61 protein-coding genes and 1 pseudogene (1 of these 62 running past the window's edge) are annotated in these 55,859 nt (G+C 43.8%); 17 read left to right on the top strand and 45 right to left on the bottom strand.

What is annotated here, in order from left to right; all coding sequences use genetic code 11:
* Nucleotides 1–250 precede the first annotated feature (250 nt).
* Together Q9R36_RS18225 and Q9R36_RS18230 are read right to left on the bottom strand one after the other, a co-directional pair.
* Entirely contained in the window at nt 251–670 is a 420-nt protein-coding gene (locus Q9R36_RS18225; protein WP_311225659.1) for a VOC family protein, read from the bottom strand.
* A 63-nt stretch (nt 671–733) separates the two neighbouring features.
* Entirely contained in the window at nt 734–940 is a 207-nt protein-coding gene (locus Q9R36_RS18230) for a hypothetical protein (protein WP_311225660.1), read from the bottom strand.
* A gap of 77 nt (nt 941–1,017) precedes the next feature.
* On the opposite strand from Q9R36_RS18230, the gene Q9R36_RS18235 reads away from it, so the two are divergent.
* The 4 genes from Q9R36_RS18235 (at nt 1,018) to Q9R36_RS18250 (ending at nt 3,579) form a co-directional block, all read left to right on the top strand.
* Nucleotides 1,018–1,203: a DUF4083 domain-containing protein gene (locus Q9R36_RS18235; RefSeq protein ID WP_224897637.1), complete on the top strand. Its 186-nt coding sequence runs from the start codon at nt 1,018–1,020 to the stop codon at nt 1,201–1,203.
* Between the two features lie 141 nt (nt 1,204–1,344).
* Entirely contained in the window at nt 1,345–1,881 is a 537-nt protein-coding gene (locus tag Q9R36_RS18240; protein WP_101548429.1) for a sigma-70 family RNA polymerase sigma factor, read from the top strand.
* On the top strand, nt 1,881–2,288 hold the full coding sequence (locus Q9R36_RS18245) for a PadR family transcriptional regulator (protein WP_224897639.1): 408 nt from the start codon (nt 1,881–1,883) through the stop codon (nt 2,286–2,288). Before Q9R36_RS18240 ends, Q9R36_RS18245 begins: the two co-directional genes overlap by 1 nt.
* A 4-nt stretch (nt 2,289–2,292) precedes the next feature.
* Nucleotides 2,293–3,579, top strand: coding sequence for an FtsW/RodA/SpoVE family cell cycle protein (locus tag Q9R36_RS18250; protein WP_224897641.1), 1,287 nt, complete (start codon nt 2,293–2,295; stop codon nt 3,577–3,579).
* Between the two features lie 92 nt (nt 3,580–3,671).
* On the opposite strand, the gene Q9R36_RS18255 is transcribed toward Q9R36_RS18250, so the two are convergent.
* The 3 genes from Q9R36_RS18255 to Q9R36_RS18265 form a co-directional block, all read right to left on the bottom strand.
* The gene (locus Q9R36_RS18255) at nt 3,672–4,325 is read right to left on the bottom strand and encodes a 2OG-Fe(II) oxygenase (RefSeq protein ID WP_224897643.1); all 654 of its coding nucleotides are present in this window, start codon (nt 4,323–4,325) and stop codon (nt 3,672–3,674) included.
* Between the two features lie 197 nt (nt 4,326–4,522).
* Nucleotides 4,523–4,957, bottom strand: coding sequence for a cytidine deaminase (locus Q9R36_RS18260; RefSeq protein WP_224897645.1), 435 nt, complete (start codon nt 4,955–4,957; stop codon nt 4,523–4,525).
* Between the two features lie 34 nt (nt 4,958–4,991).
* Complete coding sequence (locus Q9R36_RS18265; RefSeq protein WP_311225661.1) at nt 4,992–6,614, bottom strand: lysylphosphatidylglycerol synthase domain-containing protein; 1,623 nt, start codon at nt 6,612–6,614, stop codon at nt 4,992–4,994.
* A gap of 168 nt (nt 6,615–6,782) precedes the next feature.
* Here Q9R36_RS18265 and Q9R36_RS18270 point away from each other — a divergent pair, with 168 nt between their 5' ends.
* The gene (locus tag Q9R36_RS18270) at nt 6,783–7,898 is read left to right on the top strand and encodes a serine hydrolase (RefSeq protein WP_224897649.1); all 1,116 of its coding nucleotides are present in this window, start codon (nt 6,783–6,785) and stop codon (nt 7,896–7,898) included.
* A gap of 622 nt (nt 7,899–8,520) precedes the next feature.
* Nucleotides 8,521–8,844: a hypothetical protein gene (locus tag Q9R36_RS18275; RefSeq protein WP_009793433.1), complete on the top strand. Its 324-nt coding sequence runs from the start codon at nt 8,521–8,523 to the stop codon at nt 8,842–8,844.
* A 268-nt stretch (nt 8,845–9,112) separates the two neighbouring features.
* Here Q9R36_RS18275 and Q9R36_RS18280 read toward each other — a convergent pair.
* Nucleotides 9,113–9,609: pseudogene (locus Q9R36_RS18280) on the bottom strand (NUDIX hydrolase).
* 123 nt (nt 9,610–9,732) lie between these two features.
* Here Q9R36_RS18280 and Q9R36_RS18285 point away from each other — a divergent pair.
* On the top strand, nt 9,733–10,590 hold the full coding sequence (locus Q9R36_RS18285) for a DUF2268 domain-containing putative Zn-dependent protease (RefSeq protein WP_311225662.1): 858 nt from the start codon (nt 9,733–9,735) through the stop codon (nt 10,588–10,590).
* 17 nt (nt 10,591–10,607) lie between these two features.
* On the opposite strand, the gene Q9R36_RS18290 is transcribed toward Q9R36_RS18285, so the two are convergent.
* From Q9R36_RS18290 to Q9R36_RS18305, 4 genes are read right to left on the bottom strand one after another with little or no spacing between them, the layout of a single operon-like run.
* Entirely contained in the window at nt 10,608–12,440 is a 1,833-nt protein-coding gene (locus tag Q9R36_RS18290; RefSeq protein ID WP_311225663.1) for an LTA synthase family protein, read from the bottom strand.
* Nucleotides 12,427–14,454 (bottom strand): aminotransferase class V-fold PLP-dependent enzyme, encoded by a 2,028-nt coding sequence (locus Q9R36_RS18295; protein WP_311225664.1) that lies wholly within the window; start codon nt 14,452–14,454, stop codon nt 12,427–12,429. Before Q9R36_RS18295 ends, Q9R36_RS18290 begins: the two co-directional genes overlap by 14 nt.
* The gene (locus Q9R36_RS18300) at nt 14,447–15,019 is read right to left on the bottom strand and encodes a GNAT family N-acetyltransferase (protein WP_311225665.1); all 573 of its coding nucleotides are present in this window, start codon (nt 15,017–15,019) and stop codon (nt 14,447–14,449) included. The genes Q9R36_RS18295 and Q9R36_RS18300 overlap by 8 nt, the downstream gene beginning before the upstream one ends.
* Before the next feature lie 47 nt (nt 15,020–15,066).
* Nucleotides 15,067–15,537 carry a GNAT family N-acetyltransferase gene (locus tag Q9R36_RS18305; protein WP_224897661.1) on the bottom strand — a complete coding sequence of 157 codons (471 nt, stop codon included), beginning with the start codon at nt 15,535–15,537 and terminating at the stop codon, nt 15,067–15,069.
* A gap of 144 nt (nt 15,538–15,681) precedes the next feature.
* Here Q9R36_RS18305 and Q9R36_RS18310 point away from each other — a divergent pair, with 144 nt between their 5' ends.
* A complete protein-coding gene (locus tag Q9R36_RS18310) occupies nt 15,682–16,161 on the top strand; it encodes a DinB family protein (protein ID WP_311225666.1) in 480 nt (159 codons plus the stop codon).
* 135 nt (nt 16,162–16,296) lie between these two features.
* Here the strand turns inward: Q9R36_RS18310 and Q9R36_RS18315 are convergent, their stop codons facing one another.
* A complete protein-coding gene (locus tag Q9R36_RS18315) occupies nt 16,297–16,446 on the bottom strand; it encodes a hypothetical protein (protein WP_311225667.1) in 150 nt (49 codons plus the stop codon).
* 332 nt (nt 16,447–16,778) lie between these two features.
* Between Q9R36_RS18315 and Q9R36_RS18320 the strand changes: the two genes are divergently transcribed.
* From Q9R36_RS18320 to Q9R36_RS18330, 3 genes are all read left to right on the top strand, one after another.
* A complete protein-coding gene (locus Q9R36_RS18320) occupies nt 16,779–18,002 on the top strand; it encodes a Bcr/CflA family efflux MFS transporter (protein WP_311225668.1) in 1,224 nt (407 codons plus the stop codon).
* A gap of 305 nt (nt 18,003–18,307) precedes the next feature.
* On the top strand, nt 18,308–18,925 hold the full coding sequence (locus Q9R36_RS18325) for a DUF421 domain-containing protein (RefSeq protein ID WP_224897669.1): 618 nt from the start codon (nt 18,308–18,310) through the stop codon (nt 18,923–18,925).
* Nucleotides 18,926–19,486, top strand: a complete 561-nt coding sequence (locus Q9R36_RS18330) for a DUF2238 domain-containing protein (protein ID WP_311225669.1) — start codon at nt 18,926–18,928, stop codon at nt 19,484–19,486.
* A gap of 31 nt (nt 19,487–19,517) precedes the next feature.
* On the opposite strand, the gene mgrA is transcribed toward Q9R36_RS18330, so the two are convergent.
* The 9 genes from mgrA to Q9R36_RS18375 form a co-directional block, all read right to left on the bottom strand.
* Nucleotides 19,518–20,510: an L-glyceraldehyde 3-phosphate reductase gene (mgrA, locus tag Q9R36_RS18335; protein ID WP_224897672.1), complete on the bottom strand. Its 993-nt coding sequence runs from the start codon at nt 20,508–20,510 to the stop codon at nt 19,518–19,520.
* Between the two features lie 128 nt (nt 20,511–20,638).
* Nucleotides 20,639–21,562 carry an ROK family protein gene (locus tag Q9R36_RS18340; RefSeq protein WP_311225670.1) on the bottom strand — a complete coding sequence of 308 codons (924 nt, stop codon included), beginning with the start codon at nt 21,560–21,562 and terminating at the stop codon, nt 20,639–20,641.
* A 48-nt stretch (nt 21,563–21,610) separates the two neighbouring features.
* Entirely contained in the window at nt 21,611–22,627 is a 1,017-nt protein-coding gene (locus Q9R36_RS18345) for a LacI family DNA-binding transcriptional regulator (RefSeq protein WP_311225671.1), read from the bottom strand.
* 90 nt (nt 22,628–22,717) lie between these two features.
* Entirely contained in the window at nt 22,718–23,560 is an 843-nt protein-coding gene (locus Q9R36_RS18350) for a carbohydrate ABC transporter permease (protein WP_374703140.1), read from the bottom strand.
* Nucleotides 23,557–24,522 carry a carbohydrate ABC transporter permease gene (locus Q9R36_RS18355; protein ID WP_311225672.1) on the bottom strand — a complete coding sequence of 322 codons (966 nt, stop codon included), beginning with the start codon at nt 24,520–24,522 and terminating at the stop codon, nt 23,557–23,559. Before Q9R36_RS18355 ends, Q9R36_RS18350 begins: the two co-directional genes overlap by 4 nt.
* A gap of 63 nt (nt 24,523–24,585) precedes the next feature.
* Nucleotides 24,586–25,896: an ABC transporter substrate-binding protein gene (locus Q9R36_RS18360; protein WP_311225673.1), complete on the bottom strand. Its 1,311-nt coding sequence runs from the start codon at nt 25,894–25,896 to the stop codon at nt 24,586–24,588.
* Between the two features lie 352 nt (nt 25,897–26,248).
* Nucleotides 26,249–27,688 carry a glycoside hydrolase family 1 protein gene (locus Q9R36_RS18365; protein WP_311225674.1) on the bottom strand — a complete coding sequence of 480 codons (1,440 nt, stop codon included), beginning with the start codon at nt 27,686–27,688 and terminating at the stop codon, nt 26,249–26,251.
* Nucleotides 27,689–27,816: 128 nt separating this feature from the next.
* On the bottom strand, nt 27,817–28,401 hold the full coding sequence (locus Q9R36_RS18370) for a GNAT family N-acetyltransferase (RefSeq protein WP_311225675.1): 585 nt from the start codon (nt 28,399–28,401) through the stop codon (nt 27,817–27,819).
* A 119-nt stretch (nt 28,402–28,520) separates the two neighbouring features.
* Entirely contained in the window at nt 28,521–29,129 is a 609-nt protein-coding gene (locus Q9R36_RS18375; RefSeq protein WP_311225676.1) for an alpha/beta hydrolase, read from the bottom strand.
* Nucleotides 29,130–29,361: 232 nt separating this feature from the next.
* Between Q9R36_RS18375 and Q9R36_RS18380 the strand changes: the two genes are divergently transcribed.
* The gene (locus Q9R36_RS18380) at nt 29,362–30,213 is read left to right on the top strand and encodes a pentapeptide repeat-containing protein (RefSeq protein ID WP_311225677.1); all 852 of its coding nucleotides are present in this window, start codon (nt 29,362–29,364) and stop codon (nt 30,211–30,213) included.
* 97 nt (nt 30,214–30,310) lie between these two features.
* Here the strand turns inward: Q9R36_RS18380 and Q9R36_RS18385 are convergent, their stop codons facing one another.
* The 5 genes from Q9R36_RS18385 to Q9R36_RS18405 form a co-directional block, all read right to left on the bottom strand.
* Entirely contained in the window at nt 30,311–30,664 is a 354-nt protein-coding gene (locus Q9R36_RS18385) for a hypothetical protein (RefSeq protein ID WP_311225776.1), read from the bottom strand.
* 52 nt (nt 30,665–30,716) lie between these two features.
* Nucleotides 30,717–30,875: a hypothetical protein gene (locus Q9R36_RS18390; protein WP_311225678.1), complete on the bottom strand. Its 159-nt coding sequence runs from the start codon at nt 30,873–30,875 to the stop codon at nt 30,717–30,719.
* A 69-nt stretch (nt 30,876–30,944) separates the two neighbouring features.
* Nucleotides 30,945–32,612 carry a ribonuclease J gene (locus Q9R36_RS18395; RefSeq protein ID WP_224897694.1) on the bottom strand — a complete coding sequence of 556 codons (1,668 nt, stop codon included), beginning with the start codon at nt 32,610–32,612 and terminating at the stop codon, nt 30,945–30,947.
* A 433-nt stretch (nt 32,613–33,045) separates the two neighbouring features.
* Entirely contained in the window at nt 33,046–33,315 is a 270-nt protein-coding gene (locus tag Q9R36_RS18400; protein ID WP_224897696.1) for a hypothetical protein, read from the bottom strand.
* Nucleotides 33,316–33,647: 332 nt separating this feature from the next.
* Nucleotides 33,648–34,190, bottom strand: coding sequence for an NUDIX domain-containing protein (locus Q9R36_RS18405; RefSeq protein WP_224897700.1), 543 nt, complete (start codon nt 34,188–34,190; stop codon nt 33,648–33,650).
* Between the two features lie 119 nt (nt 34,191–34,309).
* Here Q9R36_RS18405 and Q9R36_RS18410 point away from each other — a divergent pair, with 119 nt between their 5' ends.
* Nucleotides 34,310–34,822 carry a CBO0543 family protein gene (locus Q9R36_RS18410; protein ID WP_224897702.1) on the top strand — a complete coding sequence of 171 codons (513 nt, stop codon included), beginning with the start codon at nt 34,310–34,312 and terminating at the stop codon, nt 34,820–34,822.
* A gap of 174 nt (nt 34,823–34,996) precedes the next feature.
* On the opposite strand, the gene Q9R36_RS18415 is transcribed toward Q9R36_RS18410, so the two are convergent.
* Nucleotides 34,997–35,551: a GNAT family N-acetyltransferase gene (locus Q9R36_RS18415; RefSeq protein WP_311225679.1), complete on the bottom strand. Its 555-nt coding sequence runs from the start codon at nt 35,549–35,551 to the stop codon at nt 34,997–34,999.
* A 175-nt stretch (nt 35,552–35,726) separates the two neighbouring features.
* On the opposite strand from Q9R36_RS18415, the gene Q9R36_RS18420 reads away from it, so the two are divergent.
* Nucleotides 35,727–35,924 carry a hypothetical protein gene (locus tag Q9R36_RS18420; protein ID WP_311225680.1) on the top strand — a complete coding sequence of 66 codons (198 nt, stop codon included), beginning with the start codon at nt 35,727–35,729 and terminating at the stop codon, nt 35,922–35,924.
* Nucleotides 35,925–36,038: 114 nt separating this feature from the next.
* Here Q9R36_RS18420 and Q9R36_RS18425 read toward each other — a convergent pair whose 3' ends face one another.
* The 6 genes from Q9R36_RS18425 to Q9R36_RS18450 all read right to left on the bottom strand — a co-directional run bounded on the left by Q9R36_RS18425 (nt 36,039) and on the right by Q9R36_RS18450 (nt 41,259).
* A complete protein-coding gene (locus tag Q9R36_RS18425) occupies nt 36,039–36,908 on the bottom strand; it encodes a GNAT family N-acetyltransferase (RefSeq protein ID WP_311225681.1) in 870 nt (289 codons plus the stop codon).
* 33 nt (nt 36,909–36,941) lie between these two features.
* Nucleotides 36,942–37,118 carry a hypothetical protein gene (locus Q9R36_RS18430; RefSeq protein WP_224897710.1) on the bottom strand — a complete coding sequence of 59 codons (177 nt, stop codon included), beginning with the start codon at nt 37,116–37,118 and terminating at the stop codon, nt 36,942–36,944.
* A gap of 63 nt (nt 37,119–37,181) precedes the next feature.
* Complete coding sequence (locus Q9R36_RS18435) at nt 37,182–38,021, bottom strand: DUF2268 domain-containing putative Zn-dependent protease (protein WP_311225682.1); 840 nt, start codon at nt 38,019–38,021, stop codon at nt 37,182–37,184.
* Between the two features lie 86 nt (nt 38,022–38,107).
* Entirely contained in the window at nt 38,108–39,106 is a 999-nt protein-coding gene (locus Q9R36_RS18440; protein WP_311225683.1) for a DUF3231 family protein, read from the bottom strand.
* A 115-nt stretch (nt 39,107–39,221) separates the two neighbouring features.
* The gene (gene pepF, locus Q9R36_RS18445) at nt 39,222–41,012 is read right to left on the bottom strand and encodes an oligoendopeptidase F (RefSeq protein ID WP_311225684.1); all 1,791 of its coding nucleotides are present in this window, start codon (nt 41,010–41,012) and stop codon (nt 39,222–39,224) included.
* Nucleotides 41,013–41,070: 58 nt separating this feature from the next.
* Entirely contained in the window at nt 41,071–41,259 is a 189-nt protein-coding gene (locus Q9R36_RS18450) for a hypothetical protein (protein WP_009793387.1), read from the bottom strand.
* A 154-nt stretch (nt 41,260–41,413) separates the two neighbouring features.
* Here Q9R36_RS18450 and Q9R36_RS18455 point away from each other — a divergent pair, with 154 nt between their 5' ends.
* A complete protein-coding gene (locus Q9R36_RS18455; protein ID WP_101548094.1) occupies nt 41,414–41,875 on the top strand; it encodes a BsuPI-related putative proteinase inhibitor in 462 nt (153 codons plus the stop codon).
* Nucleotides 41,876–41,966: 91 nt separating this feature from the next.
* Here the strand turns inward: Q9R36_RS18455 and Q9R36_RS18460 are convergent, their stop codons facing one another.
* The 3 genes from Q9R36_RS18460 to ltaS all read right to left on the bottom strand — a co-directional run bounded on the left by Q9R36_RS18460 (nt 41,967) and on the right by ltaS (nt 45,074).
* The gene (locus Q9R36_RS18460) at nt 41,967–42,329 is read right to left on the bottom strand and encodes a hypothetical protein (RefSeq protein WP_311225685.1); all 363 of its coding nucleotides are present in this window, start codon (nt 42,327–42,329) and stop codon (nt 41,967–41,969) included.
* 52 nt (nt 42,330–42,381) lie between these two features.
* Nucleotides 42,382–42,717: a hypothetical protein gene (locus tag Q9R36_RS18465; RefSeq protein ID WP_148949333.1), complete on the bottom strand. Its 336-nt coding sequence runs from the start codon at nt 42,715–42,717 to the stop codon at nt 42,382–42,384.
* A 350-nt stretch (nt 42,718–43,067) separates the two neighbouring features.
* Nucleotides 43,068–45,074, bottom strand: a complete 2,007-nt coding sequence (ltaS, locus tag Q9R36_RS18470; protein ID WP_311225777.1) for a lipoteichoic acid synthase — start codon at nt 45,072–45,074, stop codon at nt 43,068–43,070.
* 471 nt (nt 45,075–45,545) lie between these two features.
* On the opposite strand from ltaS, the gene Q9R36_RS18475 reads away from it, so the two are divergent.
* Nucleotides 45,546–46,142: a protein kinase gene (locus tag Q9R36_RS18475; protein WP_311225686.1), complete on the top strand. Its 597-nt coding sequence runs from the start codon at nt 45,546–45,548 to the stop codon at nt 46,140–46,142.
* 31 nt (nt 46,143–46,173) lie between these two features.
* On the opposite strand, the gene Q9R36_RS18480 is transcribed toward Q9R36_RS18475, so the two are convergent.
* The 10 genes from Q9R36_RS18480 to Q9R36_RS18525 form a co-directional block, all read right to left on the bottom strand.
* Nucleotides 46,174–47,691 (bottom strand): CPBP family intramembrane glutamic endopeptidase, encoded by a 1,518-nt coding sequence (locus Q9R36_RS18480; protein WP_311225687.1) that lies wholly within the window; start codon nt 47,689–47,691, stop codon nt 46,174–46,176.
* Between the two features lie 16 nt (nt 47,692–47,707).
* Entirely contained in the window at nt 47,708–48,130 is a 423-nt protein-coding gene (locus Q9R36_RS18485; protein WP_050767292.1) for a hypothetical protein, read from the bottom strand.
* A 2-nt stretch (nt 48,131–48,132) separates the two neighbouring features.
* A complete protein-coding gene (locus Q9R36_RS18490) occupies nt 48,133–48,336 on the bottom strand; it encodes a helix-turn-helix transcriptional regulator (RefSeq protein ID WP_101548104.1) in 204 nt (67 codons plus the stop codon).
* A 465-nt stretch (nt 48,337–48,801) separates the two neighbouring features.
* Nucleotides 48,802–50,013, bottom strand: a complete 1,212-nt coding sequence (locus Q9R36_RS18495; protein WP_306009182.1) for a TolB-like translocation protein — start codon at nt 50,011–50,013, stop codon at nt 48,802–48,804.
* Between the two features lie 54 nt (nt 50,014–50,067).
* A complete protein-coding gene (locus Q9R36_RS18500) occupies nt 50,068–50,514 on the bottom strand; it encodes an SRPBCC family protein (RefSeq protein ID WP_009793372.1) in 447 nt (148 codons plus the stop codon).
* 19 nt (nt 50,515–50,533) lie between these two features.
* Nucleotides 50,534–50,824, bottom strand: a complete 291-nt coding sequence (locus Q9R36_RS18505) for a hypothetical protein (protein WP_009793371.1) — start codon at nt 50,822–50,824, stop codon at nt 50,534–50,536.
* Nucleotides 50,825–51,078: 254 nt separating this feature from the next.
* Nucleotides 51,079–51,561 carry a tetratricopeptide repeat protein gene (locus Q9R36_RS18510; protein WP_009793369.1) on the bottom strand — a complete coding sequence of 161 codons (483 nt, stop codon included), beginning with the start codon at nt 51,559–51,561 and terminating at the stop codon, nt 51,079–51,081.
* 4 nt (nt 51,562–51,565) lie between these two features.
* On the bottom strand, nt 51,566–51,865 hold the full coding sequence (locus Q9R36_RS18515) for a DUF5316 domain-containing protein (RefSeq protein WP_094767675.1): 300 nt from the start codon (nt 51,863–51,865) through the stop codon (nt 51,566–51,568).
* A 136-nt stretch (nt 51,866–52,001) separates the two neighbouring features.
* The gene (locus tag Q9R36_RS18520) at nt 52,002–53,180 is read right to left on the bottom strand and encodes a GTP-binding protein (protein ID WP_022543974.1); all 1,179 of its coding nucleotides are present in this window, start codon (nt 53,178–53,180) and stop codon (nt 52,002–52,004) included.
* Nucleotides 53,181–53,223: 43 nt separating this feature from the next.
* Nucleotides 53,224–54,393: an FAD/NAD(P)-binding protein gene (locus Q9R36_RS18525; RefSeq protein WP_311225688.1), complete on the bottom strand. Its 1,170-nt coding sequence runs from the start codon at nt 54,391–54,393 to the stop codon at nt 53,224–53,226.
* 509 nt (nt 54,394–54,902) lie between these two features.
* On the opposite strand from Q9R36_RS18525, the gene Q9R36_RS18530 reads away from it, so the two are divergent.
* A protein-coding gene (locus Q9R36_RS18530; RefSeq protein ID WP_311225689.1) for a permease crosses the window boundary here: on the top strand, nt 54,903–55,859 show its 5' portion. 39 nt of this gene lie beyond the right edge of the window; the window shows 957 of its 996 coding nt (coding positions 1–957); its start codon is at nt 54,903–54,905; its stop codon lies off the right edge, out of view.

The following is a 55,859-nucleotide window of genomic DNA, read 5'->3' on the forward strand; positions in this document are numbered from 1 at the left end:
TATAGTGGTTCTAGCTCATCCCACTGGAACCACTATTTTTGATTTTCTTTGATATAGTGGTTCTAGCTCATCCCACTGGAACCACTATTTTTGATTTTCCTTAAAATAGTGGTTCAAGCTCTTTCTCCAATTCCCTAACACATAGTTTTTTTCCTCTGTACGCGTTCCCCACAGTATTAATCGCAATTCATTTACTAGTTTCTGCTCCAATTCGAAAATTAATCAGACAAAAAAGGACCTAAAGGCCCTTTTACTGCGATACGATGAATTTCTCTTTAAATGAAGGACTCAGCTCGCTCCATACATCGAACAGATTGCCGTCCGGATCTCTAAAGACAAAGTTTTTGCCTGCGTGACCCCTCTCCTCGATCTCGCCTGTATGGATTCCTTGTTCACTGAACTCCTGGTGAACAGCTTCAAGGGCATCCACACCGTCCACTTCAAACGTCAGAGAAAATCTTTCCGTTCCGGAAGCATCTGTGAAATTGGCAGATTGCGATTCTGCTGCTTTAACAAGAAAAAAGCTCTGGTTTGCCAAATTAAGGATAGCTTTGTCTTCATCAATATAATTCAGCTCTGCCCCAAGCTTCCCGGCATACCAATCTGCAGATGTCTGCACATCCTTTACCGGAATATAAGCAGTACCTACTCTCCAAATCTTTTTGCTCATGAGAACCCCTCCTGGAAAATTCAGTATATACATAGATTCTCCATCCGGAAGCAGGATTCCTTTTTATTCTGCTGCATTATTTGCCTTTTTTCTGGATGAAATTGATATCCAGGCTGCCGTATAAAGGATGATGATCAGGACCCCGCTGATTAGAAACAGATAAAACGAAGCAGTCCTTCCTTCAGAATAGCTGCTGTATGCCTGTGAAAAAGAAACAATAGAAATAAAATAGCCTATTATAATCTGAAATGGCTGTATATGTTTGAACATTGCAATCCCTCCTGCTGACTGATAGTATTATACCATAATTTCCCTTATATCGAATTGAACAGCATTGGAGGTATAGTATGTATATAGGAGATTGGATGATTATGATAGTCATTGTTTTGCTGACTTTGCTGGGTGTATTCTCTTTTACCCTGTTTATAAGGAGGATGGTGTCCCGTTCAGCGGCCTCCTATTCTTCAGATCAGGAGCTGCATGCCAAGCTTGATGAAATCATCAGATTGCTGAAAAAGCTGGAAAAAGATTAATAACTGTCTTGCCCCTCCATAATCCGGGGGGGTTTTATTATTTACCTTACAAAAGCTAAAATGAAATGAAACATTTTTTTATAAAAACACAAACCTGAACAGCGGGTGCCCCGTCTAATGGTTGGAAGGGAGCAAAAGACCGTGGAAGAAACTTTATCAGAAATATTATTGGCAATGGACAGGGAAGCTGCCATCGACCAGATCATGCAGCTATATGGCCAGGATATCCTCCAGCTTTCCTATACATATGTAAAGCAAAGGGATATAGCAGAAGACCTGACACAGGAAATCTTTATTAAATGCTATAAAAACCTCCATCAATACAACCGCAAATCGATGGTGAAAACCTGGCTTTGGCGGATTGCAGTCAATCACTGCAAAGACTATCTCAGAAGCTGGCACAACCGTCATATTATCCTTTCGGAAGAACAGGCAAAGTCAGGCGGCAGCCTGAAGGATGAGGTCGAAGCAGCCGTGATCAGAAAAGATGATGATTCACAGCTTGCTTCAGCGGTCATGGATCTGCCGGACCATTACCGCGAAGTCATCTACCTTCATTATTTCGAGGAAATGAGCATGAAGGAAATAGCGGCCGTCACCAGCATCAACCAAAATACAATCAAGACACGCCTGAAGCGGGCAAAGCAGCTATTAAAAGAAAGACTGGAGGAGCTATGATGGAAGAGCGCCTGAAGAGATTGAAAAAAGCGATGGAAAATACTGTTTTCCAGGACCTGTCATTTACCGGCAAAACCCGTGAAGAGGTAAAGGCAAAAGCAAGAAATCTTCAGATAAAAACTGATGAAGATGTCATCCTTGCCGTCCTGCAGCTGCTTGTCCATGAAAAGACAGGCTACGAATTGACCAGAAGCATCATCGCAAGGGGAGTTTCTAACTTTGAAGAAAACGAAGGCTTCCTCTATGCCCTGCTCCACCGGCTGGAGCGGAAAAATTATCTGCAGTCCAGCTGGCAGGAGTCACGCAAATACTACCAGCTGAATGACAGGGGCAGGAAGCTCCTGGAGCAGTCAGAGAAAAAATTGGCCGGCAGGCGTACAGCCCTGCAGGAATTATGGGAGGGCTGAAGTAATGGCAACTGAGAAAGAAGGCTTCCTCTCGGAGGTCAAAAAGCATATAAAATCCAAAGAAGCCAAGGTTTTTATCCATAAAGAGCTGGAGCACCATCTCCAGGAAACCAAAACAGAGCTGATGTCAGAGGGAATTGAAGAAACAGAGGCGGAAGAAAAGGCAGTCCTGCAGATGGGCAGCCCCGCAGAGCTTGGGATGCAGCTGAATAAAATCCATAAGCCGAGGGTGGATTGGATGCTGATCGGACTGCTGGCAGCGGCTTTTGGGATGGGGCTGCTTCCATTATTTAATATCCATTATGAAGATTATGATGTTGCATTTGTTTCAAAGCAACTCTTCTATATTGGCCTTGGTTTACTGACTGCACTAGCTGTCATGTTCTTTGACTACCGGAAACTTCAAAAGTGGAGCTGGCACTTGCTTACAATTGGGGTTTTATACCTGGTTTTATTGCTTATAGCTCCATTTTCAATCAGAACCATTATAAACGGGGTCCCCTATTTCATAATACCTGGAATCGGAGCATTCGGCGGTATGACGATACTGCCATTATTCTACCTCTTCTGGGCAAGCTTTTTTTCAAAAGAAAAACCAAATCTATGGATAGGCTGGCTTATATTTGGTATTACTTTATTTCTATTCTTATCTTTGCCGGGCTTCCCGATTGCCATGATGTACGGATTCCTTGTCATGATATTGTTTATCAGAAGCGCCGTAACACGGAAAACCATCCTCGCAACCATATCATCTGTCGGAGGCATCCTAGTCTTATTGGGCATATTAGCGTGGTTTACAAGCAAAGAGTATCAAAAAGTCCGCTTATTCGCTTTCCTTAACCCAAGTGAATACTCAGAGACTTCGGGATTTATGTATATTAAGATAAGAGAAATGCTGGCTGAAGGCGGCTGGCTTGGCAATCCGGAAAAAACAGCATCCATTCCAAATTTGCATTCCGATTATGCCTTTGTTAATATCACCTATTTTTACGGATGGCTGATGGCTGGCCTGTTAATTGTCATTCTTGCCCTTCTTTTGGCCAGGATGATATCTGTCGGCGGCAAGATTAAGGACCCTTACGGCAAACAGCTTGTCACAGGGGCAATCGCCCTCTATTCTGTCCAGTTTCTTTATAATGTCGGGATGACATTAGGGGTCCTCCCTATCATCTCTATTTCATTGCCGTTCATAAGCTATGGACTAACACCCTCAATCCTTAATGCTTTTGTCATAGGCATCGCCCTCAGCGTATATAGGCGTAAGGATTTTACTGCAGCAGTCCACAGATAATAATAAAAAAAGACTTCTTAAAAGGAAGTCTTTTTTTCATGATATGTTTGGTGCAATTCTTTTTATTTTTCACAGTATCGATTTATTCCGCTTTATAGCTTCTTCCTTCTCATCCACTGGGTGGCTGCCCACTTGCTTCCTTTAATTACAGGCGCCCCGCCATGGAGAGTCAGATCATTTAAATCCTGATTATCATAGAAGTATTCAAAATAAACTGCCGAGCCTTTTTGAGGGTTCACTGAAAAATTCAGCTTAGGGAAATATGTTTCCCCGCCTTCCTCGACATCATTCAGATACATAACAAGCGTGCTGATCCTTGGATTGCTTGCCGCTCTGCTGGTGGAAGAGAAAAAGTCAAAATGAGCCTTATATTCCTGCCCGATGTGATAATTCAGCATCTGCAGCCCCTCACCGTGTTCCACAGGAATGTTCATAATTTGCGACAGCCTTCTTTCAATCCTTGCTACCAGCTCATTTTCGCCTTCTTCAAAAAACATGCTGCTGCTCGTCCTGATATCGTCCACTGTGCGGGTGTTTCCGATTTTTGAACGCTTCAGCTTATCCTCGGACATCCTGATCAATCCGTCACATTCCTCATCACTCAGCACATTCCCCAATATTACAATCAGCGGTTCCTCTATTTTGGCAATGATATGAATCTCTCTATCTTCCGTTTTAATTTTATTACCAATATGATCAAAAATAGTCTGTTCTTTTATATGAGTTTCGTTTGCATCTATTTTCAACTTTCATCGTCCTCTTATTCAATTTTTAAATTTCTGAAATATTTGATAAATCAAAACCTGGAACCGCTGATATTGAGTATGCTGGCGTACTGGAAGCCCATCTTGAAATCTACTGAATTTCAACTTTATTTTACACTGATGCTGCATTAATTTCTATCATTTTATTGCTGGAAAGCCGATAATATATGCTTCAAAATTCAATCAGCATGCTGCATACCATACTTTTCAGGAAGCAGCTCCATCACATTGCATTTAACAAGTTTTCCCTGATAAGTAATAATAACATCCGCTTCTTTTCCATAGTCACTGATCAACTCCCGGCACATTCCACATGGAGCAACCACCCAGCAGTCCTCCATGTCTTCATGCGGATGAGGATGGGCGACTGCTACAATCGTCTGGAATTCATGCTCTCCTTCAGAAATAGATTTGCCTATCGCTATCGCTTCCCCGCAAACCGTTATCCTTCCTACATTCGCTTCAACATGGACAGCTGCAAAGGTTTTCCCAGTGGTTGTCCTGACAGCAGAACCTATATGATGGCGGCCATAACGGTAATTTTTCTTTATGACTTCCTCAGCGGCCTGGATCAGCTCATAATCTTCCTTCACTAGCGGTTTTGTCATAATCATTATCTTCTTTCCCCCATTTCCTCCAAGCTATTAATTATGAGGCCGAATTCCTCTGTCTCTTTGAAAATGTCTTTGACATATAAGGATGTGTGTCTTTTTCAGCCATAAAGCGAAACCCCATTTTATTAAATGCCACAGCAAGGCAAGTGCCTATCACAGCTGATACAAAAAGCTCGCTGGGCTTTTTGACAAGTAAATCCCTGACTGGAGCGGGAATCACCATTCCCCCATACGGATGGTCAAAAAATCCTATCATAATATAAGAGGCAACAGTTCCCAAGGTTAAGCACCAGGTAATAAAAAATGCCTTCCATGAAAACGGAGAGCTGTCCCGGGAAAATTGTTTCTTGGAGCCCCGCAGCAGTGCAGCCATCCCCAGGAGAAATAAAGCCTCGCCCAGATCGATTCCTTTAAAAAAGGTAAAAACAGCTCCGCTTACAAGTACCATATAAGTCAGTATATAAGATGCTCTCACTTTCAGATAAATGCTCCTTGATAAGAGAAGCAGAGAAATCCCAGCTGTAACGGATAGCTGAAATGACAGGTTCAGCAGTGATTCAGAGAAAAGTTTTTCTGCAAACAGCATTTGTTCCAAACCTGCAGGAGCCCCGGCAGATATAAGCAGCAGTACCCCGCTAATGAACACCAGTACGGATAATGACCAATAGCTAAGATTTGCCACCAAGTAATTTGAAATCAAATTGTATTTTTTTATGAACCGGCCTGCCCTGGATTCCATAAACAGTTCTTTCGTCTGGACGGCTACTTCAGTAGATGCCAATATCAGTCCAATTATAAATGGAACTATATAATAAAATATCCGGTAAAACACCAATACGAGCAGAACACTGCCTTCTTCAAGCCCGGCCTGCTGAAGGCCGATCATCACAATGATATCAAAGGCGCCTGCCCCTCCTGGCACAAGGCTCAAAGAACCTGCGACTGCACCAGCGACAAATATGGCTAGCACCAGATTAAAAGGAAGGCTAAAGCCTAAAACAACAGCTATTCCCCAAAGAAAGGCAGCCGCTGAAAACCATTCAAGCACGGAAGCCAGAACCGCCATCCCTGCCCATTTTCCTTCCCATGCCGTATTATTATTTCTTCTGACATAAAGGAAGATAAGATAGATTGGCAAAAAAGCAGCCATTCCCCAAAAGCCGGCATTCAGCCATGGATAAGCTTCCAGCACGGCTCCTTTGCCGTGGAAAGAAATTATTGAAATCAAAGACATTACAGACAATCCTGTCAGCATAAATGGAGTCAGCCAAATAATGCCGCCGAGAAGGCTTTTCGGATTTTTTGTATAGCCTTTGAGCAGAAAAGCGCGCAGGCTGGCACCAGCCACTCCGCCAAAGCCAACTACATTATTGATCGAGTTGGATATCCATGAAATCTTGGCTAAAGCCGGCAAAGAGATCTCCAGGTTCAGCTTTTTTGCAAGAATAGCATCATATGCTGTCAGTGCAGATACCGCTATCAGCCCTATCAGGAAAATTGACAGCAGCTGTGCAGGCGACAAACTTTTTATATCTATCAGCAAACTGGAGGGGTCAATCCTTCTAAGCTCGTTTTTCCCCTCATGGTAAATGAACAAAATGAGAATAACCGGCAATAGATACTTTGCCGCTTGGATTGCAAATTTCTTATTGAACATACGATAAGCCTCTTTTAATCAATTTGTCAGATTTTCTGGACATTTCCATCATATCGCAACTTCATCATAGGTTCACCCTATTTTTTTACATATCCTTCTATAAAACAATCCTATTTTTGAAACTTCTGCCTATTTTTTCCGTACAAATGATAAGAGGAGGGAAGTTTTTTGAAAATATTTCTGTGGATCGGCGGCGCCGTATTCCTTGCCGCCTGTATAGTAATTGCTATAGGAGCCTGGCTCTACATAAAGAATGTAAAGAAAGACGAACCGGATTACCTGATTAAATTCATTAAAGAGAATAAGGATAAAAAAGATGTTTCACTATTAATCAGCCATAATAAAGAAATATTAGCGAAAATTCATCCTGACAAAGCTCTGCCTTTGGCAAGCACCGTGAAATTCATTGTAGCAGTAGAATACGCGAAACAAGCAGCCGCTGGAAAAATCAACCCTGAACAGCAAGTCAGCCTGAAGGAGCTTGAAAGATACTATGTACCCAAAACAGACGGCGGCGGCCATAAAGCATGGCTATCTGAATTAAAAGCTAATAGTGCTTCACTGCAGCAGGTGGCGAAAGGCATGATCGCGTACAGCTCGAATGCGAACACAGATTATTTGATTGAATTGCTTGGACTTCACAAAATCAACTCAAATCTGGAAAGCTTGAATTTACAAAATCATGAACCTCTTTACCCGCTCGCCAGTTCCTTATTCATTCCAATAAAATTAATGGAAGAAAATAATCTGTCAAAAAAAGAAGCACTGGCCAAACTGAAGGTAATGCCATTACGTGAATACAGAGATATGGCAATTGACATTCACAGCTCCTGGCAGTCCGATCCCCCAACATCTGAAGAAAAAGCGCAGCTCCTTAAAAAGCTTGATATGGACTTTCAGCAGGTCTGGTCTGACAGGCTCCCAAGATCGACGGCTGCAGATTATGCTTCTCTTATGGAGAAACTGAACAGCAAATCTTACCTGGCAGAAGATATACATACTTATCTTGATCCTGTTCTCGAACAGCTGATGGAAGACTCCCGCAATCAGGAATGGCTTTTGCACGCAGGCCAGAAAGGCGGCTCAACTGCTTTTGTCCTAACAATGGCCATGTATGCGACAGATACAGATAACAATCAGACTGAAATTGCTTTTCTCTCAAACAATCTAAGTCCCAAAGAGCAGGCAAAACTCACACGTAATATGAACAGCTTCCAGCTGAAGCTGCTGAAAGATGAAAATTTCAGGGAAAAAGTACGCCGGGAGCTAAAAAATTTAAATTAACAACAAACTCTCCTGGGGCCGCTATAATTTTATTGAGATAACGGTTCTAGCTCTCTCCGCTGCAACCAATATTTTGGTTTTTCAGAGTAATAGCTGTCCTAGCTCTCTGTGCTGGAACCGCTATTTTGATTTTTCAGTGAAATAGCGGCTCTAGCTCTCTCCGCTGGAACCATTATTTTGGGTTTTCAGTGAAATAGCGGCTCTAGCTCTCTGTGCTGGAACCGTTATTTTGGTTTTTCAGAGAGATAGCGGTCCTAGCTCTCTCCGCTGGAACCATTATTTTGGTTTTTCAGTGAAATAGCGGCTCTAGCTCACTGCGCTGGAACCGTTATTTTGGTTTCTCAATGAAATAGCGGTATCGGCTCCCTCCCTTCCTTCCAATTTTTACTACTTTCAGAGAAACCATTTTCTTACCTCCCCCCTGAATCAAAAAAACAATATTTCGAGGATCTTTATTTCAGCTGAAAATCCGATGCTGCCGCGCACTTTTTAAATCGGCCTAGCACTAATCGAAAAAAATTTAATCAAATTGTAAATAAAATACTTTTTAAAGTAATAAAACAAGGGAATAAAATGAATAGATTACTACTCTACAAAATTTGAATTATCGGAGGGAATAACCATGAAAAAGTCGACAATGAACATGGCTGCAGGAATCCTGCTATCTGCTGGCGGAGCTGCACTGGCCATTGCGGCAATGAAGAAGCGCAGTGAAGAATCTGCCACAAATACAAGTACCTTTTCATACACAATCAAAGACGGCGTCATAGAGGACACGAGCATGCGGAACAGTGAGAGGATTGATCAGATTGAAAGTGTGGATGCCGATAAAGTGGATGCTGAAAAAGGACTCACCCAGTATGACTCAGCCTTAAGGGCAGAATGGGTAGCCAATGGATTCCCACAGACCCGGATGGAGATAGAACTGGAGGAACAGGACATCTAATGAAGGCCTAAAAAAGGACTGGCAGAGTCCTTTTTTTCTGGGATCCATAAGCTCTTTGCTCTCTTCTTAACCATTTATAACAAAACATAAATACCAGCTTAATATTTCCCTATTAATATAGAAATCAGCGGGGGCAGCATGCGTGGCTGCCATGGCATTTGGCGAAGGAGGAGCCAGGTGCAGGGACAATCCTTTAAAGGGGGCTGGAATTTATGTTTGAATTTGCTACAAGGCTGCTGATTCTTACGCCTTTTTTGATCCTGTTTCCTTAATCGCTGCTGTCAGATACAGCCATTATTCTTTCGCGCATTTTCCCCTTTTTATGGAAATTACATAGATAATCTTCTATGATTACTTTGTGGCTGCCCACCATTTTCTCCGGAAACTCATCTGGGTGGTAAAATTTAATATTCATCGATTCCTGCGGATCCATTTTCATCTCACCACTAAACGCTTCAGTAAAATATGCAATAGTGACTGCGTAAAATTGATCTCCATTTTCGGCCGTCACAAAATAATTCTTTCCCGAATAAACATTAATCAGCTTTAGAGAACCGGCTGTCAGGCCTGTTTCTTCCCATATCTCCCGCCTGCATGTTTCTTCTGCAGACTCCCCAAGTTCCATCAGCCGCCAGGCAGGCCCCATGACCCTGCCGGAAACACACTCTGCTGAAGCAGCAGCTGTCCCCTCTTATTAACCAATATCCCAACACAGCCTGTCAGAATAAGCGGCCTGTGGCCAACAATCTTCCTTAAATCTTCTATAAGCCCATTAGTGCGCCCCCATTCATGGTTTTTGTTTCTTAAAGCTTTTTTTTTATTGTAAAATACTCCCACGGGAGAGATCCCCTTTATGTTATATTGAAAAAAAAGCAGGAGGGCCTTGTTATGAAAATCACCAATACAATTCCTTTTTTTCTCGAAACAGAACATCTTTCCGCTGACTCTTTCAAGGAATACCATCGACAGTATCCTGATATTTTTGCACAGTATTTTCAGTATCACTGCAGGAATCATGAAGAACGCCTTCCTAGAAGCATTGAGCAGCTGCAGTCTCAAAAAAGCCATATTCAAAGAGTGCAGGAAAACATAATTCCCATTATTCAGGAGACAGCCACTCGGTTCAAAAAAGCTTATGGAGTCGGGTTTCCAATTGAAGTCAGCCTGATTGCCGGCTTTTACGGGTCAAATGCCTATACTTGGCGGCAAATCATCCCCAATATCACCTTTGCTCTGGAGCAGCTGACAGATGATAAAGAACATTTAAGAGCCATCGTTTCCCATGAATTCGGCCATGCTGCACAAAATATCCTCAGTGATCATGCTGGAATGAAGTGGAGGACCGTTACATGGGATAGTCCCCTCATCTGGATTAACCAGGAAGGCGCCGCCATCCATTTTTCACGCAAAATCGCTCCAGGCCTTCCCTCTTCCGTCTATTTCAGCTTCAATAATCAAAGTGATGGCTGGTTATCCTTTGCCAAGTCCCATGCCAATGAGATCAAAAAGGAATTTTACGAAGATTTCCAAAAGCATCAGCCTGAAGATCTATATAGGGAATGGTTTTCCATCCGGGGCGGTCAAACATTCGGGTATAGCAGGTTAGGCTACTTTATTGGAGATTTATTTTTCCAAAGCCAGATTGAACGGCTAGGTGAAGAAAGAGCGATCATTGCCTGGTGTAACACTGGTTTCCTCGATCAAGTGCAGATTTGGCTGGAAAGCAAAAAATCACTTTCAATCTGAAAGTGATTTCTTTGCGGCTACTTCAAGAATCTCAGCAGATCACCATTCACAACATCATCGGACATGCCAAGCTCTTTTCTGGCTTTTTCCAGATAAGGTTCACACTTGCTGATATCCGCTTCTTCCGCGGAGTCTACTTTCAAGCAGCTCCCGCTTTTATAAAGATAGTCCTCTGCAATGAAGCTTCCATCCCGGAATATGACTGGCTGATCGGGATTCCGGGAAAAAAGGTTGCGGCTGAAGCTGTAATGATCTTCAGGATTGATGCCGAGCAAATGAAGGAGCGTTGCTCTAATATCGATTTCGCCGCCTAGTGTAGATATCATTTTTCCTTCCTGCCCTGGAATATGGATGATCAGCGGGATCTTTTGCAGCTTCATCCGGTTGACAAGCGAATCTTCCTGCTCTAAAAGCTCCAGTACACCATGTTCATATTTGTCGGAAATGCCGTAATGATCCCCGTACAGCACAAACATCGTATTGTCGTATTCTCCACTGTCTTTCATTTCCTGGAAGAAGGTCTTGATCGCTTCATCCTGGTATCTCACTGTTGTGACATAGCGGTTTACCACCATCTCGCTTGTCTCAGCCTCAGGAATCAGCCGGTCCTCTTCCTCGAGCAGGAATGGAAAGTGGTTCGTTAATGTTATGAAGCGGGTGTAATACGGCTTTTCAAGGCTCTTTAAGTGCGGAATTGACTGCTGGAAGAACGGGATATCCTTGATCCCGTAGTTCACTGAATTTTCCTCTGTCACCTCATAATCACCTTTAGAGAAGAACCGGTCATAGCCAAGCGCCTTATACATGTCTTCCCTGTTCCAAAAAGAGGGCTCATTACCATGGAGGACCGCTGCCTTATAGCCTTTTTCATCTTTCAAAATATGCGGAAGACTTTTGTACGTATTCTCAAATTTCCGGACAAAAGCCGAGCCGCTGGACAAGGGATACAATCCATTATCGACCATGAACTCAGAGTCAGATGTTTTACCCTGGGCGGTCTGGTCATATAGATTATTGAAATAAAAGCTATCCTCTGCCAGCGAATTAAGAAACGGAGTGATTTCCTCACCTTTAACCTTTTGTTTAAGGACAAAGCCCTGAGTCGATTCCATGCTGATTAGGACAACATTCATTCCTGCGGCAGCGCCGAAATAATCGGATGGCTCCTCTGTCCTGCCGTTTACGTACTCAGCAGAAGCCTTGGCATCAGAGGCATCTGCAAATGCCTTTTGCAGGGGATATGATGCCGCTACGCCAATATCATATAGATGATACGGATACAGTCCTATATTTTTGACAAGCTGCGGACGGTTATATGATTCTGTGAAAAGATGCGGCGCATTTACAAGCCCGATCACTCCAGTCATGAAGAAAAGGGCGATGCAGGCAGCACCATACTGCCATGCCGTTTTTCCTGTCACTGTCATTTTTGTCAGCTTCTTTTTCCTGATTAAAAGAAAATATAATAGCAAATCAATGAACAGCAGCAGATCCCAGGGACTGATCAGTTCCAGGGTGCTCGGTCCGAGGCCGCCGACGTTTTTGAATTGGAAAAGAATCGGTACCGTGACGAAATCGGTATAAAAACGGTAATATAAAAGATCGGAATAAAGGATGCCAGTCAAGACCAGCATCATCAGCCATATTCCAGCAGGCTTCACTTTCCTTTTCCAAAATAGGCCGCCCCCGGTCAATAGCATCAGCAGCCCCAAGGGTGAAGTCGTGATTAGCATTACTTCAAGAAGGCTTGCAGCATGCAGATTAAAGCCGATGAAAGATACGACAGCTGTTTTGAGCCACATAAAGAGGACGGCTATCCATACCGGCGTCAAGTTCTTAAACTGTTTCATATTGATACCGTTTTTCGTTCTGTATTTCAAAAGCCTGTTCAAGGATGTTCAATGCCTCTGCCGCTTCTTGTTCGCCTATGCTTCCCATGAAAGCTGCCTGAATCCAATTCCTTTTCAGCAGATATTCACTTTCATAGCTGATCAGCACCCCTTTACTTTTGCAGTAATCACCTATTTTTCTGCTTGATTTAGTTTCCGGTACGAGTATTGTAATGATGCCCGGAGAGTAGCTCTCATCTCCAAGAACTTTCCACCCGTTCGCCTTCAGCCTTTCCCTTGCCTGCTTTCCAATCCTTGCTGTTTTTTCATAATCGGTGAGACTGCAAGCTTTGTTAAGCGCCTTGACGAGATTGGAAGAATGGGTATAGGGGATGCTTTCATGGTCCTGAAACATTTTCAGGTCCAAATATCTTGGTATATGACTGCCTCCAAGTATTTTCTCCCTGTGAAAAACAATCGCCAGACCAGGATAGGATCCGAATCCTTTGCCGCTGACCGATGATGCAAGATAGACTCCCTTCAGATCAACTGGCACAACACCTGCCGAGCTGCAGGCATCCACACATAGCTCAATCCCCCGGCGTCTGCATAGCTCCTTGAGTGAATCTATATCATATAAATAGCCTGTCGAAGTTTCACAGTGGACAGTCCAAATCCAGCTGATAGAAGGATTATCATTGATTGCCTGTTCAATTTCATTTAAATCGATCGGCTCATTCCATTCTTTTTCTATAGACTGAAATGATAGCCCCTGCCTTTTTGCATGGTCTATCAGCCGGAAGCCAAATTCCCCATTGGCAAGAATCAGCCCTCTTCCCGGAAAGCAGGAAAGCTGTGCAGCAACAACGTCATTGGAAAGGGTCCCTGTACCTACTACGACTTCTGCATGGACTGCCCCTGTCATGTGGCATAGACTGCTGCGGAGTTCATAAAGTTCTCTTTTAAACACTTCGCTTCGGTGGGAAATGGCGGGATCTGAGAACGCCTTTTCAGCCTCCGGATGGATCGAAACCGGGCCTGGAAGCAAAGAAATCCTCTTCATCGGCTCTGTCTTTTTCGCCATCAGGCGTATAAAAGCTTTTGTCGAGCGTTCAAAATTTTCTTTCGTTAAATACATTGGCTGGAATCGAGCACCCTCTTCCCCTGTCAAAGGGCCGAAAGGGATGAAGCCAATCCTCCGATACAGCTTCAGCTGCCGGACCGTACCGGAAATAAGGGCCATCGTGTACCCCTTCTCTAAGCAGAACTGTACAAGCCTTTCGCACAAATGGTAAAAGACACGGCTGCTTCTGTAGGCTTTCTTGATTGATAACAGACGTACCTCGCAAGCTGTTCCCTTTACGGGGAGGCAGTCTTCAAGTGACTCAAGCTTATAATCAAGAGAAAAAGGCCTTTTGGCACGAATGGCAATCATGCCAACGACTTCCTCTCCCTTTTTGGCAATCATATATGTATTTTCCTGATGAAATTTATCAATCAATTCATTTTCATCATTTTTGCTGTGCTGCGGAATTTCCTCTACAAATGTTTGATAATTAAGCTGATGGATTTGTTCAAACTCGCTCTGTTCACTGGCAAGCTTATACGTTAAACTTTCCACAGTTAACCTCCTATGTAAGACATGATGATAATGCAGGCTGATTTTATCAAGCCCTTCCTTAAGCCGGGTGTTTTGGGCCTCTCTGCTTTCCATTTCCGGATAATCCCTGTCTGGAAAAAGAGCGTGCCGCTCATCAGCTGTAAGACCTTCGGCTCTTCCAAAACTTCTTTCAATGAATTCATCCATGATCACCAAAGGCTTCTTAAGCTTTCCGTTGATGATTTCCGCAGTCTGCCTGGCCCTTAAAAGGGGACTTGAAATGATAATATCCCAATTTTCATTGGCGAGACGATCCCTGCATGCTGCTGCCTGTCGGACACCCATCTCGTTTAACTCAATATCAGTCCTTCCCTGGATTTTGCCTTCAGCATTCCAGTCAGTCTGGCCATGGCGTACAAGGCAGATGTCAGTCATGTTCACTGCCTCCTGCAATTGAAGAGCACCTGTTTTGAGCGAGTCTCTTCCCCATAATAACGTAGGCAGTTCCCATCTGGTCAGGAAAAAAGGATTCCTTTACTGCTGTCCACCCAAGTGAGCGATACAATTGCCGGGCGGCAAAGTTATCATATTGTGTAGTAAGGATAGCTGTCTTATTTGATACTTTCTCCAGAAGGTTTTGTTCAAGAAGGCGGCCGATCCCCTGCTTTCTGCTGTCCGGATGCACGGCCAACTCCACCAGTTCAAAACAATCCTCCAGCCAGGTTAGTGTCTCTTTTTCCGAAAGCTCCCTTTCAATCAGTCCCCTGTAGTATTGACCTTCCAGTGAGTTGTAGCCATATGCGAACCCTGCCAATCTGGAATCACCCTCAAAAGCCATATACCCCTGGAAGCCGCCATAGCTTCCATGCCGTTTCAGTCTATTAAAAAAAGAGTCATCCTCTTTATTCCAGACCAGGTTATAGAGGTTTGCAGCTTCGACCAGGCTTCCTTCTTTGTTTTCCATTTTTTTCAGATAAAATTTCTGCTTATTAACATTCATGACTAATCCTCCCTCCCCTCATAAAAGCAGACACCCGTGCCAGCATCCTAATTTTTTGAAAAATATTCCATAGGCTCACTGCAATGTTTATAACCGTTCCTTCTATAAAACTCGATCCCTTCCTCACTCGGCCAGACGATGACGAATTCGTAATGATTTTCTTCTATCCACTCATTAATGGCCGTGATCAGCCTGCTTCCAATTCCTTTTCCGCGGTATCCTGGCACAGTATAGACATTGGTCATATAGGCGAAAGGATATGTAATTCGTCCAGGTCTTGGCACCTTTTGGATTCTTTCCAAGTATATATGTGATATTATTTTTCCCTGTTCTTCCGCAATCCAGATATACCATTGGCTTCCTCCAACAGCTTCCTCCAGAAATGTTCTGCATTCTTTCTGAAATTCCGGATAATCTTTTTCTGAAAAATTCCCCTCCTCATAATCTTCGAGCGTAAAGTCCCATCTCATTCTAATCAGCTGATCTATATCCTTTTTTTCTGCAAGCCTTATTTGCATTTTATAGCCTCCATATTTTCATTGAATACTGCTTCTTCGTCCGGCAGTATTGTTCCTTTATTTTAAAAAATACAGTGAATATTGGCAATTTTGTGCTAAAATAAATTCCATTCTAAAAATCTTATATAAAAAGGAGGCAAAAAAATGATCCATTTTTTCAACTATAACTGGCAGGTCAGGGATGAGTGGTTCCAATGGTGTGAGCAGCTGGAAGAGGATGAACTGCATAAGAAACGGAGGGGCGGAGCCGGGAGCATACTTCATACACTGCTGCACATATCGGACGTAGAGTACAGCTGGATCCGTGTTATCCAAGGTCTGGGCGATACCATCGTTGATTTTGAAGAATATCGCAGTCTGACTGAGGCCAAGCAGCTCTCCGACTCTTTCCGGAGGAATATCAGAAGCTATTTTGCCAAGGGTCTGATAGAAGCGCCTGATTTTATCGTTTCCGTTCCATGGGATGATGACATTTTTAGCAAAAACGAAATCCTCCATCATATCATTGCACATGAGATCCATCATATTGGCCAGCTATCTGTATGGGCACGGGAACTGGGACTTGCGCCGGTGAGTGCGAATTTATTAGGCAGGGACTTGAAAACTGCCAGTTTCATAGACTAAATCTGCCAAATAACCATGACCTCTCTTTTTTACGTTTTAAAAAGAGAAAGGGTTTCTTTTTCAGAAAAATATTTTCATATTTATCGTTCCTCATCAATTCTGTGTCTGAAAGCAAATAAACGCCCCTGCAGGCGTTTATCTTTCTCGGCTGGATCGCTCGTCATTTTCACTGATCATGTTTCTGACATCCTCAATCATACTGTTGAAGGTTTGATCTACTGTGTCCAAAAGGGTGTTTTGACCTCTTTCCGCCGGCACGCCTGCTTGTTTTTCTTGTTTGTGCATGTATATCACCTCCCAACCTTAGGATGTGTCAAAAAAAGGACCATAATGCACGGAAAAAAATCAGGATGCCAAACTTGGTTCATTGAAATAAAAGGCAATTGCCAGCATCATTATAGGCAATCTATGTATGGCCTCTAAAAGAATATGTTCTTCTTATATTTGAGATCCTGACTTGATTCAGCCTCCGCATTCTCACCGCGTCACTACCAGCTTCATTTGTTTCCTATAGTGATTAACTATCATTCTCTGCTGGACATAACCCGCCCTGCTGGCGTATACTAGGCATATTTATGCAAGAAATAGCAGATTGCTGGAAAGAAAGGTTTGAGATCATGCTTCAAAATCCAACAGGAAGAGAAAGGCTTGCCCTGGCTTTTCTCCTTAGTTCATTAGGAATCTTAGGGCCGTTCAACATCGATATGTACTTACCGAGCTTTCCGGATATTGGCAGAGACCTGGATGCTTCTGCATCCCTTGTACAGCTCAGCTTGACCGCCTGTCTGATGGGGCTCGCTGCCGGCCAGATGATCGTCGGGCCGATCAGTGATGCACAAGGCAGGAGAAAACCGCTTCTAATAGGGATTTCCCTCTTTAGCATCGCCTCATTATTCTGTGCGCTTGCGCCAAATATCACTACTTTTGTAGCTGCCCGTTTCTTTCAGGGGCTAACCGCTTCAGCGGGCATTGTCCTGTCGCGGGCAGTCGTGAGGGATGTGTTCAGCGGTACAGAGCTGACGAAGTTTTTCTCCTTATTAATGGTGATAAATGCTACCGCTCCGATGATTGCGCCTATGACCGGCGGCGCACTCCTTTTACTGCCATTCGCCAGCTGGCATACCATTTTTTACTTTTTATGTGCGCTTGGACTGGCTATCGTCACAATTATTTCAATTCGCCTGCCTGAGACGCTTCCTGCTGAAAAACGCATTCCCAGCAGCCTGGGAGGCACAGTCAAGGCCATGGGCGGCTTGTTTAAGGACCGCTCTTTCATTGGATATGCCCTGATTGTCGGTTTTGTACATGGAGGAAGCTTTGCCTATGTATCTGGTACACCATTTGTTTACCAGGGAATATACGGCGTCTCTCCCCAGGTATTCAGCATTTTGTTCGGAATCAATGGGATTGCCATCATCACCGGGAGTTTTCTGATCGGCCGCCTCGCCGGCATTGTACCAGAAAGGGCCCTGCTTCGGACAGCCGTCTGCATCGCTGTCAGCGCGACTGCATTATTGCTCACTATGACCATCATTAAAGGGCCGCTGTTTATGCTGGTCATCCCTATCTTCATTTATATGACGTCCATGGGTATGATCCTTACCAGCTCCTTTACGCTGGCATTGAAAAATCAGGAGCACCGCGCAGGGAGCGCGAGCGCCGTCATTGGCATGATGCCGCTCCTCTTGGGCAGCCTCGTTTCCCCTCTTGTCGGAATCAATGAAGCATCCGCCGTACCGATGGGAAGCATTTTATTCACCACTTCCTTCATCGGGTTCATTCTGTTCTTCACATTAACGAAAGAAAAACAGTCCAATTTAAAGCTTAATCCGGAGGGGTGAATCCCTCCTTTTTTTTAATTTTGCTGGTGTTCCATTTTAAAGATGCCCCTTCTATTTTTACTCATATAAATGCTTCTGCAGAGGAATTCTACATAAATTGTTAACTTTTCTACAATAAAAAGAAATGATTCTACATAAAAAAGAGAGAATTCTACATTAATTTGAAGTTATTCTGCCAAAAATACATATTTTCCCAAAAACATACCACTTAGAATGCCACATGCCCGTCTGTACAGCAAGAATGAATATATTCATGTTGAACTGCAGATGACTATGTTAAAAGGTTTTTCTGAAGGGTGATGTAAATGGATTTGAATTGGATATGGAAATCGATATTGATCGTATTGGCAGGCACCCTGCTGCTCAGGATCGCCGGCAGAAAATCAATATCCCAAATGACACTTGCCCAGACTGTAATCATGATTGGAATAGGCTCCTTATTGATACAGCCGCTCGCCGGAAAAAATATTTGGACAACAATCATTGTGGGAGCAATTCTTGTAGTAACCCTGGTAGTCATGGAGCTTTTACAGGTAAAGTTTGATAAAGTGGAGAAATTCATTACCGGAAGAGCAAAAGTATTGATCAACAATGGGAAACTTGATGAGAAAGGCCTTAAAAAGGTTAGATTGACGGTTGACCAGCTGGAGATGAAACTCAGGCAGAACAATGTGTCCAGCCTGCAGGATGTAAAATGGGCAACATTAGAGCCTAACGGGCAAATTGGATTCGAGCTGAAGGAAGAAGCAAAGCCTGCATTAAAAAAAGATCTACAAATGCTTCAGCAGCAAATGAACCAAATGATTATGCTCCTGAAAGGGAGTGCAGTACCTATGCCTCCCAATGACTCATCTAAGCAGGATCTATTTACAGAAGTGGCGAGAAAATCCCATACTACAGAGCCGCCAAAGCATCTTCAGTAGATGGCGGCTAAAAATAGGCTTATAGTTATTCTTTCAACTGTTTATGTGGTCTTTTTTGCGGCCTTATGTATTTTTTATCTTTTTAAAGACGATTCCTCCCGCTGGCAGGTAGCTCTCGGAGGAATCATCGTAAGCGCACTTCCCTTATTACTGATTTTATTAAAAAAACCGTTCCCGACCGCCCTGGTCTTCGGCTATTTTTTGTTCGTATTCTGCTCCATCTATCTGGGGTCGATCAAGAGCTTCTATCTCAAATATGCCTGGTGGGATAGCACGCTTCACCTTTATAAAGGAATCTTTGCGGGCATAGCTGCCGTCTTTATCTTTAAGGCATTATCCGGGGGAAAAGGAAATTCCCGCTCACTTTTATTCCTTTTCAGCTTTTCCTTGTCTGCTGCAGCCAGCATCCTCTGGGAAATCTATGAGTTTGCCGGCGACCAGCTTATCACGGAAACGATGCAGCGCGGCGGAAATAAAGATACGATGATAGATCTCATTGCCGGCACTTCAGGTGCATTATTAGCAGGAATATACAATATCTTGAGGTTCAGGAAACTATAACGGCCGGCTCCAGAAGGAACCGGCCGAAAATTCAGCTTTTTAGTATATCTTCGATGCTGTTAAGCTCTTCGGCAGTAAATTCCAGATTATTCAGTGCAGCGACATTTTCTTCAATCTGTGAAACCCTGCTTGCACCGATCAAAGCAGATGTTACTCTCCCACCGCGAAGGACCCAAGCAAGAGACATTTGTGCAAGGCTCTGTCCGCGTTCGGATGCTAATTCATGCAGCTTCCTGACTTTTTCAATTGTCTGCTCTGTCACCTGGTCCCCTTGAAGCGCACCGGTCTTGCTGGCAGCCCTGCTGTCCTCGGGTATCCCGCTGATATACTTATTCGTCAAAAGCCCCTGAGCGAGCGGACAGAAGGCGATTGATCCCACACCATTCTCCTCCAGTACATCCTGTAGGCCGTCCTCAATCCAGCGGTTCAGCATAGAGTAGCTTGGCTGGTGGATGACGAGCGGCGTCCCGAGCCTGTTCATGATTTTCACTGCTTCTTCTGTCTGTTCTGCGGAATAGCTGCTGATACCGACATATAAAGCTTTTCCCTGCCTTACAATAGAATCCAAAGCACCCATTGTTTCCTCTAAAGGTGTATCCGGGTCAGGGCGATGAGAGTAGAAAATATCCACATAATCCAGCCCCATCCGCTTTAGGCTCTGATCAAGGCTAGAGATGAGGTACTTCCTGCTTCCCCACTCCCCATATGGCCCAGGCCACATATAATAGCCAGCCTTCGTTGAAATGATCATTTCATCCCTGTAAGGAGCAAAGTCGGACTTCATCATCCTGCCGAACATTTCTTCAGCCGAGCCTGCTGGAGGACCGTAGTTATTAGCCAGGTCGAAATGAGTGATGCCAAGGTCAAATGCACGCCTGAGCATCTGCCTCCCATTTTCATATGTATCTGTTCCGCCGAAATTATGCCACAACCCAAGGGAAATGGCCGGGAGCCGGAGTCCTGAGCGTCCGCTCCGATTGTATTTCATAGAATTATAGCGTTTTTCATCTGCAAGGTACACCATCAATCTTCCTCCTTTAAGCAATACTGGCAGTTCATTATAATATTAAACGCTTTCACAGCGCTTCACAAAAAACTGCCCGTGCCGATTTTTTTAAAATGAAAAAATAAAGATTAGCCGGAAACTAATCTTTATCTTATATCCAACACTTTATCTTTCGCTTTCTGTCGCTGTAAAAAGTGGTACAGCGCCCCAATCAGATTGGAGTCGTTTCCAAACCGGCACACCTCTGCTTTTACATCGAGCGAGTGGATATCCGATTTCATGCTTGATAGAACTCGATTGATTCTTTCGCAAAAATCTTGGCGTCCAGATATCGCACCTCCGATAAGGATCTTTTCAGGATCGATGATATAATGAAGATTCAGAATGCCGACTGCCAGGCGTTTGAAGAAGCGCTCTATTTCTTCCTGGATTTCTTTGTCTCCACCCTCTGCCATCTCAAACACTTTCCGGCCATCAAGGGTATCAGGATCCATTCCTTTTCTTGCTGCTGCAATATTGACAAGTGCCCCAGTGGCACCAAGATCGCTCCAGCTTCTTCCTAAAGGCTTGTCTAAATAATCCTCCATGATCATATAACCGAACTCTCCGCCATGGAAGCTCGCTCCATGCCTGACTTTTTTGTCCAGTACAATGGCCCCGCCGATCCCCGTCCCGATGACGATGCAGATATAATCCCGGACATCCTTTGCAGCACCGATCCAGCCTTCTGCAAGGCCGGCACAGTTTGCGTCATTTTCCAGCTCTGCCGGAAGCCCTGTCCTTTTCTCCACCAGCTCCCGGATATTGGGGCCATGAACATATGGGACGGCGCTTGCGCCATGAATAGTACCGCTTACTACATCGACGGCCCCAGGCATGCTCATCGCAATTCCTTCAACAGGGCTGATAAAGCTGATTTCTTCGACAGCTTTTCCGATCGCTTCAATAAATGCTTCTATACCTTCCTTTGGAGTCGGGATTGATGACTTTTTTATAATGCTGCCCGATTCATCCATCAAGGCATATTTAATGGATGAGCCCCCTACATCAAATGCTGCATAATTTCGCAATGCTCCTACCCCCATATATCCTTCCGCCAAAGGATCATTTTCCTTCTATTACAGATGTGTTCCGCAGGATTCCCTGATAATCAGCTCAGAGTCAATCAGGGCAGGCCTCGGCTGGGATTTGCCGTTGATGAGATCGTTCAGCATATAAGCCGACAGTTTCCCGAATTTCTCTTTATCCTGTTTCACAGTCGACAGCTTGGGATCGCTGTAGCGGCAGGCGGCAATATCATCGCAGCCAATCACCCTGATATCTTCTGGAACGGTAAGACCCGCTTCCTTGATGGCCCTAAGTGCTCCGAGCGCCATTAAATCGGAGGCTGCAAATACAGCTTCAGGCTTCCTTTTCCCTTCAAGGATCCTTTTCATGCACTCATAGCCGCTGTCTTCATGATAATCTCCGTATTGAATCCAGTCTTCCCTGATTTCCAGGCCGAACTGGTTCATAGCCTCAAGGAATCCCTTCTTCCGCAAATTGGAGATGACAGATCCCTTCATTCCTCCGATGAAACCAACATCCCTGACAGAATTGAGGTAAAGATGCTCAATGACCTTTCGGGAAAGATTCACGTTGTCAGTCATGACAAAGGCTGATTTCGGGCCGGACAGTTCAATGTCAATCCCGATGCATGGAAAATCAGCTTTAGCGAGCTCATGCACCGCTTCCTCCACTTCTTCTCCCGCAATAACGAGACAGCCATCCACATTGAAATGTCTGCATCTTGCCATATAGCTGCCATTGTCCTGCCGGAAGTTTTCGTTGGAGAACATGAGGATATCATAGCCCAGCATGCCGATATTTTTTTTAAAAGAAGAAATGACTTCGTTGAAATAAGGGTGGGTCATGTCAACATTGATCTTGCCGGCATAAATCAGGCCAATAAGATTGGATTTTTTTGTAGCAAGCGACCGTGCTGAAAAATTTGGTTCATAATCCATCTCAAGGATAACATCCATTACCTTTTTCTTTGTTCTTTCGCTGATGCCACCGTAATTATTAATGACCTTTGAAACGGTTGCGGCAGAGACGCCCGCAATTTCCGCAATATTCTTTATCGTTAGGCTCATGAGAATCCCTTCTGCTTCCAAAATATGTTCTATGTTACTAGATTACTAGCTGTTCCCTTCCGTTTCAATCTCCAGACAAGAAAGCTCCGATTATTTTACAGAGCCTTCTGTGATGCTTGAAATGAAAAGCTTGTTAAACATCAGGAATATGACCAAAAGGGGCACCGTAGCCCAGAATACTCCTGACATTATCATCCCAAAATCAATATTATGGGTGTTGCTGAGATTAGCGAGCGCTACCTGGATGGTATACATCTCCGGATCCCGGAGCACCGTGAACTGCCAGAGGAACTCGCCCCATACTGCAGTAAACACAATGATTCCTAGAGTTGCAAATGCAGGCAGGATAATCGGAAGGACAATGCTTCTGTATATCCTGAAGTTTGAGCAGCCATCCAGCTTGGCCGCTTCTATTAATTCATCCGGCACAGCTTCGTTCACATATTGCCTCATCAGGAATATCCCAAGAGGATTCAGGAAGAACAGAAGCATCACCCCGGGAAGCGTATCCAGAAGTCCAGCCTTGGAAATCAGGAAATACTGGGGGATCAGGCCAAGCTGCGGCGGAATAATCATTGTCACCAGGATTGAGATGAAAAGAATATTCTTTCCTGGAAACTTGAATTTAGCAAATGCGAAACCGGCCAGGGAACTGATGGCCAGAACCACGAGCGTAACAACCACACAGATGATAAAGGAATTCCACATTGCGTTGAAAAAATCAATATTGCTCAATACTTTCTTGAAATTGTCCACCAGCAGATTCCCTGGTGTCAAAGTAGGGGGAATCGTATTGTATGCAGAGCTTGGACTTGTCGCCATTACAAACATCCAGTAAAAAGGGAAAAGGGAGACTAAAGAAGCAATGCCCAGAAACAAGTAGATCGGCAGATTCCCTTTTCTGGGTTTCTTTTTGGCAGTGTTCATGCTCATTTCGTCGCCCTCCTTTTGCCCCGACCATATCCGGATGTCAGCATAGTATTAATGGTTGCGAAAGCAGCGATGATGACAAGCAGAATGATGGCTGTTGCAGATGCTGTACCAAATGATTGAAGCTTGAACGCATCCCGGTATAAATACATAACAATCGTCATTGCTTCATCCCTCGAAAATGCGCCGGCCCCAAGGAATACAGTAGGCTCTGAGAACAGCTGGAGCGCACCTACAGTTGAGAAGAAGACAGTCAGGAGTATGAAAGGCTTCAGCAGCGGAAGTGTAATGTAAAATAGCTGCTGCGTTTTGCTTGCTCCATCGATTGTTGCCGCCTCGTACAAGTCGTTCGGAATACTTTGGATCCCCGCCAGGAAAATGATCGTATTATAGCCGACCCATCTCCAGAAAACCATAATGGAGATCGCGATTTTTGTTCCCCATTCGGAAGCTCCCCAGTTGACCGGTTCAAAGCCGAAAAGGCTCAATACATAATTGGCCAGCGAGGTTTCATGATTGCTGAACAGGACGCTGAAGATGAGGGCCACGGCTACCATGGATGTGATGTAAGGCATAAAAATCGTTACCCGGAAGAAATTTTTAAACCGGATGAACGTGAGATTGAGCAGAAAGGCCAGGATGATTCCGACAATCAGCTGGGGTGCAGTTCCTAAAAGACCCATCACAATCGTATTGTAAACTGATTTCCAAAAAAGCGGATCTTGCAGTACTATTTTGAAGTTATTCAGGCCGGCAAACGTCATTGGGCTTAGCCCGTTCCATTTCTGAAAAGCCAGGTACAAGCTGAATAGGGCCGGATAAAGGCCGATGATGGCAAAAATGATAAAAAAAGGTGCTATATATAAATAGCCGGATATCATATCTTTCTTTGCTTCAGTCAGACGCTTCTTTGTTCCACTCATGCGGGCTGTACTCGCCTTGTTTTCTTTGGCAGCTGTTTGCATGTTTCCGCCTCTTTTCTATGCATAAATCAGGAAATGGCTGAAAGCCATTTCCCCTTTAATACCTTATCTTCCTAATAAGTCTTTTGCCCGTTTGATGGCAGCTTTCCATTCTTTTTCAGGATCTTTGCCGTTCTGGACATTCTTCAGGGCATTTACAACCTCCTGATGAACCGGGAAGTATTTCTCGCCTTTAAATACAGCACCTTCGATATCCTGGGCAGCGTTTGCAAATACTGTCGAAGTTACCTGGCCGCCGAAGAATTCATCTTCATTAGATTTGAAGTCATCCATGTCATAAACAGATGGTGCAGATGGGAAAAGGCCTTTGCTCTGGAAAGATTCAAGCTGCTGTTCAGGCGCAACAAGCCACTCGATGAAGTCATAAGCCGCCTGCGCATTTTTGGTTTCCTTCGGTACAGCTATATAAGAACCGCCCCAGTTTGCAGCGAATTCCTTCGGCAGTGTGGCTACTCTCCACTTGCCTACTGCATCCGGCGCATTGCCTTCCATCCAGCCCTTCAGCCAGCCAGCTCCAAGCTCTGCTGCAAATTCGCCTTTATTGACTGCGTTGGACCATTCTGGAGACCACATGTCATACTTTCCTACAATGCCTAATTCATTGAGCTTAACCGCATAATCATAAGCTTCCTTGACGGCATTTCCGTCTTCTTCAAGAAGAAGCTCTCCATCAGAATTCAGATAAGTGCTTTCTGCTGCATCCAAATAGGCACGGTAGGCCATCTCGATGCTGTCTACAAATGGTTTGCCGGTCTTTTCCTTCACCTGTATGCCTGCCTCCTGGAAAGCTTCAGGCGAATTGATGAGTGACTCTACTTCGGCAGGCTCTGTCGGAAGGCCGGCTTCTTCGAATAAATCAACCCGATAATACAAAGCCTTTGGCCCGATATCGGTCGGCATGCCGAACAGGAAGTCTCCATCCGCATTCTCTCCGCCCTTCCATTTCCAATCCAGATACTGGTCCTGGACATCCTTGGCACCTAAATCATATAAATTCTCAAATCGGTCCTGGGCAGCCTTGAACCGGTCAAACTGGTCAATTTCCAGCATAGCGATGTCTGGCGCCCCGCTGCCGGCTGATAAGGCAGTAAATAAGGCATCATGGTGATCTGCGGTCTCTGATGATTTCACTTTGATTTTGACATTCGGGTTTTCTTCTGTGTATTTCTTTGCAAGCTCCTCATAATTGGTTGCTCCGAAAGTCCAGAAGCTTAAAGTTACATCGCCGCCCCCATCTGATCCTCCGGATGAAGTTTCCTCGCCGCTGCATGCTGCAAGCGATAACGCAAGAACTGATGATGCTCCGAATGCCGCTATTTTTTTTAGGCTATTCCATTTCAAGTGAATCTCCCCCATTATTATTAAGTAATTTGAACCATCCTTTTGAGAACCTGCCTAATCCTGCCTTCAGCCACCCCCTACAAAAGAATCCCAGAACCTGTTTAACTTTTATAAGTATGGAAACCGGTTTCCGTTTTCAGCAGAAACCGCTTTCATTTGTTATTATAAGAGCCTGTATTTCAGAAATCAACTATATTTTAGAAAATTTAGTTAATTATTTTTTAGAAAATTAGACTAATATAATGATATTTCCTTAAAATATTGTTGATTTACTCTATAATTCTTCTGTCATCACGTGTTTACCCTCTAAATAGAAACCGTTTTCCGAAATAAAAAGAGAGCATAACGCCCTCTTTTTTTAATTGGCCTATAATGTTTCTCCATTACTCTTTATTACTTCGCTATACCAATAAAAACTCTTCTTTTTAGTTCTTTTTAGGTCATGCTCCCCTTCTTCATGCTGATTGACATATACAAACCCATACCGTTTCTGGAATCCGTTCAGCCAGCTCAGCAGGTCAGTAAATGACCAGACACAATAGCCAAGCAGCTCCACTCCATCGGAAATGGCTTCCTGCATGGACTGGATGTGAGAACGGATAAAAGCAATCCGATACTCATCATTCACCGTGCCATCTTCCTCAAGCTTGTCGAACTCTCCCAGTCCATTCTCACTGATTAATACAGGAAGCTGGTATCTGCTTGTGATCCGGCGGAGTGCCACACGCAGCCCTTGCGGGTCGATTGTCCAGTCCCAGTTCGTTTTTTCCAGGGACGGGTTGTCCGCCGTTCTATATAAGCCGGGAATACCTGAGGCTTTAGTGGTCCCTTTTTTGCCTGTAGTATTCATTTCACCTTCTGCTGTGCCGCCTTCCAGCGGATTCGCTTCAAAGGTTGCTGTCTGATAATAATTCAGCCCCATAAAATCAGGCTTTCCTGCCTGCAAAAGCTCCCAGTCCCCCGCTTCCACTTCAGGGGCGAGCCCTTCATTCTCTAAATAATTCCAGGCTGCTTTCGGGTACTTGCCCCATGCGTAGACATCCATCCACCAGTGGCTGTTGAGCTCTTCTGCGTTTTCACTGGCAATGATATCCTTTGGTTCAGGAGAGCGCGGATAAGAAGGCGTGTACGCAAAGCTCGGCCCGATCTTCCCTTCCGGCACATAATTACGGAATGCTTTTATAACACTGGCATTGGCCAGATTTGCATGGTGATTCACCTGGTAAAAAAGCTTGTCATCCTTGACTCCAGGCGGATGCATGGCATTACGGTAGCCAAACATCGTGAAAATATTCTGCTCGTTCAGGCTGACCCAATATTTGACCCTATCGCCGAAACGCTTAAACAGCTCTGAACTGTATGCCGTAAAGTCTTCAATGATCTGCCGGGATTCCCAGCCGCCGTATTCCTCCTGGAGTGCCTGCGGCAGATCCCAGTGATAAAGAGTAACGATGGGTTCAATATCATGTTTGATCAGCTCATTGATCAGTGAATCATAAAATTCGATGCCCTTTTCATTCACTTTTCCCTTTCCTTCAGGAAAGATTCTCGTCCAGGCAACTGAAAAACGGTATGCCTTCAATCCCATTTGAGCCATCAGCTGCACATCTTCTTTAAAGTGCCGGTAATGGCCAACAGCCACATCGCCAGTCGTCCCTTTAAATGTCTTGCCGGGAATCCGGACAAATTCATCCCAATTGGAAAGACCTTTGCCATCTTCGTTCCAGGCACCTTCTACCTGATAGGCCGCAGAAGCAGCCCCCCAAAGGAAATTCTGCGGAAAAGCCTTCAATTCTTTATGTATCATCTTCACTGCCCCTTTCTTTTTATTGAAACCGGTTTCCTAAAACAGTATAACAAATTCTGATAAAACAATATATTCAGAAATATAATTCCGCATAATTTTTTATAAAAAAAGAACCGCTTAGGGCGGCTCTAAATAGTCGTGCTATGTAAAATATCATCTGTTTCTCTGCTTGTATACTCTTTTTTCAGGAGACCGTATACTATATGGTCTACATAATGATCATAGAGCCATTCTGCATCCCGTATAATGCCTTCTTCCGTGAAACCGTGCCGTTGCGGCAAAGCCCGGCTTTTCACATTGCCGGCAGCAGCCCTTACTTCAATCCGGTTGAGGCATGCTTCTGAGAATCCATATTCTACAAGGGCTGAGAAAGCTCTGTTCATGATTCCTTTTCCCTGATACTTCTCACCAAGCCAGTAGCCTATTACGCCGATTTTGTGAATCCGGCTGATTTCATTGAAACCAATCGTGCCGGCAATCTTCCCCTTGTAAATGATGGCCGCAGCCTGGGGATGCTTTCCATTCTTCTCATACGCACTGAGAGAGGATTGAATAAAACCGGCTGAATCCTCTGCTGTCTTGGTATAATCCAGCCAGCCCAGCCATTCTTTTAAATATTCCTTTGACTCGATTGTCAGATTAAAAAGTTCTTCAGCATCCTCCGGCTGATAAAGCCTGAGTGAAATTTCAGCATCCAAATCCAGATGAAACATGAATACTCCCCCTAGAGTTTTCACTATTTTACCATAATTCCCCTTAATATATATATAGATTTACCAAGAAAAAGGCTGACCATAAAAATGGCCAGCATCTGTTAAGTAATCATGATCTTTTATTTTACTTTGCTCTTATACCATTCTGCCGCAGCCTCTGCCTCCTGAGATGTCAGCTGGTGTCCATAATTCTCCCAGTGCAGCTCAACATCAGCATTGGCATCCTCCAGAAGAGATGTGAGTTCTTCTGATTCTGCAGATGGGCATATCGGATCGTTTTTACCGGCGGCAATGAAGACGGAGGTGCCTGTCAGGTCAGGCAGCTCGACACCCCTTCTAGGCACCATAGGATGGTGAAGGATCGCACCTCTTAAGGCATCTTTATAGTGAAATAATAAACTGGCAGCTATATTAGCACCATTTGAATACCCGACCGCAAAGATATTGCCGCGGTCAAACTCATATTTGGCAGCTGCCTCATCCAGGAATTCATTCAGTTCATTCGTGCGGAACACAAGATCTTCTTCATCAAAAACCCCTTCTGACAATCTCTTGAAGAAACGCGGCATCCCATTTTCCAGTACATTACCCCTTACACTCAGAACAGAGGCTTCTTCATCTATGATTACTGACAGCGGAATCAAATCCCTCTCATTTCCCCCGGTACCGTGCAGGAGCAAAAGAGTCGGTTTATCCGGATTCGCACCCTTTCGAAAAATATGTTCCATCCCAATCACCTTCCAAAAATTGATTAATTGTATTGTCTATCTCTGATTTCCCCTATTTTTAGGGTATTTAACCTTCCAGTCTTTATCTTTAATTCGAGATAATTTTATGATGCTTCTCTGATAATGTCAACAGCCAGGTATTCTTAGATATTTTACTTGTTAAAATCATCCACTCTGCTGCCTGGTACCATGTTATAATTCCCTATATATTAGCTTAAAGGAAGTGTACGTTTTGTCTGCTCCATTAACTGAACCAAATAACCCATACAAAAACCTTTCTTCTGATTGCGGAAGCTGCTTCGGCCTTTGCTGCGTGGCTCTCCCGTTTGCAAAGACTGCGGATTTTGCCATTGATAAAAGCAGCGGCTCTCCCTGTCCGAATCTGCAGGATGACTTCCTCTGCAGGACGCATGAAACACTAAGAGATAAAGGATTTAAAGGCTGCACGGTATATGAGTGTTTCGGAGCCGGGCAAAAAGTCTCGCAGCTAACTTATGCAGGCAAAGACTGGCGTAAAAATCCTGACTTGGCAAACGAGATGTTCGAGGTATTCCCTATCATGCAGCAGCTCCATGAAATGCTGCTTTATCTGACAGAGGCACACAGCCTGCAGGAAACACATTCCATTAGTGATGAACTGCAATCTGCCATCAATACAATTGATGCGCTGACACTGCTGGAGGCTAAGTCCATTACAAACCTTGATGTTTATGCGCATAGAAGCATGGTCAGTGAATTGCTGAACAAAAGCAGTGAACTATATAGGAGAAATGTCCATCACAATAGGACTCACAAGTTAATATCCAAATTAAAAAGAAGCAGTGATTTTATAGGTGCCTCTTTGAAAGGGGAAGATCTCAGAGGGGCCAGCCTGCGAGGGGCGCTTCTGATTGCAGGAAATCTGCAGAATGCCGATTTGCGTAAATGCGATTTGCTTGGCGCTGATTTAAGGGATGCCAATATTTGCGGCGCAGACCTGAGGGGCTGCCTGTTTTTGACACAGGCACAAGTAAATGCTTCTATTGGAAACCTTTCGACTAAGCTGCCACCTGCCCTTAAAATACCTGCCCATTGGAGCAGGTGATTTTTTACAAGAATAGCAAACTGAAAAAATATAGAGTTAGTTTACATAATACTATTATTAAAAACAAAGAAAGAGAAATTCATTCTCATGAATTTCCCTACTGTCTGTATTCGGCATTATATGAATTTTCGCCGGAATGGACTGACAGCAGTGTATCGGCATAGCCTACAAGACGATTGACAATTTCATCACTGACAGCATATACAAACTTGTGCCGTTCTGCCCTGTAAAGTGCCGGATCATCCCAAACAATCGTTGTATTAATATTATAATGCTTTGTATCGTATATATTATAATGGATGATTGCCTTCCCTGCCGCTCCGCCTGTCTTCGGATCCTGATATCCCGGCAGGAACACATACCATTCCTCAGCAGTAGGGGACCGGAAATTTTTTGTGAATGATAGGCCTGCTATTGCGGTGCTGACTTCTTTCTTAGTCTCTTCATCCATTGCTTCAAACAAATTATTGCTCAACCAGATCCTTCCTTCAATGAAAAAGTGTTTACTTACACGATCTTTGTGCCTTACGGATGCAAGAACGGCAAAAACCCATTTCATCTTCGAATGGAAACCAGGACTCACAGCTTAAGCACCTTTTGTATAGCACCAGGTCAATCAGCAGATCATAGCCATAATAGGTTTTCAGCTTTTCGATCCTCATGAATCAGCCTCCCTGCTTGAGCATATGGGCAATATATGCAGGAAGGCACAGCCTTGAAACTTGGGCTTTTTATATTTCGATAATGATCGGCAGGATCATCGGCTTACGTTTCGTTTCGGAGAATAAATATTGCCCGACTGCCTTCTTGATCTTCTGCTTTGTTGAATTTCTTTGATAATAATTCTCCTGCCTCAGATCATTAACCGTGCTTTTGACGATACTGTTCACTTTGCGCAGAAGATCTTCGGACTCACGGGTGTAGACAAAGCCCCTCGATATGGTATCGGGTCCAGATACAATCTTCCTTTCCTTTTTGCTGATAGTAAAGACAATGACGAGCATACCGTCCTCTGACAGCTGCTTCCGGTCGCGAAGGACAACCTCGCCTACATCTCCCACTCCCATTCCGTCAATGAGGGTATTTCCTGCTGGCACCTCCCTGGTCTGGCGGGCCGTGCCATCTTCAATATCCACCACATCCCCGTTTTTCACAATAAATGTATGTCCCTCTTCTACACCTGCAGACTCAGCCAGCAGCCTGTGATGGTGAAGCATTCTGTATTCACCGTGTATTGGAATGAAATACTTAGGCTTCATCAGAGTGAGCATCAGCTTGAGATCCTCCTGATAGCCGTGGCCTGAAACATGCATTCCGGTTGAACTGCCAGAGCCGTATATGACATTTGCGCCAAGCATATAAAGATTGTCAATTATCTTGGTCACACCACGTTCATTCCCGGGTATAGGACCTGCTGCAAGGATGACCGTATCGCCCGGCAGAACTTCGGCATCCCTGAAATTATTCGTCGACAAGCGGGCAAGAGCGGCCATAGGCTCTCCTTGGCTCCCTGTGCACAGAATGCATACTTTTTCAGGCGGAAGCCCATCTATATCAGCTCCCTGGATCAGCATGCCGTCCGGAATAGTCAGGTAGCCGCGCTCCATTGCGACGCCGACTACATTGATCATGCTCCTGCCCAGGAGGGCGAGCTTGCGGCCTGTCTTAAAGCAGGCATCCGCCACCTGCTGAACCCTGTTCACATTCGAAGCAAAAGTAGAAATAATAACCTTGCGCGGTGCCTTGATGAAGGCCTCCAGGATATGGTCACCGACAATCCGTTCCGACGGGGAAAACCCTGTCCTTTCCGCATTTGTACTTTCCGAAAGAAGAGCCAGCACGCCTCTGGTCCCTAACTCTGCCATCTTATGGATATCTGCATACTGCTCATTCATAGGTGTCAGGTCGAACTTGAAATCTCCTGTATGAATGATCAGTCCTTCCGGTGTATCAAAAGCAATTCCGAGGCAGTCCGGAATGCTGTGGTTGACCTTGAAAAAGCTTGCCCTGATGCTCCCGAGCTCCAATACTGTGTCAGAGTCAATTTGTATAAGTTCAGTATCAGCGAGAATACCGTGCTCTGATAATTTCAGCTCAATAAGGCCAAGCGTAAACCTTGTTCCATATACAGGGACATTCACCCTTTTAAGGAAATACCCTATGCCTCCAATATGGTCTTCATGTCCATGCGTGATAATCAGCCCTTTTATCTTTGCACGGTTTTCCTGAAGATAAGTAATGTCCGGGATGATTAAATCGATGCCCATCAGGCTTTCATCCGGGAATTTACCGCCGCAGTCAATGACTACAATATCGTCACCGGATTCAAGAACATACATATTCTTGCCAATTTCATTCACACCGCCGAGGGCGAATATAGATACCGCTCCATCCTTCATATGCAAAACCTCCTTTTCATTCAGCCCCTAGCCCGGCTGATTCCAAATTCTGTCCAGGTTCAATGGGACATACACCATTTCCCCATTGATCTGCTTATGTACGATTGGCTGCTGGAAATAATGGTCCATAGAGTAATTCTTTCCCTGATGCCTTGCTGCTATGTTTTGTCAGAGCAGCTTCTCCATTTGAATCTCTGATTGTTGCATCAAGATCTGCCCCCTTGTAAAACGTTTTACATCGTTAATATGACCTGAACCCGCTGATATTATTTCCATATAGCTGTAAAAAACATATGCTGTTAGAAAGTGGACATACTGCATTTTCTTTGGCCGGTTCCAATAGCTTTTGAGGACTTTCCCTAAATATTCGGCCGCCTGCTTTTTATGTTATTACCCTGTCATTGTTTTTGTCTCATAAAAAAGGCCGCTCCAATTAGGAGCAGCCCTCATTGATCATATTTATTTTCCTGGTTTCATTTTGATTATTCCGCCAAGTAAGCCAGCCCGCAGCTAATCCGGCCAGCATATTGGCACCCATATAAAAAAAGCATTCTCCCCATAAATCTTCGTTTTCTCTGAAATCAGCAAAGCCGGAGAAAACAGTGAAGCCGACCAATATTCCCCAGCCTAATGCCCATTTGAGCAGATAAAGGCCCCTGCCTTTAGGTTCTTCTGTTTTCTTCCATATTAGGAGCCTCTGCATCCTGGTGATATGACGCTCTTTATAGACCAGCCATTCAAAGAAAAAATAGCATTCCAGGCATTATTGTCAGCTTTCATTTATGCTGCCTTTACCGTTCTAGCCTTTCTTTTTGCACAAAAGGATCCACTGCTAAGGGGTTCGGTCATCATCTGTTCATTTTTGTTTTTCATCCTGGATTTCCTGTTTGACACCGAAAAGCGGCTATGGATCCTTTCCGGCTGGAATCGGAAAAAATAGGGGGATGCTGAAAAGTAAATTCCACTGCAGCCCTCAGGTTTATCCTGAATTTTAAGAAGGCAGTTCAAAGCCGCCTTGATTCCCCTCAGCCTTAATCACAATAATAATGTTGTTTCCTTCTTCGCTTTATGAATATTCTCCTCCAATCTATTCCCAGAAGAATCTGCCGAATAATCCCTGAGCTTATGTTCCTCTATAAGCTCCAGATTCCTTTTATTATTGGCGTATTCCAGTAAATGTTCCTTTATATTTGGATAAAGAATGATTTTGTGAAGCTCTGATAGCTTTACCCACCTTACTCCCGTTTGGTGCGGATCTGGATTTTCCGGCAATTTAGCTTGTGACCCTTTTTTTAATAAGCATTCAAACATGAGGCAGAGTGAGTGTGTTTCACCGAACCTGCATTCAGCTTTGTGCGGTGCATACTCGTAAACAAATGCAAGCGGACCTGCTTCAACATCCACTGATGCCTCTTCCTTTGCTTCCCTCACGGCAGCTTCCCTGACCGTTTCTCCCGGTTCGGCGCCTCCGGCCGGCAGATTATAATGAAGGCCGTTTTCGTCATTGAATTCAATCAGCAGGATCGAATCTTTTTCCATGATGACGGCACCTGCCCTGACTCTTATATGATGTGGCATATTATCCCCCTTTTTTAAGCATGTAAAAATCATGCTGGATTGTGAGAACTTTGGCTTTTCTGATTGAGTGGTTCCTTTAGTGGATATAATGTTTACTACTATTAGGAGAGGCTAATCATATGTACCTTTTACTGGTTATTCTTGTTTATATTTTATTTGCTGTCTATCTGGTCGACTGGGAGCGCTGGAATGAATTCTATCCAACCATCCAGTACTTCATCATCTGCAATCTTTTGTACAATTTCCTTTTCTATAATCATACGCTGTGGAGTTATCATGCAGTAACGGTTGACTGGCTTAACCATACACTGATTGAATTGGCTTTCACTTTTTTCGTACTGCCGATTGTGTTGATGATTTACCTTCGGTTTTTTCCTAAAGGCAAAAAGAGTTTTCCTTATATAGCTGTTTGGATCGCCTACTTTACGACAATCGAATACGTCTTTTACAAAAAAGGGCTTTTTATATACGATAACGGATGGAATGTCTTATGGTCTGGAGTATTCAATGTCATCCTTTTCTCAATGGTCAGGCTTCACAGCAAAAAGCCAAAGCTGGCACTAGCCTTATCCTTGCCCTTAATCATTATCCTTCTGTGCTTCTTCCACCCGCAAATAAAAGACTTAAAGTAAAAGTACGGGGTGCACCTAATGGAACCAAACCCAATATCCACACCAGTTTTTTTAATCGCATTGATCACCATTTACCTCTCCATGGCCATCTATCTCAACAGAAAAAAATAACGTGTCAGGCACCTCAGATGGACACTTTACGCCATTTTAACTTTTTGCAGTGCCAGGCACATATTATAAATGCCTTACATAAATGAGAAAGTCCTTCCATTCTCCATTCTCTAAGGCAAATTTCTTCCTTGTGCCTTCATAGTGGAAGCCGCTTCTTTCGGCAAGAGTGATGGATGGGCGGTTATCGGTGTTTATATGCAGCTCGAGGCGATGGAAGCCAAGTTTTTCATGAAAAGCTTTGGCTGCTGCTGACACTGCTTCTGTTCCATAGCCTTTTTTCCAGAATTGGTTATGAAGGGAGTAGCCCATCATCCCCCACTGATAGTCCATCCTCAGGATGGTGAACAGCTCGACTTTACCAACGTTAAGGTGATCTTTTTTTCTAAAGATGCCGAGATTTGTCATCTGATCCCTCTCAGCTGCTTCCGAAAAACCTCTGATCCACTTTTCAAACCACTCCCTGGTGTTATGCTCCATACTGACCGGCCTTCCTTCATCATACTTATAAAATGAAGGATTTCTATCAGTGAAGCCCTTATACCAATTTTCATAATCAGAAAGCTCGAACGGGCGTATGACTAGCCTTTCAGTCACTATAGGTGCTGTTTGCAAGTCCATTAATTCACTCTCCTTTCATTCCTTTCCTCTTCAATGAAAGATTGGCATATTCCTTCTTTTCTTAAGAGCAATTTAATACCAACTTGACAAATCGGATATATAGGGATTATAGTTGTACATAACATGTTTTATCATATTCTTTGGCCATAGCAGATAATTGAAGGGGATGAGCATTTTGATGATGACGAAGGAAGAATCTCGCAGAAACCTTATTCTCAATAAATTAATAGCAATTACACAATTCCAGGATAAAAAAGAACTCGTGGAAATGACCTGCACAGAGCTGGAAGGTCTGTATTTAAGCCAGCTTTTCGCTGCTTCTTCACATCCCCACAGCGGGCAAAAATCGATCCGGTTAATTGGGAAAAAATAAATAATAGCAAAGGTGGAGAGCTGCATAAGGCTCTCCACCTTTTATAACTTACTTATGATCGCATATTCCCATTGTTCTAATAAAGGGAATGGTGCAGGCACAACTCAAAAAAACTCAACCAAATGCCTGTGCTGCCAAGGCAAATAAACGGCCGTCTCTTACAGGCATATCATCTCCATTGAAGATCATAATTGGAGGAACGGCTGAAAGCTCAAATCCGCTGTCCTTAATGAATGCGGCAAAGCCTTCCTGTCCTGATGGCACATCTATCCTCAGCTGCCCATCATGGCCGGATGCAAGCTGGTCCAGTAAACATATTGCTGTTTCAGTATTCTCAGCAGCAATGGGTCCAATAATCAGATTGACTGGTCCCTGAATGGAAAGTCCATAGCCTGTAAGCCTTCCATCTCCATTGAAAGAAAGAAGGCATTCTTTTGCCTGTGCGATCCTATTTTTCAGGAACACTGTTCTTCCATCCCCGAAAGCGGCTCTATCAAACTCTACAACACTTTCAAAAAAATCTGGTGTGAACCTTTTTATGTACGATACTCTTCCTTTTTCAACAGGGGAAGAAGGCATGTATTCCCTGCAAAGATATTTCTGGATGGTGTCCACTTCAGTAAAGCCCAGCCTTAGATAAAGCGGCCTTCCTTCTTCTGTGCTGACAAGCAAAATGGATGTTCCTTCATTCGCTGCTTCCAAACAGCTTCGGACCGCCTCTTTTGCAAGGCCCTTCCCTCTTGCGCGGGGATCAACTATCACCATTCCCAGCCATGCCAGGTGTGTGTTATAAGGTATTAGTGCAGAGCAGGAAACCAGCTTTCCATCGATCGTTTTATGTCCTAGTACGGTGCCGGAATTCAGTAACGTCAGTATTTCTTCCCTTTCATAATCCCAGCCGACAGAAGCTGATAGCTCAATCAGCCCGGATATATCTTCTTCATTCAATCTTTCCAGAGAGATATGCTCTTCAATCGTATTCATTCCTTCTTCCTACCCTCTCTCTGCTGCTATTTCTTAGTTAAAGAAGGACATGATGATGACGGCAGCAATTGAAATAAGGAAAAAGCCGATGATGACATATTTTATTATTTTGATTGGCTTTGGAAGACTGCGCACATCGGCTGCGTCCGGCATTCCCTCAATTTTCTTCATATGATCAACCGCATCATTCATCGGTTCTTTCCCCGCCATTTTCTCATCTCCCATTCTATCTTATATAAGATATTCGCTGTTTCATCCTGCTTTCCTTCAATACTATGTATGCTTTCTAAGAGAATTCCAGATCTTAAGAATTTTATCTGTCTCCATAAAGGTCAAATCCTTAAGGCTCATTCCGCTCTCCATGAGTCTTTTGATGATTATAGCTCCGGCAAAATAGCCCAGCCTTCCATCAGTTTCTGTGCCAGTGAAGTATTTTTCAACCATCCTGCCATCCAGTGGGGCCTCAAGGTCTTTATATATTTCTTCATGCAGCCCTCCTATTTTCAATTGAAGGAATTGGTAATGTTTTTGGCACATCATTAACGCATTCGGCAGCCATCTTTCATCCTCCGTCCGCCCGGATATTTGAAGGGAAGTCCACACAGCCAGTCCTTCAGCAATCAGCAGCTGTTTTACAGTCAGACCAGCAAAGTCCTCTTTTTCCCTTAAGCGGTAAAAACGGGCCATATGGCTGAATTCATGGGGAATCAGAATACTTGGATCTCTTTCTTCCAGGCACTCAAGTCCAAGAAAGATATAAGGATCTTTTGACGGAGGAGCAGCTCCATCGCTGAAACCCAAGCCTGTGAGCATATATACAGAAAACTTCTCTGTAAAGCCAAAATACAAGCAGCATTCTGTTAATAGCTTCTCTGCCTGTTCCTGCTGAAAGTTGGAACGCCCCTTCTCAGAACGAAGGAGCAAATCTTTAAAATCAATCTCCTGTATGATTTGCTGGATCTGTTCCCGGTCTATTTTATATATGCTTAGAAAAAGAGGATCAAATGCGGCCTTGTATGTTTGATAATAAGTTTGCCATGCATGATAGCTGCCTTCCGCTTCAGCTCTTTCTGCAGCAGCTCTAAATTCTTTTAATCCGTCAATAATAATCAATCCCTGCACCTCCCTCCCTTATTGATTCATGATTCAATAAGCTTTATCCTGCAAAAAAAGAGCTGCAGTGCAGCTCAGTCCAGACATTATTTTATCAGCTTATCCCGATCAGCTGCGTGAGGAGGTCTTTCCATCCAATCATGCTTAATAAGGATCTGGGCCCCGTCCTCGGCATATAGACCAATTTCAGCAAAAAGACGGCTATAATCGGCCGCAATATCTCTTCTTGGGCTGGCAGCCATTGCTGTTCCATAATTTCCCATTCCAGCAGCGGACATCATGTTCAACTGGAACATCATTAATTTGTCAGAAAAAGGAGGAACCTTACTGTCCGTTATTTCAGCATCCCATGTGACCGGGGCAGGCAGATCATTTTCCTGCAGATATCTGCTGAATATTCTTGTATGTTTTTTCGAGATTTCCTTTCCCCGCACAAAATACTGCTTCACTTCTTCATTTTTAATGCATTGTGCAAATCCTGTAACAAGCGCTCCGCCAAAATAATTGGTCTGTATATTGGCAAATAGATGTGTAATTTCAATGGCTGTGAGCGGTCTCTGCTTACCGAGCCAGCCTGCAAGGAAATGAGCATCCTTTACCATCTCTGATTCTGCAAGAGGAGGAATATAAGGCGACCGTACTTCAAGGCCTTTGGACAAAAGCAGATTTTTTGTTTCATTCATCAATTCCATTGTTGAAGATATACACGACATAAAATGCTCTCTGATGTCGTTCCGGTATGTTAAAGGCAGGATGGCTCCATAAGTCACCAGGGCCCCTTTAGTCATTTGCTCTGTATAAAACAGAAAAAAATCATCAGAAAACAGTCTCGGTGCCCCGGGGTGGACATCATTATCTGTAAAGCCGGCCGGCACCGAGTGACCTTCTTCTTGAAAAATACTTGATGTCACTCTGATATGCTGTTCAGCTAAGTCGAGGGCTTGTCTCAAAATTGTCCTTGTTTCACTATCCTCTGCACAAGCAATAAAATATTTATATACACACCTGAACATGCTGTCTGATATAAAATTTGTCCATAATCCGCCAGTTTCTGATGAAGTCAACCGAATATGCTGTTTTTCCAAAAAAATACCTCCATCTTATTGATGGAAGTATTTTTCCCTGGTTCATCCATAGTTATGAATTTAGGACGAACTTAATCTGTACCTTTAATAATCAACTTTATAAGCACATTTTTCCCTAAAGAGTCTTCTCCAATTCCTCCACAAGCTCGCCAAACTTCTTCATTGAATTTTCAATAGGCTCTGGTGAAGTAAGATCCACTCCCGTCCTCTTAAGCAATTCAAGCGGGTAATCGCTGCTTCCGCTCTTCAGGAACTCAATGTAAGACTCAAGCGTCTCTTTATTGCCTTCAAGTATCCTGGTGGCAAGATGGATGGCTGAAGCAAATCCGGTGGCATATTTATACACATAAAACGGGCGGTAAAAATGCGGAATACGGGACCAGCCATATTTCACCTCTTCATCAAAGACCAGTTCTTCGCCATTGTATTCACGGAAGAGCTTTTCATAGATTCCGTTGAAAACTTCCACATTGAGGGGCTTGCCCTGCTCTGCATATTCATGTGTGATCTTCTCAAACTCTGCAAACATAACCTGTGTAAAGAAGGTTCCCTTGAACTTATCGATAAAGTGATTGAGTAAATGCTTGCGCACATTCTCATCTTTCTCGTTATCGAGCAGATAGTTGATCAAGAGCACTTCATTGACCGTTGATGCCACTTCAGCAACGAAAATGCTGTAGCGGGCTGATATCTGCGGCTGATGCTGGCTGCTCAGCTTGCTGTGCACCCCATGGCCGCACTCATGCGCCAGCGTGAACAAGCTGTTCAAATCATCCTGGTGGTTCAGGAGTATATACGGATGAACACCGTAGACACCCATATTATAAGCGCCGGACCTTTTCCCTGGGGTTTCGCGGACATCGAGATAGCGCGCATTTTTAAAGTCCTTCAATGTCTCGACATAGTCCTCGCCAAGCGGTGCCAAAGCCTTCAGCATAATCTCATAAGCCTCTTCATACGGAATTTCCTGTTTCACCCCGCTTACAAGAGGGACACTCAAGTCATACTGATGAAGCTCATCAAGCTTGAGTTTTTCTTTTCTCAGCCTGTTGTATTCGTGCATTGGCGCAATATTATCCTTTGCAGATTGGATCAGGTTTTCATAAACTTCTTTTGGGACATTATCCCCGAAAAGCCCTTTTTCCAAAGCAGAAGGATAGCGGCGAAGCTTGGATGTCGATACATTGTTCTTTATCGCAGCAGAAAGGGTCGACGCAATTGTATTTTTAAGTTCGACATATGGCTTGTAATAAGCTTTGTAAGCCTCCTTCCGCTTTTCGCGGTCTTCATCTTCAATCAGCTTGCTGTACATGCCCCGCGTAAGGCGGACCTTCTTGCCATCGTCTTTTGTAACCATCCCGAACTTGATATCGGCATTATTGATCATGCCATACGTATTGCTTGGAGATGAGAGAGCTTCTCCAAGCTGTGAAAGAATTTCTTCCTGCTCTTTCGTCAGCACATGGGTTTTATAGCGAAAAGATTCGAGCAGGTCTTCTTCGAAATATTTCAGCCCGTCTTCTTCTGCGATATACCCTTTAAGCGTTTCTTCATCAAGGCTGAGAAGATATGGCATGAAAAATGAAGTGGCTGCCCCGACTTTTACCCCAAGCTGTTTGACGCGGTCCTGCAGGGCTTGGGCAGCCGTATCCCTCGTATCCTGATCCGCCTTAAACATGCTGTAAGCATATACATGTGTAAATGTATACGAAAGCTCTTCACTTAGCTTTAGATATTGGTAAAGGTCTCGTGCATCATTAATATTGCCGTCAAACTCTTTAAGCTTTTCAGCCATTTTCCCGACTTTCTCAAAATCCTGTTCCCACAGCTTTTCATCACTATAGATATCCTTAAGATTCCACGTTTCTTCAACAGGCACATCCTGCCTGGAAGTGTATGCTGTCATACCCCTCACTCCTTCTGAAAAATACTTCTATTTATTATGTACGGAAAACCCGCTGCTGCTATTCCCCTTCAGAAATAAGTATTTTATAGCCTGCCAGCTGGGGTCCTTCTTCATAGCTTTCCCTGCTGATGATATAAAACCCTGATTCTTCAGGATCGGCAATCACAAGTTCATCTGGACTTTTGTCCACCTGGGCGGCGTCCAGGCTGAAATATTTTTCCCCTAAAAGGGCATGATCGAAATTCATAAAAAAACCTCCTTTTGAAAAAGATATCAGAACATTAAAGAAATACCAAAGCTTATGCTTCATTTCCCTTTATTGCCTGTAACTTTCTTTCCCTTGTTTACGCCAGTATATATAAAGGGAAAAGGAATCCTGGCAGCAAAGAAAGGTGATCATAATGTATAAATGGATCCTGGTGCTTGCCCTTGTTCTAACAGGGTGCGGCACGAGCACAGAAAAGAATGAATCGGGCAGCGGATCGGAAAATAATACAAACGGAGGAGGGAGCGGCATTATTGCAGGCAATGTAGAACCTGAACTTCAAAAGGAAAGCTCATTGAATTATATATACATCATTAAAAACCAGACAGAAAAAGAAGTTAAAATGAAATTTCCAACTTCCCAGCGTTTTGACTATTCTGTAAAAGATAAGGATGGAGCAGAAGTATTCCTGTTTTCAAGTGCTGCATTTTTCCTGCAGGCTGAGGGAGAAGAAGTTTTGAAGCCTGCTGAAGAGCTGAATTACGATATTAACCTCAGCCAGCTGAAGCTCGCTCCAGGGACGTACACCCTTGAAGCCTGGATGACACAGCAGGACGGGGAAGACTATAAAGTCACCGAGGAAATCACTATTCAATAGATAATGGCCCCTGCATTTACATCCTTGCAGGGGTATTTTTTATATAATTCTTATCACAGGCTCATGAAAGGAAAACACATGAACGTGATGCTCAAAACATGCAAAAGAATAATGCGTCAGCTCTTTTCCTTCTGATTCCCTGATAAGCATATTCCTTTTTTACGAAATCCTGCAGCTTTGACTTCATATAGACCCTGAACACTTCTCCCTCAAAAACTTCTTCATTATCCCAAACCGTATAATCATCATGAACGACAGAATAAGTAACATAATTCTTAAACTCAATATCTGCCCTTAAGGCTTTGCTGTCAGGATGCGGAAAGATCATCAGGTCTGTGGCATCTTTGCTTATAAGGACCGTAATGCGCAGCATCGCTCCTTCCATTCTCGGCTCGGAAATTTCATGAAATGAAATCGTGATATCCTTCATCTCCATTAAGTCTTTATATCGCATATATTCTCCTTTCCGAACCAGGATTTTACATACTATATAGTAAATATAAAAATTAATAATAATACCAGTAATAGATAGCCGCGCCTGCCGCCGCCATCCCTAGAAGCATGAAACTCCGCTTCCTGCTTTTTTTCCAAATATATAGGCTGGCGTTAACCATTCCGGCGAGAACTAAACAGAAAGACAAATTCCTCAAACCTTCATCAAAAAACAAGAAATTCACAAAGTTCAGAAGCAAGCCTGCAGACATCAGGCCTGCTCCTCCGCCAAGCGCATCTCTCCAGAATTCCCCTTTATCCTCATCAGGGCTCTTGCGGTATTCCTTTCTTACCGCAGCAAAGATCCAAAGAAAAAAAAGAACGACCATCACGAGCTTTATGTAGAACAATCAGCGCCCTCCTACTTAGCAGTATCTGCCAATTACTAAAAAGTTCTTGAATCCTGCATTCAATGGAATCAGCCATATAAAAAGACTAAGTATGGCAGTAAGTATAAGCAGCAGCTTAATCCCTTTTTCGGCAGCCAGCTGAATCATGTATATTGAATGAAAAAGAGCCCGCTGCTAACTAGCAGGAAAACCATCATTGGTCCTACAATGAAAAATAATGAATTCAAACCGTTCACTTCCAATTGGGGTCCATATCCTCTATACGGTCAATCCTGGGAAAAGTTCCCTAAATTCTGCATGCTATGGACTAAAAAGAAAAAGGCTGCCCTTTTATAGGACAGCCTTTACTGCTACTCAGCTTTGCTTGAATTTTCCTCTTCTATTTGATCTTCTGTTATTTGTTCTTTATCAGCTTCTTCAGCATCAGCATTTTGATTCTCTGCAGATTCATTCAGCTTGTACTGATATTTCGAGCGGTCCACCGGTTCAAAGCCTTCCGGTGTATAAAATCGGAGCAGGTCACCGTTAACAACTTTATCTGACAGTTTAAGCTTCTGCTCTACATTCAGCTTATATTTTTCCGCTTCTTCAAGCCTGTTTTCATCCAGCAGTTCACCTGTCTTGGAATCGTAGAACTTACCGCCTGTCGAAGTAATCTCAGGGCTTGCAAAATCTCCATTACGGAAAGGAACGATTTCATCATGCTCCTCTGACAGAAGGTCTGTTCCAAACTGAATATTGTCTTTGTTCTCTATTCCAAGCAAGTGGAGTACGGTCGGCAGCAGGTCGATCTGGCCGCCATATTCATGATTGACTCCGCCTTCCATGCCAGGCACACGGATGAACAGAGGCACCCTTTGCAATCCTTGGCTGACAAAGTCATCGACTTCATGTCCAAGCACCTCTTCCATTGCCTTATTATGGTTTTCGGAAATCCCATAATGGTCTCCGTACATAATAATAATGGAATTATCGTATAGGCCTGCTTCCTTCAGATCCTCGAAAAACTGCTCCAGCGCCTCATCTGCGTATCGGGCAGTCTGGAAGTAATTGTCGACTGATTTATCCCCCGTTGTATGAGGGGCAATCGTAGCTTCAGCCTGATCCATCTTATAAGGATAATGATGAGTTACTGTAATGAACTTTGTATAGAAAGGCTGCTTCAATGATTGTAAATGGTCCATGGACTGCTCAAAGAAAGGTTTATCCATCAGGCCGTATTCTGCCTGAGGGGCAGTCATATCATAATAGCTTGAATCAAAGAATTGATCGAAGCCAAAGGATTTGTATATTTCATCCCTGTTCCAGAAGCTTCCGGAGTTACCGTGGAAAACAGCGGATGTATAGCCATTCTGGCCCAGGATGGCAGGAGCAGCCTGATACGTGTTCGTACCCTTTGTTGTAAAAGCGGAGCCCTGAGGCAGTCCGTAAAGGGAATTTTCAAGCATGAACTCCGCATCAGCCGTCTTCCCTTGAGCTGTCTGATGGTAAAAATTATCGAAGTACATCGTATTCTGATCACTTGTGAGTGAATTCAGGAATGGCGTTACTTCTTCGCCATGCAGCTTATAATCAATCAGGAAATTCTGGATAGACTCAAGGTGAAGGTAAATGACATTCATTCCTTCACCGGCCCCGAAATATTTTTCATTGGGTTTGGCATGATTTGATTTTGTGAAGTTGATGACTTCTGTCACATCATTGCTGTCCGCAAAGGCCCTCTGTGCAGTTGATTTGGTACTTTGAACAGCATCATAGATTGTATAATTGTACATTCCAAGATATTTGACAATATAGTTGCGGTCAAATCCGCGCGTCAGCAGCTGCGGGCGATCTGACTCAGCCAGTCCAAGATTGAAGCTGGAAATAGCCAGGGACAGGAACATTAATGCCGCTGCTTTCCTGCGCGGCACAGCAGCCATATCCATTTTCACAAAACGGCTTGCCAGCAATACAGCCAGGAGCAGCAGATCAGCAAAATATAGGATATCATGCGGCTTTAACAGGGATGTCACACTTCCGCTCACATCGCCGAAGTTTTGCGTCTGAGTCAATGTCGGCAGTGTCAGGAAGTCATTGAAAAACCTGTAAAACAGAACATTTGCATACAAGAGGAAAGACATGAGCAAGTCTATTCCAATCAAAGCAAAGTATTTCTTCCGCCCTTTAAAGAAAAAGGCAACTCCGAGGAACAGCATTGCTGATCCAAGCGGATTCAGCACAAGCAGGAACTGCTGCAGGACGCTGTCAATTCCAAGGCTGAACTCATGGGCCTGCACTGTGTAAGTCTTAATCCACAGCATCAGGACGGCCAATGCATAAAAGCCTGCAAATTTAGTTAGTATATTCGCAATCATATAGTTTGTTTTCTTCAAGTATAAAACCCTCTTTCTATTGCAAAATCGAAATCTTGCACAGGGGAAGCCATTTCCCGTTTCACATCTTTGGCCCTTACATTGCAAATGAAGCACAACATAATGTGTAAGTGTATCATGTTTCTGTGCAAAAATGAACTGGAAACCGATTCAAACCAGCTTGTTCACAAAAAGCTCACATATATTATACGTATAAACAGCCCAAAAAGTTTCAGCGTGCTATGGACAGAAAATATCACAGACTCAAATATATATACCCAGGATTAGAAAGATATTCCTGGTTTTTTTGATTAAAAAGAAATAGTCTGCTAAAATTTAGGAGAAAAATTTGTTATCCATTATATGGTATTAGCGTTGCCAGGGCGTAACGCGGAAATTATGCATTTTCTCCTGGCTGCGACAAATCTTGTTTTCCTTTGTCGAGATCAGGAGGTCGCAAATGGAGGTAACTTTATGACTGGGCATATAGGGGAACTTTGGCAGAAATATTGCATAGAGGAAAATTTTATTGGAATCGGATCTACAAGAAAGGTTTACAGGCATAAGAACTATGCCATCAAAGTGCATCTTCATCCAATAGGATACAAGCAATCTTTAATGGAGAATGAAATTTTTCAATTTATGAAAACACAAGGATTGGCCAGCCTGTTTGCTGAAACCTTTTATGCTGATCCTTCTGTTGCCGTGCAAAAATACTATGAGCCTGTACCGTTAATCAATCTTCAATCTTTTGAGATTGATAGAGATAGAAACAAGGCATCCATTCAAGCCGGCTATGAAAAAGCTTTGCGGATTCTTGATGCTGAATTCGACTCTTTTGATCTTAAAGACAGCAGCAACTATGGTCTTAATGAAGCGAAGCAGCTCGTTTTCATTGATTACAACATGACAAGGACGCTGTATGAAGAGGAGTGGGTCCCTTTGGCTGAATGCGGTGTCCTGCCGCAAATATATTTTGAACGGTGCATCTCATGCGGGATAGAAAAAGAGCTCCGCATGTACGGAGAAGATGATGAAGACAAAAGGTGCCTGCAATGCGGCAAAGAATGAAGCAAAGAGGCACCAGAGAGCTATTAACCTCTCAAATAAATTGCGGGGCAACGACATGTATGACGATATCAGCAAAGATATGGGCGATCATTGCATATTCCAGCCCCGCATAAACGAATATCGCTCCGAACACGATACCGCCTATTCCATTTATAAGGAGCACTCCAAGAACAAGACCAAGAGTCATGTCGAAAGCCGAAGCTGCAACACCGTAATGCAGGGCGCCAAATAAGAGAGCTGCGCTAAAGATGCTGATCCAGATGGCAGTTTTCCCAGGCTTCTTTTTCTTGATTTTCACTGTTAACCAGAGAAGCAGAGTGACAAAGAACAATCGGAACATGGTTTCTTCTGTAGTACCTGCTCCGAAAGAGCCTAAAAGACCCAATTTCCAATCAGGTTCGTTTATGCTGGAATTATCAATACCGAGCGGCTTCGATATAAAGTAGCTTGTGATACAAATCACAATCCCTGTCAGGACTCCATAAAAGACAGCCTTTCCTGCATCTTTTCCATGCTTCCTCCAATCTCCTGTACGCATAATGAAAGATTCCAAAATGGGAAGTTTAACAGCTGCCGTTCTCGCCATCAGCAGAGCCAGCAGGATTAGAATGCCAGCCTCTATTACGGTCTGGCCAGCAAATATCAGCGTAAAAGCTCCTTCTGAAACCCCCATTTCCTTATGGAACCCTTCCCTGGCAATTGCATAAGGAGCTAATGCCAATGCCCCTGCCAGATTGATGGCTAGAAGCAGGAAATACATCCTCCAGTTAACAAGCGGCTCTTTTTTTGATTCAACCTGGAGCTCCGCTTCTACATCTGAACATTGCTCCATTTTCAGCTTCAGCAGCTCAGCCAGTTCGTCTGATTGCTCAATATAAATGAAGGCTTTCTTTACTTCTTTTTTTAATCCAAAATAACCTCTAGCGGTAACAGGCTGCTTAAAGATTATTTCATATCTAAGCTCATCCCCCATTCCAAATATCCTGGTCAGCACTCTCGGGAAAGCGGTCGTATGAAAGACACCCTTTTCATAAATGATTCCCCCGCTTTTGTTATACTGAAGGGTTGCTTTCTGTATGCTGTCAATCTCGCTGATATGGAAGGATAATTCCCTTCTCGCCCCGATTTTCATTTCAACCCTGTTATTGCTGACGGTGATAGGTGTATTGCGGAGCCAGTTATAATCGCCGATCATATAAATGATGCTGTAAATATGGACCGCTGAAATAGTGTAAGCAAGGGCGGGCTCCTCATTTCTCAGATAGATATGAAAAACAATCATCTCAAGAATCTGTTCATGTAAAAGAGCGAGGAATAGCCAAAAATAATTGGAGCCTTTCAATAATGGAAAAACAGCTGTCTGATTTGCAGGCCTCGTCTTCCCCCATTGGAAAATGCTGTAATACAGAATCTTCCCTTCTTTTAACACCATCGCTCCAAATGGGTTATGATCGATCCTTCCCTGTTTATATTTGATAAAAACAAATATCAGAAAAGCCTCGAGCAATACAGCCAGTATGGAAAGTGAAATCAGCATCTGTTTATCCATTTTAGCTCCCCCTTTATCAGTGTCTTCTCAGCTCCAGCCAAAAAATCACGTATTGCACAATGCCCATCCCGGCAAGAAGCATGACCGGGAAGTAAGGAATATGATTCAAGAAAGCTGTCAGTGCAATGGCAACTGGGATGAATGAGGCAAAAAAGATATACACCTTCCTGGTCGCCTTATAGGTGATCCACTGCTGACCTTCGTCCTCTTCCCTCAACTCCATCGGGATGATCTGCGGTTTCACCTTGCTGCCAGGGTTCAGCTTATTGTAAACAGGTATGGAAGCAACAAGGATGAGTATTGGAATGCCGAGGTACAGCGGATCAATATTCATCCATCCAGGAACACTTTCAGTATAATAATTGCCGATCATTATGATCCCGAGGCCCAGGATCAGCAGGCAATTAAAGAGTGGAGATTGAAAAATAGCTTTTAGCATGGTCATTCTTCCCCTTCTAAATGGAATATCTGTTCGACCGGGACTCCAAATACAGAAGATATCTTTAAGGCGAGTGTGATGGACGGGGCATAATCGCCCTTTTCAATCAGCCCGATCGTCTGCCGAGAAACACCGATCTTATCTGCAAGATCCTGCTGTGTGAAACGGAATCTCGCCCTCATTTCCCGAACGGAATTTTTTAACATGGTAATTTTCCCCTCCCTATGTCACCTTAAGAGTAAAGGATTATAGTCAAAATGTAAATGATAGTTGTCATTTATCCATAATTTTGTAACAATTAGAATAATAAATTTTGGTTTTTTGGAAGGAAAAAGATAGGGAGAATAGTAATAACAAGCGAGTACCTAGAAGGTTATTGGGGGGGCTTTCGTAAACAAGTGGCGATCTCAGCCTGGGCGAGATCGCTGCTTTCATTACAAATCATGTGTTGATTAGCCTCTATTCGATGCATGTGGGGCTTCTTTTTTTCCAACTCATGCATTGATTAGCCTCTATTCGATGCATGAGGGACTTCTTTTTTCTCACCTCATGTACTGTTTAGCCTCTATTCATACATATCATCGCTTCTTCTCAACTCTAGCTTAGTTTACACTCATTCGTTATCTGAAAAAACATATCAAATAAGCCCATCCTCAGCGAATGGGCTTTCTCTACTTGCTGTTGTAAAAAACCGGTGCACCGTCCACTCTTTCAAGCCATACCTTTGCTTTGCCGGCTGCTCCCTCTTTGATCCAGATTTCTCCCTGCAGTCTCCCGCTTTCTTTTCGCATCCATGCAATATACTTTCCTGTAACTTGAGGCTTGATATCCATGCTGCCTGGTTTTGGGAATGTGATTTGCTTTTGGATGCCTGATTTGATATTGATGTTGTATAGCTTTGAATACATCTCTGGGACCGGCCCTTCCTTCCAGTCTTTATTTTCCTTTACCCGGGCCGTGATCACCTCATCTGCTGTCAGCCAAGCGAGGTCAATATCTACATAACCTTCTGGGGTATAATCCTTTTGGCCTGCTGAAATTGGAATATCTGCTACCGACGTCCTTTTATCCTGGACTAGAAATCTGCCTTCACCTGAAATATACGCAATTTTATTTTCTGCCGGGGACCATTTAAACCAGTCCGGCTGGTTCAGCATCTTGCCGATAGTCTGGAAACGGGTTCCTCCTGCCGACAATACTATGAGTGTGTTGCTGTCTGCAGACCATGATGCGGTCGGGACTCCCAGAAAGCTTATCCACTTATCGTCTGTGCTCCACTTAAAATGATTTGCATCAATCGCGAACAATTTGTCAGGGTCCGTTTTAATCGTATAAAACGGCTTGATTTTTTCAGCGTTCAGTGCGGCATCCTTCTTTATTTTGAACAGCCTTACCGGCCCCCATCCTGTGGGCAGCAGTTCCGCTTGTGACGAGGCAATGAATCCCTTGCCGTCCGGCGTCCATGTAAAATCACTTACGCCCAAAGAGACATTTTCAAAGCCTTTTGGTATTCCGTTTTTTGTTTTTGTGATATTAAGGACTCCCCTGGAAGTGTAAGCAATCGTATTGGCATCCGGAGACCATTCGAAGTGATAGGTTTCGATTGTTTTATAGGGCTGATAGCTGCGGTTCTTCTGTAAATCATATATATACAGATAACGCTGTTCACCCTCTGCAGACAGATAAGCAATGAACCTTCCATCATAAGACCATTTCGGATCTGAAGCCTGTCCCCCTTCAGTCAAACGGGTTTCTTTTTTTCCCTCAGCAAGCCACAAATTACCGTCCCGTATAAAAACTGCCTTTAAATTTCCTTCAGCCTGGCTGGAAAGGGGCATGCTTGCAAAAATAATCACTATGCATAAAAAAATCCTTAATCTCATGGAAAATCCCTCCTGCCATTAGGGTGTCCCGATTAAGGATGAGCATTCTAATATTCAGCCTAAATCCTGCTTGCAGACCTGGCCATGCTCTGCATAAAACTTAAGGAGGACCAGTGCCTCTCCCCAGCCGGCTGCACATTTAACGCAGGCATCCAAGTCTTTTCTGGAGGAGGAATACCCTGTCTCCCGAACACTGACAAGCGTACCTTTATCAGCAGGCTCCAGTGTAAACGCCACAGTCGTCGTACTTTCACCTGGAGTCCATTGAAAAGTGAATCGCCTGCCCTGCTCTGCATGAAGGATCTTCCCTCCATCCTCAAGCACAAGTTTTTCCGGACCATAACTGTTCCATTTCAGGCGGATATCACCTGTGCCATCAGATTTCAAATTCAGGATCGTTCCATCGGTAAACCAGCTGTTCCAGCCTTCCCCAGTGGTTAAAATCCGAAATATATCATCTCTGTCTTTCCTGATCAAAATTCTATGTTCGATCTCTGGCATCTACTATTCCCCCAATTTATCAAGGCATAGAGCTTGTTATCAGCTCTATGACAAATGCTAGTACGGCCAGCAGCATGGTCATGATCGTACTGCTGAATAAAATGTTTTTACTTATCCTTATATATTTCTCAGGCTCCCTGAGCTGGTGGTAAATGAGGGAAACCAGAAGGCCAAGCATAATGGCTGCACCCCACAGAACCAATCCAGGTACAGTCGTCAGCTGTTCCCAATCTGCCATCCATAAAAATAGTATATACAGCTGTGATCCCAGGATAAATAAACCTGCGATCGCTCCTAGTTTTCTTCTCATAATAAAACCTTTCCTCTCAATTCTGACTGCTCACGCTGCGCTGAAAAGGGATATGGCACAAGACTTTCCCTATGCTTGAGGTCCCCTTCGCTTCTTTTTTGAAGATGATCTTATGTATTCCTTGTGCTGTTTCAGACAGCTCGATTACAGACACTTCTACTGCTTTTTCATTGCCTTCTTACTTTTATAATAGATTTGACGAAAAAAAGAACAGTAAGTTTCACATTAAAGAAAAAAGGACCTGTTAAAGGCCCTTATTTCCAGACTGTATCCAACTTATCTGCATAAAATAATATTGCCTTTCTATACTGGTGAATGCCTTCGTCTGAAGATGTTTCCGCCAGGCTTTCCAGCAGAAGGCCCATTGCTTCTCCATGGCTTCCTAAATTGTACAAAACCATAGAATAAAAAACGCTCATTGCACGGTTATCAGGGAATCTTTCCATCCCCTTCTCAAGCGTATATCTTGCCTTCTGATATTCTCCTAATGTACGGTAAGTGCTCCCCAATCCGAGCAGTGCCCCCTCCAGCTCTTTATCTGGAAGTCCAAGGCTGATGGCTCTTTCATAATAGGGAGCTGCATCCGCTTCTTCCCCCAGCAAATCAAAGCTCCAGGCAGTTTGATAGCTGATCAGCGCATCGCTGGGATTTCTGTCAGCAAGCTTCTTGAGGATAAGATTTGACTTCTTGAGCTCTCCCGATCCCCTAAGGTTAATTGCAAATTCAAGTTCTTCCATAGATTTATCCTCCGCCTGAAACAAGATAATATACCAATACTGCTATCATATTCGGGAGGCCGAACAGCAGGACACAGCCCCCTATTTTTTGCCGCTTCTTTCTATCATTCTTGCTTTCTGTGTGAAAATTAGCCCTGTTCTGTTCGCCGCTGGTAAAAACACCAAACAATAGCCCGCTTATTAAAATTGAAATTAATGATACAGTCCCGCTAAGCATCACTAAAAGATTCCAGTCATCCGCCGCAAAAGAACCAGCCGCCGCAAGACCCGCCAGTACTATCCCTGTTAATAATGCTTTTCTCATTAAAACATCCCCTTTTCTTCATTATATTTATGAAGAGAAAGAGCCGTTAATCTTGTATTCTTCTTTTTTAAATGAACTTTATCCTTCCTCTTAAAAAAAAAAACGCCGCAACATTTTAATGCGGCATCTTACGATTTTAGAAAGCAGGCAAAGGGTCCTCAAAAGTCTTCCAGTCTGCCTCAGCTTCCTCTTCACTAATCAGGCAAACATCAAGCGAATCCTCAATGGCCCGGCGGTCCATTTTTATGCCGATCATGACCAGCTCTGTCTGCCGGTCCCCTGTTATTTCATCCCAGCTTTGCTTAAGCTCGGGATCTTCTGACAGTATTTGTTCCCGTTCGGCCTCGGGACGCGATGCAATCCATGCACCAGCCCCTTGCAGGATAAGCGACGGTCCAGCCTGAGAAAGAAGACCGGCAGTATCTTCCCTGCCTGCAACCCAAATGAAGCCTTTTGATCTGACAACCTCGACAGGCCATTGTTCAAGCCATTGCATAAACCGGTCAGGATGGAATGGCTTTCTTCTTCTATAGACGAAAGAAGAAATTCCGTATTCCTCGGTTTCCGGTATATGCTCTTGATTAAGCTCTTTAATCCATCCTGCATTTTGTCCAGCTTGTTCCAAGTCAAAAAGCTTTGTATTCAGCACGCGTTCCAGGGGCACTGCCCCCTGTATTGTTTCGATGATATCTGCTCCCGGGTTGAGCTTGCGGAGGACGGCTGTAAGCTTTTCGGCAGCTTTCCTGTCTGTTAAATCGATTTTGTTCAGCAATATCACATTGGCAAATTCAATCTGATCGATCAGCAGGTCCACCACTTCGCGCTCATCTGAATCCCCTGCCGCCTCCTGCCTGTCCAGAAGGCTTTCTCCTGACGTAAAGTCCTGCCAAAAACGGTACGCATCCACAACTGTCACCATGGTATCCAGCCTGCAAATGGAGGACAGATTAATTCCTAAGTCTTCGTCTGCATATGAAAAGGTCTGAGCAACAGGAACCGGTTCGCTGATCCCTGTTGATTCAATCACGATATAATCAATATCGCCTTTGGCCGCAAGCTTTTCAACCTCTATCATCAAATCCTCGCGCAGCGTGCAGCAGATGCAGCCGTTCTGCATTTCAACCAGCTTTTCATCTGTCCTTGAGAAGCCGCCCTGCTTCACCATTGCAGCATCAATATTCACCTCGCTCATATCATTGACAATCACAGCCACCTTCAGGCCCTCACGATTTGCCAGAATGTAATTGAGCAAAGTTGTTTTTCCTGAGCCAAGATAGCCGCTCAAAACAGTAACAGGTATTTTCTTTATAGTCATAAAAACCTCTCCCTTAAACGTATTCATTACGATTTAAACATGATCATAAGCTGCTTGTAATTCTTTCTGCTGCCTGGCGTGCCCCCGAGATATTTCGGGCAATCGGCCCTATCTCCAGCTCTGCCAGTGCTCCTGTAACATAAAGTCCGTGAGACCATTGGAGTGAATGGCCAACAATCGGATAACCGCATTTTGCACAAGGCAGGCTATGCGTTTCAATAAAAGGGGCAAGCCATTCTCTTCCCGGGAGGCCGGGCTGAAAGCCTGTAGCCAAAACAACAGTCCCAGTCTGATGGATGAGCTCCCCTTCTTCATTGAACATAGAAATGCCCTCTCCGCTCCATTCAGCCCGCTCAACATGGCCATCAATAAGGTGAAGCTTTTCCTCTTTAGCCAAATGCTTGATTTTTGACAGAAGATCAAATGGAAGGGATCCCTTATTCCTTGCTTTTATAATCTGCCGGCGTTTTTCCTTCCAGGATTCCAGCTTGCGGAAGCCATATTGGTTTTTGGGACCGAGCCACCCTGGATCACTGTCAAAATCATGCACCCGGAAAGGATGACGCTTAAGCAATGCTGCCTGGCCGGGATGTTGTGTGCTTAAGCTTATGGCCAAATGAGCCCCAGTTATCCCTCCGCCAAGGATCGTAAAAGGACCTTTTAGCTGCTTTAAATCTGGAATGCCTTTTTCAAATATATGATGAATGGAAGGGCATCCTTCTTCTTTCATCTTAATGGCCCATTCAGGAAAGAAAGGCTGTTCTCCAATCCCGATTGCAATGGCTAGATTTTTTGAATCTAATGTACGGCCATCCTGAAGGGCAACATGCCAGCCGCCCTCCCGCTCCAAAGCTTCGCTCACCCTGCCATGCACCCATGAATCTTTTAATTTTGTTTCCTGGATAACATGCTGGCAATGCTCATTGAATAATCTTAATGAAGGTCTCTTATACCTGCCATAGAATGCTTTCGTTTGTTCGGTATCACCGGCAAATTTCTGCAGGCTGAAAGGCCCGTCATCGATATGATGCACAGAAGGCGATCTCAAATAAGGCATCGAAATGGCAGCTGAGCAGTGGTTCCAATTAAATAGCGGCTCATGATGCGGATCAATAATTGACAGCCCTTCTAAGGATACTTTTTTCTTTCTCAGCAAGAAAGCAGCCAGCGTAACACCCTGAATTCCCCCGCCGACAATGACCCATTCTTTCATCTTTTGAATCCTCCTTGAAAAAAGCGCTTGGCTGATGTGATCTATGTAAGGTTCTGCCTCAGCTTTTTGTGTTTATTAGCAACTTTTTTCTTTTATTAGCAACTTTTCCAGTTTACTAGCAACTTTTTTCTTTTATTAGCAACTATTTAGTTTTATTAGCAACTTTTCAGTTTTATTAGCAACTTCAGTGCCGAATAAAACGTAATAGTTACGATTTATTAATTAAACCACAACTTATAAACCTATGCAATCCCCACTCCTGATAAGGTTCACCAAAATTCTTTGTGCCTGCATCTGCTCTGGTTCTATTCACTAATCAGGATCATTCCGGGACGATCGGCGCATTTCTTCTCCTGTATAAACAGGTATTCCCGCCTCCTTAACTGCTATAAATTGGGCAGGTATATTCCCATGGACAAACACATATAGTTAGCTTAGAATGTAAAGCGTAATAATTACGTTTACTTCAAATTCCGATACCCGCGGGTGCTGTTATTTAGGAGGTTTATATGAATCGAATAATGAAAAGCAATATGGGCGATCTGACAGGTCTGATTATCGCTGTTACAGCAGGCCTGTTTATCTTTTTGATTGTCAGTTTTCAAGAAGCAGTGGAGCTTCCCTCATCATTGCTCAATTTGAATACGATTTTTATCAGTATTTTGATAGAGGCGCTTCCATTTGTATTGATCGGTGTTCTTATAGCCGGGTTTATACAGATTTTTGTAACTGAGGACCATATTAAAAAATGGATACCTAAGAACAAATATATGGCGATATTGATGAGCTGTACGGCGGGAGCCCTTTTTCCAGCATGCGAATGCGGTATTGTTCCGATTATTCGAAGACTTGTAGGCAAAGGGGTGCCGATTTATGCGGGAATTGGCTTTATGCTTACTGGACCGCTTATTAACCCGATCGTTATTGCTTCTACATATATGGCATTTGGCAATGATGCGAAGATGGCCGGTCTTAGAATGGGGCTGGGTTTTGTCATTGCACTGGCATCCGCATTTGCTGTCAGCCTTTTCTTCAAAGGCAATCAATTTAAAAAAGGCCTTCATACAGAGTCCGCGCAATCAATGAGCAAAGCTCCCTTCACGGACAGGCTTTGGTCGATGCTGACACATTCTATTGATGAGTTTTTTGATATGGCAAAATATTTAATCCTGGGGGCTTTCCTGGCTTCATTCGTACAGGTATACTTGCCTGCAAGGACACTGCTCGAGGCAGGGAGCGGCCCTGTCACATCCCTGCTGGTGATGATGGGCCTTGCTTATATTCTATCATTATGCTCTGAGGCCGATGCATTCATCGGGGCGTCATTCGGCAGCATCTTCCCTCCTGCCTCTGTTTTGGGCTTCCTGATTTTCGGTCCTATGATTGATTTGAAAAATACTCTGATGATGCTCAGCGTCTTCCGCAAAAGATTCGTCTTATCCGTCCTGCTGATTGTCGCGGCAGCC

Source organism: Bacillus sp. AG4(2022) (assembly GCF_031844465.1).
Classification (GTDB): Bacteria; Bacillota; Bacilli; order Bacillales; family Cytobacillaceae; genus Bacillus_AB; species Bacillus_AB infantis.

Coding starts and splice junctions, on each gene's coding strand:
- Q9R36_RS18225 (WP_311225659.1), bottom strand. CDS start 670: ATGAGCAAAAAGATTTGGAGAGTAGGTACTGCTTATATTCCGGTAAAG.
- Q9R36_RS18230 (WP_311225660.1), bottom strand. CDS start 940: ATGTTCAAACATATACAGCCATTTCAGATTATAATAGGCTATTTTATT.
- Q9R36_RS18235 (WP_224897637.1), top strand. CDS start 1,018: ATGTATATAGGAGATTGGATGATTATGATAGTCATTGTTTTGCTGACT.
- Q9R36_RS18245 (WP_224897639.1), top strand. CDS start 1,881: ATGGAAGAGCGCCTGAAGAGATTGAAAAAAGCGATGGAAAATACTGTT.
- Q9R36_RS18250 (WP_224897641.1), top strand. CDS start 2,293: ATGGCAACTGAGAAAGAAGGCTTCCTCTCGGAGGTCAAAAAGCATATA.
- Q9R36_RS18260 (WP_224897645.1), bottom strand. CDS start 4,957: ATGATTATGACAAAACCGCTAGTGAAGGAAGATTATGAGCTGATCCAG.
- Q9R36_RS18265 (WP_311225661.1), bottom strand. CDS start 6,614: ATGTTCAATAAGAAATTTGCAATCCAAGCGGCAAAGTATCTATTGCCG.
- Q9R36_RS18275 (WP_009793433.1), top strand. CDS start 8,521: ATGAAAAAGTCGACAATGAACATGGCTGCAGGAATCCTGCTATCTGCT.
- Q9R36_RS18285 (WP_311225662.1), top strand. CDS start 9,733: ATGAAAATCACCAATACAATTCCTTTTTTTCTCGAAACAGAACATCTT.
- Q9R36_RS18290 (WP_311225663.1), bottom strand. CDS start 12,440: ATGAAACAGTTTAAGAACTTGACGCCGGTATGGATAGCCGTCCTCTTT.
- Q9R36_RS18295 (WP_311225664.1), bottom strand. CDS start 14,454: ATGACTGACATCTGCCTTGTACGCCATGGCCAGACTGACTGGAATGCT.
- Q9R36_RS18300 (WP_311225665.1), bottom strand. CDS start 15,019: ATGAATGTTAATAAGCAGAAATTTTATCTGAAAAAAATGGAAAACAAA.
- Q9R36_RS18305 (WP_224897661.1), bottom strand. CDS start 15,537: ATGCAAATAAGGCTTGCAGAAAAAAAGGATATAGATCAGCTGATTAGA.
- Q9R36_RS18310 (WP_311225666.1), top strand. CDS start 15,682: ATGATCCATTTTTTCAACTATAACTGGCAGGTCAGGGATGAGTGGTTC.
- Q9R36_RS18315 (WP_311225667.1), bottom strand. CDS start 16,446: ATGCACAAACAAGAAAAACAAGCAGGCGTGCCGGCGGAAAGAGGTCAA.
- Q9R36_RS18320 (WP_311225668.1), top strand. CDS start 16,779: ATGCTTCAAAATCCAACAGGAAGAGAAAGGCTTGCCCTGGCTTTTCTC.
- Q9R36_RS18325 (WP_224897669.1), top strand. CDS start 18,308: ATGGATTTGAATTGGATATGGAAATCGATATTGATCGTATTGGCAGGC.
- Q9R36_RS18330 (WP_311225669.1), top strand. CDS start 18,926: ATGGCGGCTAAAAATAGGCTTATAGTTATTCTTTCAACTGTTTATGTG.
- mgrA (WP_224897672.1), bottom strand. CDS start 20,510: ATGGTGTACCTTGCAGATGAAAAACGCTATAATTCTATGAAATACAAT.
- Q9R36_RS18345 (WP_311225671.1), bottom strand. CDS start 22,627: ATGAGCCTAACGATAAAGAATATTGCGGAAATTGCGGGCGTCTCTGCC.
- Q9R36_RS18350 (WP_374703140.1), bottom strand. CDS start 23,560: ATGAGCATGAACACTGCCAAAAAGAAACCCAGAAAAGGGAATCTGCCG.
- Q9R36_RS18355 (WP_311225672.1), bottom strand. CDS start 24,522: ATGCAAACAGCTGCCAAAGAAAACAAGGCGAGTACAGCCCGCATGAGT.
- Q9R36_RS18360 (WP_311225673.1), bottom strand. CDS start 25,896: ATGGGGGAGATTCACTTGAAATGGAATAGCCTAAAAAAAATAGCGGCA.
- Q9R36_RS18365 (WP_311225674.1), bottom strand. CDS start 27,688: ATGATACATAAAGAATTGAAGGCTTTTCCGCAGAATTTCCTTTGGGGG.
- Q9R36_RS18370 (WP_311225675.1), bottom strand. CDS start 28,401: ATGTTTCATCTGGATTTGGATGCTGAAATTTCACTCAGGCTTTATCAG.
- Q9R36_RS18375 (WP_311225676.1), bottom strand. CDS start 29,129: ATGGAACATATTTTTCGAAAGGGTGCGAATCCGGATAAACCGACTCTT.
- Q9R36_RS18385 (WP_311225776.1), bottom strand. CDS start 30,664: ATGGATGAAGAGACTAAGAAAGAAGTCAGCACCGCAATAGCAGGCCTA.
- Q9R36_RS18390 (WP_311225678.1), bottom strand. CDS start 30,875: ATGAGGATCGAAAAGCTGAAAACCTATTATGGCTATGATCTGCTGATT.
- Q9R36_RS18395 (WP_224897694.1), bottom strand. CDS start 32,612: ATGAAGGATGGAGCGGTATCTATATTCGCCCTCGGCGGTGTGAATGAA.
- Q9R36_RS18400 (WP_224897696.1), bottom strand. CDS start 33,315: ATGCAGAGGCTCCTAATATGGAAGAAAACAGAAGAACCTAAAGGCAGG.
- Q9R36_RS18405 (WP_224897700.1), bottom strand. CDS start 34,190: ATGCCACATCATATAAGAGTCAGGGCAGGTGCCGTCATCATGGAAAAA.
- Q9R36_RS18410 (WP_224897702.1), top strand. CDS start 34,310: ATGTACCTTTTACTGGTTATTCTTGTTTATATTTTATTTGCTGTCTAT.
- Q9R36_RS18415 (WP_311225679.1), bottom strand. CDS start 35,551: ATGGACTTGCAAACAGCACCTATAGTGACTGAAAGGCTAGTCATACGC.
- Q9R36_RS18425 (WP_311225681.1), bottom strand. CDS start 36,908: ATGAATACGATTGAAGAGCATATCTCTCTGGAAAGATTGAATGAAGAA.
- Q9R36_RS18430 (WP_224897710.1), bottom strand. CDS start 37,118: ATGGCGGGGAAAGAACCGATGAATGATGCGGTTGATCATATGAAGAAA.
- pepF (WP_311225684.1), bottom strand. CDS start 41,012: ATGACAGCATACACTTCCAGGCAGGATGTGCCTGTTGAAGAAACGTGG.
- Q9R36_RS18450 (WP_009793387.1), bottom strand. CDS start 41,259: ATGAATTTCGATCATGCCCTTTTAGGGGAAAAATATTTCAGCCTGGAC.
- Q9R36_RS18455 (WP_101548094.1), top strand. CDS start 41,414: ATGTATAAATGGATCCTGGTGCTTGCCCTTGTTCTAACAGGGTGCGGC.
- Q9R36_RS18460 (WP_311225685.1), bottom strand. CDS start 42,329: ATGCGATATAAAGACTTAATGGAGATGAAGGATATCACGATTTCATTT.
- ltaS (WP_311225777.1), bottom strand. CDS start 45,074: ATGATTGCGAATATACTAACTAAATTTGCAGGCTTTTATGCATTGGCC.
- Q9R36_RS18475 (WP_311225686.1), top strand. CDS start 45,546: ATGACTGGGCATATAGGGGAACTTTGGCAGAAATATTGCATAGAGGAA.
- Q9R36_RS18480 (WP_311225687.1), bottom strand. CDS start 47,691: ATGGATAAACAGATGCTGATTTCACTTTCCATACTGGCTGTATTGCTC.
- Q9R36_RS18485 (WP_050767292.1), bottom strand. CDS start 48,130: ATGCTAAAAGCTATTTTTCAATCTCCACTCTTTAATTGCCTGCTGATC.
- Q9R36_RS18490 (WP_101548104.1), bottom strand. CDS start 48,336: ATGTTAAAAAATTCCGTTCGGGAAATGAGGGCGAGATTCCGTTTCACA.
- Q9R36_RS18495 (WP_306009182.1), bottom strand. CDS start 50,013: ATGAGATTAAGGATTTTTTTATGCATAGTGATTATTTTTGCAAGCATG.
- Q9R36_RS18500 (WP_009793372.1), bottom strand. CDS start 50,514: ATGCCAGAGATCGAACATAGAATTTTGATCAGGAAAGACAGAGATGAT.
- Q9R36_RS18505 (WP_009793371.1), bottom strand. CDS start 50,824: ATGAGAAGAAAACTAGGAGCGATCGCAGGTTTATTTATCCTGGGATCA.
- Q9R36_RS18510 (WP_009793369.1), bottom strand. CDS start 51,561: ATGGAAGAACTTGAATTTGCAATTAACCTTAGGGGATCGGGAGAGCTC.
- Q9R36_RS18515 (WP_094767675.1), bottom strand. CDS start 51,865: ATGAGAAAAGCATTATTAACAGGGATAGTACTGGCGGGTCTTGCGGCG.
- Q9R36_RS18520 (WP_022543974.1), bottom strand. CDS start 53,180: ATGACTATAAAGAAAATACCTGTTACTGTTTTGAGCGGCTATCTTGGC.
- Q9R36_RS18525 (WP_311225688.1), bottom strand. CDS start 54,393: ATGAAAGAATGGGTCATTGTCGGCGGGGGAATTCAGGGTGTTACGCTG.